The 57671-nt window shown below is 38.4% G+C and carries 57 protein-coding genes, 1 pseudogene and 1 riboswitch (2 of these 59 running past the window's edge); of the genes and pseudogenes, 4 read left to right on the top strand and 54 right to left on the bottom strand.

The features are described from left to right. The 31 genes and pseudogenes from SAZ04_RS07280 to SAZ04_RS07430 all read right to left on the bottom strand — a co-directional run. Positions 1–390, bottom strand: the 5' end (the start) of a protein-coding gene (locus SAZ04_RS07280; RefSeq protein ID WP_332693303.1) for a tetratricopeptide repeat protein. 864 nt of this gene lie to the left of the window's left edge; the window shows 390 of its 1254 coding nt (coding positions 1–390); the start codon lies at positions 388–390; its stop codon lies beyond the left edge, outside the window. A gap of 138 nt (positions 391–528) precedes the next feature. After that, on the bottom strand, positions 529–1485 hold the full coding sequence (locus tag SAZ04_RS07285) for a hypothetical protein (protein ID WP_332693306.1): 957 nt from the start codon (positions 1483–1485) through the stop codon (positions 529–531). A gap of 382 nt (positions 1486–1867) precedes the next feature. Then, on the bottom strand, positions 1868–3157 hold the full coding sequence (gene aroA / locus SAZ04_RS07290; RefSeq protein ID WP_332693309.1) for a 3-phosphoshikimate 1-carboxyvinyltransferase: 1290 nt from the start codon (positions 3155–3157) through the stop codon (positions 1868–1870). A 138-nt stretch (positions 3158–3295) separates the two neighbouring features. Continuing rightward, the gene (locus tag SAZ04_RS07295; protein ID WP_332693312.1) at positions 3296–4393 is read right to left on the bottom strand and encodes a prephenate dehydrogenase; all 1098 of its coding nucleotides are present in this window, start codon (positions 4391–4393) and stop codon (positions 3296–3298) included. 292 nt (positions 4394–4685) lie between these two features. Beyond that, a complete protein-coding gene (gene hisC / locus SAZ04_RS07300; protein WP_332693315.1) occupies positions 4686–5786 on the bottom strand; it encodes a histidinol-phosphate transaminase in 1101 nt (366 codons plus the stop codon). 43 nt (positions 5787–5829) lie between these two features. Beyond that, the gene (gene trpA / locus SAZ04_RS07305; RefSeq protein WP_332693318.1) at positions 5830–6633 is read right to left on the bottom strand and encodes a tryptophan synthase subunit alpha; all 804 of its coding nucleotides are present in this window, start codon (positions 6631–6633) and stop codon (positions 5830–5832) included. Next, positions 6623–7825 (bottom strand): tryptophan synthase subunit beta, encoded by a 1203-nt coding sequence (gene trpB / locus SAZ04_RS07310; RefSeq protein ID WP_332693321.1) that lies wholly within the window; start codon positions 7823–7825, stop codon positions 6623–6625. The genes trpA and trpB overlap by 11 nt, the downstream gene beginning before the upstream one ends. Further along, the gene (locus tag SAZ04_RS07315) at positions 7803–8462 is read right to left on the bottom strand and encodes a phosphoribosylanthranilate isomerase (protein ID WP_332693324.1); all 660 of its coding nucleotides are present in this window, start codon (positions 8460–8462) and stop codon (positions 7803–7805) included. The genes trpB and SAZ04_RS07315 overlap by 23 nt, the downstream gene beginning before the upstream one ends. Next, positions 8446–9219 (bottom strand): indole-3-glycerol phosphate synthase TrpC, encoded by a 774-nt coding sequence (gene trpC / locus SAZ04_RS07320; RefSeq protein ID WP_332693327.1) that lies wholly within the window; start codon positions 9217–9219, stop codon positions 8446–8448. The genes SAZ04_RS07315 and trpC overlap by 17 nt, the downstream gene beginning before the upstream one ends. Next, positions 9212–10231, bottom strand: coding sequence for an anthranilate phosphoribosyltransferase (gene trpD, locus SAZ04_RS07325; protein WP_332693330.1), 1020 nt, complete (start codon positions 10229–10231; stop codon positions 9212–9214). Before trpD ends, trpC begins: the two co-directional genes overlap by 8 nt. After that, positions 10224–11735: an anthranilate synthase component I gene (gene trpE, locus SAZ04_RS07330; protein WP_332693333.1), complete on the bottom strand. Its 1512-nt coding sequence runs from the start codon at positions 11733–11735 to the stop codon at positions 10224–10226. Before trpE ends, trpD begins: the two co-directional genes overlap by 8 nt. Positions 11736–12006: 271 nt before the next feature. Beyond that, positions 12007–12378 (bottom strand): chorismate mutase, encoded by a 372-nt coding sequence (aroH, locus tag SAZ04_RS07335; RefSeq protein WP_332693483.1) that lies wholly within the window; start codon positions 12376–12378, stop codon positions 12007–12009. Beyond that, positions 12371–13468: a 3-dehydroquinate synthase gene (gene aroB, locus SAZ04_RS07340; protein WP_332693336.1), complete on the bottom strand. Its 1098-nt coding sequence runs from the start codon at positions 13466–13468 to the stop codon at positions 12371–12373. The genes aroH and aroB overlap by 8 nt, the downstream gene beginning before the upstream one ends. Then, positions 13468–14640 carry a chorismate synthase gene (gene aroC, locus SAZ04_RS07345; RefSeq protein ID WP_332693339.1) on the bottom strand — a complete coding sequence of 391 codons (1173 nt, stop codon included), beginning with the start codon at positions 14638–14640 and terminating at the stop codon, positions 13468–13470. Before aroC ends, aroB begins: the two co-directional genes overlap by 1 nt. 261 nt (positions 14641–14901) lie before the next feature. Then, positions 14902–15528 (bottom strand): annotated as a pseudogene (locus tag SAZ04_RS07350) (CheR family methyltransferase). A 247-nt stretch (positions 15529–15775) separates the two neighbouring features. After that, positions 15776–16219, bottom strand: coding sequence for a nucleoside-diphosphate kinase (gene ndk, locus SAZ04_RS07355; RefSeq protein WP_332693342.1), 444 nt, complete (start codon positions 16217–16219; stop codon positions 15776–15778). Between the two features lie 321 nt (positions 16220–16540). Then, positions 16541–17512 (bottom strand): heptaprenyl diphosphate synthase component II, encoded by a 972-nt coding sequence (hepT, locus tag SAZ04_RS07360; RefSeq protein ID WP_332693345.1) that lies wholly within the window; start codon positions 17510–17512, stop codon positions 16541–16543. Between the two features lie 152 nt (positions 17513–17664). After that, on the bottom strand, positions 17665–18516 hold the full coding sequence (locus tag SAZ04_RS07365; protein ID WP_332693348.1) for a menaquinone biosynthesis protein: 852 nt from the start codon (positions 18514–18516) through the stop codon (positions 17665–17667). Then, entirely contained in the window at positions 18513–19127 is a 615-nt protein-coding gene (locus SAZ04_RS07370) for a UbiX family flavin prenyltransferase (protein ID WP_332693351.1), read from the bottom strand. Before SAZ04_RS07370 ends, SAZ04_RS07365 begins: the two co-directional genes overlap by 4 nt. After that, positions 19124–19957 (bottom strand): UbiA-like polyprenyltransferase, encoded by an 834-nt coding sequence (locus tag SAZ04_RS07375; protein WP_431308973.1) that lies wholly within the window; start codon positions 19955–19957, stop codon positions 19124–19126. The genes SAZ04_RS07370 and SAZ04_RS07375 overlap by 4 nt, the downstream gene beginning before the upstream one ends. A 54-nt stretch (positions 19958–20011) precedes the next feature. Next, positions 20012–20725, bottom strand: a complete 714-nt coding sequence (menG, locus tag SAZ04_RS07380; protein ID WP_332693357.1) for a demethylmenaquinone methyltransferase — start codon at positions 20723–20725, stop codon at positions 20012–20014. Positions 20726–20730: 5 nt separating this feature from the next. Continuing rightward, positions 20731–21546, bottom strand: coding sequence for a heptaprenyl diphosphate synthase component 1 (locus tag SAZ04_RS07385; RefSeq protein ID WP_332693360.1), 816 nt, complete (start codon positions 21544–21546; stop codon positions 20731–20733). A gap of 83 nt (positions 21547–21629) precedes the next feature. Then, positions 21630–21848 carry a trp RNA-binding attenuation protein MtrB gene (gene mtrB, locus SAZ04_RS07390; protein WP_332693363.1) on the bottom strand — a complete coding sequence of 73 codons (219 nt, stop codon included), beginning with the start codon at positions 21846–21848 and terminating at the stop codon, positions 21630–21632. A gap of 330 nt (positions 21849–22178) precedes the next feature. Continuing rightward, on the bottom strand, positions 22179–23657 hold the full coding sequence (spoIVA, locus tag SAZ04_RS07395; protein WP_332693366.1) for a stage IV sporulation protein A: 1479 nt from the start codon (positions 23655–23657) through the stop codon (positions 22179–22181). 207 nt (positions 23658–23864) lie between these two features. Continuing rightward, positions 23865–24605, bottom strand: a complete 741-nt coding sequence (locus SAZ04_RS07400; RefSeq protein ID WP_332693371.1) for a hypothetical protein — start codon at positions 24603–24605, stop codon at positions 23865–23867. 21 nt (positions 24606–24626) lie between these two features. After that, complete coding sequence (locus SAZ04_RS07405) at positions 24627–24830, bottom strand: DUF2768 domain-containing protein (RefSeq protein ID WP_332693374.1); 204 nt, start codon at positions 24828–24830, stop codon at positions 24627–24629. 283 nt (positions 24831–25113) lie between these two features. Further along, positions 25114–25380, bottom strand: a complete 267-nt coding sequence (locus SAZ04_RS07410; RefSeq protein WP_332693377.1) for a stage VI sporulation protein F — start codon at positions 25378–25380, stop codon at positions 25114–25116. A gap of 225 nt (positions 25381–25605) precedes the next feature. Further along, the gene (locus SAZ04_RS07415; RefSeq protein WP_332693380.1) at positions 25606–26643 is read right to left on the bottom strand and encodes an NAD(P)H-dependent glycerol-3-phosphate dehydrogenase; all 1038 of its coding nucleotides are present in this window, start codon (positions 26641–26643) and stop codon (positions 25606–25608) included. 21 nt (positions 26644–26664) lie between these two features. After that, positions 26665–27279, bottom strand: a complete 615-nt coding sequence (gene plsY, locus SAZ04_RS07420; protein ID WP_332693486.1) for a glycerol-3-phosphate 1-O-acyltransferase PlsY — start codon at positions 27277–27279, stop codon at positions 26665–26667. 123 nt (positions 27280–27402) lie between these two features. Further along, positions 27403–28716: a ribosome biogenesis GTPase Der gene (gene der / locus SAZ04_RS07425; protein WP_332693383.1), complete on the bottom strand. Its 1314-nt coding sequence runs from the start codon at positions 28714–28716 to the stop codon at positions 27403–27405. Positions 28717–28908: 192 nt separating this feature from the next. Next, positions 28909–29523 (bottom strand): YphA family membrane protein, encoded by a 615-nt coding sequence (locus SAZ04_RS07430; protein WP_332693386.1) that lies wholly within the window; start codon positions 29521–29523, stop codon positions 28909–28911. Positions 29524–29651: 128 nt separating this feature from the next. Here SAZ04_RS07430 and SAZ04_RS07435 point away from each other — a divergent pair, with 128 nt between their 5' ends. Beyond that, positions 29652–29786 carry a YpzI family protein gene (locus SAZ04_RS07435; protein ID WP_332693389.1) on the top strand — a complete coding sequence of 45 codons (135 nt, stop codon included), beginning with the start codon at positions 29652–29654 and terminating at the stop codon, positions 29784–29786. Between the two features lie 132 nt (positions 29787–29918). Here SAZ04_RS07435 and fni read toward each other — a convergent pair whose 3' ends face one another. From fni to SAZ04_RS23385, 5 genes are all read right to left on the bottom strand, one after another. Further along, positions 29919–30971, bottom strand: coding sequence for a type 2 isopentenyl-diphosphate Delta-isomerase (fni, locus tag SAZ04_RS07440; RefSeq protein ID WP_332693489.1), 1053 nt, complete (start codon positions 30969–30971; stop codon positions 29919–29921). Between the two features lie 18 nt (positions 30972–30989). Continuing rightward, a complete protein-coding gene (gene rpsA, locus SAZ04_RS07445) occupies positions 30990–32147 on the bottom strand; it encodes a 30S ribosomal protein S1 (protein ID WP_332693392.1) in 1158 nt (385 codons plus the stop codon). 98 nt (positions 32148–32245) lie between these two features. After that, a complete protein-coding gene (locus tag SAZ04_RS07450) occupies positions 32246–32830 on the bottom strand; it encodes a lysophospholipid acyltransferase family protein (protein WP_332693395.1) in 585 nt (194 codons plus the stop codon). A gap of 1 nt (position 32831) precedes the next feature. After that, positions 32832–33506, bottom strand: a complete 675-nt coding sequence (gene cmk / locus SAZ04_RS07455) for a (d)CMP kinase (RefSeq protein ID WP_332693397.1) — start codon at positions 33504–33506, stop codon at positions 32832–32834. A gap of 435 nt (positions 33507–33941) precedes the next feature. Then, positions 33942–34025: a flagellar brake domain-containing protein gene (locus SAZ04_RS23385; protein ID WP_431308974.1), complete on the bottom strand. Its 84-nt coding sequence runs from the start codon at positions 34023–34025 to the stop codon at positions 33942–33944. Between the two features lie 586 nt (positions 34026–34611). Between SAZ04_RS23385 and SAZ04_RS07460 the strand changes: the two genes are divergently transcribed. After that, positions 34612–35622 (top strand): DUF3231 family protein, encoded by a 1011-nt coding sequence (locus tag SAZ04_RS07460; protein ID WP_332693400.1) that lies wholly within the window; start codon positions 34612–34614, stop codon positions 35620–35622. A 212-nt stretch (positions 35623–35834) separates the two neighbouring features. Here SAZ04_RS07460 and ypeB read toward each other — a convergent pair whose 3' ends face one another. From ypeB to prsW, 7 genes are all read right to left on the bottom strand, one after another. Further along, positions 35835–37184, bottom strand: a complete 1350-nt coding sequence (gene ypeB, locus SAZ04_RS07465) for a germination protein YpeB (RefSeq protein ID WP_332693403.1) — start codon at positions 37182–37184, stop codon at positions 35835–35837. A gap of 18 nt (positions 37185–37202) precedes the next feature. After that, positions 37203–38222, bottom strand: a complete 1020-nt coding sequence (sleB, locus tag SAZ04_RS07470) for a spore cortex-lytic enzyme (protein ID WP_332693406.1) — start codon at positions 38220–38222, stop codon at positions 37203–37205. Positions 38223–38462: 240 nt separating this feature from the next. After that, positions 38463–41915 (bottom strand): methionine synthase, encoded by a 3453-nt coding sequence (gene metH, locus SAZ04_RS07475; protein ID WP_332693409.1) that lies wholly within the window; start codon positions 41913–41915, stop codon positions 38463–38465. 39 nt (positions 41916–41954) lie between these two features. Further along, a complete protein-coding gene (locus tag SAZ04_RS07480) occupies positions 41955–43787 on the bottom strand; it encodes a bifunctional homocysteine S-methyltransferase/methylenetetrahydrofolate reductase (RefSeq protein ID WP_332693412.1) in 1833 nt (610 codons plus the stop codon). Next, positions 43784–44902 carry a methionine biosynthesis PLP-dependent protein gene (locus SAZ04_RS07485; RefSeq protein WP_332693415.1) on the bottom strand — a complete coding sequence of 373 codons (1119 nt, stop codon included), beginning with the start codon at positions 44900–44902 and terminating at the stop codon, positions 43784–43786. The genes SAZ04_RS07480 and SAZ04_RS07485 overlap by 4 nt, the downstream gene beginning before the upstream one ends. A gap of 153 nt (positions 44903–45055) precedes the next feature. Further along, positions 45056–45160, bottom strand: a riboswitch (SAM riboswitch). 124 nt (positions 45161–45284) lie between these two features. After that, positions 45285–45446, bottom strand: a complete 162-nt coding sequence (locus SAZ04_RS07490; RefSeq protein WP_332693418.1) for a hypothetical protein — start codon at positions 45444–45446, stop codon at positions 45285–45287. Between the two features lie 63 nt (positions 45447–45509). Continuing rightward, positions 45510–46157 (bottom strand): glutamic-type intramembrane protease PrsW, encoded by a 648-nt coding sequence (gene prsW, locus SAZ04_RS07495; RefSeq protein ID WP_332693421.1) that lies wholly within the window; start codon positions 46155–46157, stop codon positions 45510–45512. A 93-nt stretch (positions 46158–46250) separates the two neighbouring features. On the opposite strand from prsW, the gene SAZ04_RS07500 reads away from it, so the two are divergent. Further along, positions 46251–47219, top strand: a complete 969-nt coding sequence (locus SAZ04_RS07500) for an asparaginase (RefSeq protein ID WP_332693424.1) — start codon at positions 46251–46253, stop codon at positions 47217–47219. A gap of 255 nt (positions 47220–47474) precedes the next feature. Here the strand turns inward: SAZ04_RS07500 and SAZ04_RS07505 are convergent, their stop codons facing one another. The 7 genes from SAZ04_RS07505 to SAZ04_RS07535 form a co-directional block, all read right to left on the bottom strand. Beyond that, positions 47475–48446 carry a YpdA family putative bacillithiol disulfide reductase gene (locus SAZ04_RS07505; protein ID WP_332693427.1) on the bottom strand — a complete coding sequence of 324 codons (972 nt, stop codon included), beginning with the start codon at positions 48444–48446 and terminating at the stop codon, positions 47475–47477. Positions 48447–48596: 150 nt separating this feature from the next. Beyond that, the gene (locus tag SAZ04_RS07510; RefSeq protein ID WP_332693430.1) at positions 48597–49859 is read right to left on the bottom strand and encodes a Glu/Leu/Phe/Val family dehydrogenase; all 1263 of its coding nucleotides are present in this window, start codon (positions 49857–49859) and stop codon (positions 48597–48599) included. Between the two features lie 202 nt (positions 49860–50061). Further along, positions 50062–50661 carry a genetic competence negative regulator gene (locus SAZ04_RS07515; RefSeq protein WP_332693433.1) on the bottom strand — a complete coding sequence of 200 codons (600 nt, stop codon included), beginning with the start codon at positions 50659–50661 and terminating at the stop codon, positions 50062–50064. 119 nt (positions 50662–50780) lie between these two features. Continuing rightward, entirely contained in the window at positions 50781–51680 is a 900-nt protein-coding gene (locus SAZ04_RS07520) for a MerR family transcriptional regulator (RefSeq protein WP_332693436.1), read from the bottom strand. Positions 51681–51893: 213 nt separating this feature from the next. After that, a complete protein-coding gene (locus tag SAZ04_RS07525; protein WP_332693439.1) occupies positions 51894–52634 on the bottom strand; it encodes a metallophosphoesterase in 741 nt (246 codons plus the stop codon). Between the two features lie 43 nt (positions 52635–52677). Beyond that, on the bottom strand, positions 52678–53067 hold the full coding sequence (locus tag SAZ04_RS07530) for a hypothetical protein (RefSeq protein ID WP_332693442.1): 390 nt from the start codon (positions 53065–53067) through the stop codon (positions 52678–52680). Between the two features lie 167 nt (positions 53068–53234). Beyond that, positions 53235–54446, bottom strand: a complete 1212-nt coding sequence (locus SAZ04_RS07535) for a M20 family metallopeptidase (protein ID WP_431308971.1) — start codon at positions 54444–54446, stop codon at positions 53235–53237. 695 nt (positions 54447–55141) lie between these two features. Here SAZ04_RS07535 and SAZ04_RS07540 point away from each other — a divergent pair. After that, complete coding sequence (locus SAZ04_RS07540; RefSeq protein ID WP_332693445.1) at positions 55142–55369, top strand: hypothetical protein; 228 nt, start codon at positions 55142–55144, stop codon at positions 55367–55369. Positions 55370–55464: 95 nt separating this feature from the next. On the opposite strand, the gene SAZ04_RS07545 is transcribed toward SAZ04_RS07540, so the two are convergent. The 4 genes from SAZ04_RS07545 to SAZ04_RS07560 form a co-directional block, all read right to left on the bottom strand. Next, complete coding sequence (locus SAZ04_RS07545; RefSeq protein ID WP_332693448.1) at positions 55465–55923, bottom strand: DUF2663 family protein; 459 nt, start codon at positions 55921–55923, stop codon at positions 55465–55467. 104 nt (positions 55924–56027) lie between these two features. Continuing rightward, positions 56028–56264 carry a hypothetical protein gene (locus SAZ04_RS07550; RefSeq protein WP_332693451.1) on the bottom strand — a complete coding sequence of 79 codons (237 nt, stop codon included), beginning with the start codon at positions 56262–56264 and terminating at the stop codon, positions 56028–56030. 37 nt (positions 56265–56301) lie between these two features. After that, entirely contained in the window at positions 56302–56871 is a 570-nt protein-coding gene (locus SAZ04_RS07555) for a CPBP family intramembrane glutamic endopeptidase (RefSeq protein ID WP_332693454.1), read from the bottom strand. Continuing rightward, positions 56868–57671: the 3' portion of a RecQ family ATP-dependent DNA helicase gene (locus SAZ04_RS07560; RefSeq protein ID WP_332693457.1), read on the bottom strand. The gene runs 714 nt beyond the window's last position; 804 of the gene's 1518 nt are visible here — the last part of the coding sequence; its start codon lies off the right edge, out of view; it ends in the stop codon at positions 56868–56870. The genes SAZ04_RS07555 and SAZ04_RS07560 overlap by 4 nt, the downstream gene beginning before the upstream one ends.

Consider the following 57671-nt stretch of genomic DNA (forward strand, 5'->3'; position numbering starts at 1 on the left):
AGCTTTCATCTGTGCAAGTAACAATTTTTGTTCTGCTACTTCGTCAAGCGATTGCATTTGATATAAATCGGCAAGAAGAACTTGGGCCTGTACAAATGTGGGATCGTCTTCCTTAATTTCTAGTAACAGTTCAATTGCCTCATCTTCTTTGTCCATATCGATTAATAATTCTGCAGCAAAAGCATACAAGCTTCCTTCATCTGGATATAGTATGAGCAACTCATCAACAATTTTTTTCGCTTTTTCTATATGTCCTAGTTCTTGATAGATTTCAGCAATGTCAAATTTCACTTGATGGTCTGCCCCTTTTTCATGTCGAGCTAATTCGTTTAACCCCTGTTCTACCTTACCCGTCTCAATGTTTTGTATTGCTTTTTGAATTACATTCATTTCCATACTCCTCCATTATCTAGAAAAAACCAACTCGTACATCTTCTTCTTCGACACTTTTTCTATGATACCCTTTCTAGAACACAAGAAGAAACCATCATTCCATTGAATGACGGCAATTTGTACGCGAGTTTTAAGTTACATATAACTCTGCTTCTGATTTTCGCCTTCTCCAACTTTTGATAAAGACAAAAACCTTCCTGGTCTTTTCACTTCAATTAAACGTCCAAATCCTGGCTTCAATGTAATTGTATCATATGTTTTTATGATTTCTCCTTTTACGACGACCAAAATCGGATCTTTCTCATCATAATAAACAATCCTATCTTTAGTTGCAACTTTTTCGTTCAAAGAATACAATTCATAATCTCGATCTTCATGGAATAAAAGGTAGTCAGCATCACTTCCAACAAGTAACGTGCCTTTTTCCGGATACAATCCAACCATTTGTAAAAAAGGTTTTATCCAACGATCAAGGGGTTCAATCGGTCCTGTCGTATGAATCTGAAAATTCTCGCAGTAAGCCATCCATTCTCTCAGTAAAGCAAGCTCAAACCTTATTGAAGCTGACGCAATTACAGGAATTAGTACGGTTGGATATGTTAGCAACGTTTGCGAAATATGTGTCCAAGCTAGTGTCTTCAGTTCTTGAAACGAGTGAATCTCGATTCGTACAAAGGGTACCTTTAGATTTTGGCACAAGCGTATAACACTGGGGCGTACCATTGCTAACGGCAGCGTAATTCCAATCAGGAAATCTAACGTACTACTTGCCATCGCATGCTTAGCACGCTTAAATACACCTTCAATTTCTCGTTCATATTGAACACGCGGCGCAACGGCCACCCCCGTACACCCTTTTGAAATTAAATAACTTTGTCTTTCTTGAAACATTTGAAAATTTGTGCATGTTATCAATTTGTCGTCAAACATAATTCTTCCATTTGTCATAATGGTTCCCGTCATCGCCACTCGTTGTTTATTCCATTTGTCAAAAGAAGTAGTGACATAGTTAATTTTACCATCCTCAATTAAATAGGAACGTAGCGTATTGATCTCTTCATCGATTTTTGTCGCTCTGTCTAATAAGTACATCACTTTTCCTCCTACTTCGCTTCATTGTCCCTTTCTTAATTCGTACTTATTAGACAAGCTATGAAAGAAAGTAAAAAAAGAGAACAATTCATCCTCACTTTCCCGTTTTATATTTCAGAATTTTCATTTTTTTCTATTGACATTAAACCTTAACTGTATATAATATTAAATAAGCGTATGGTTTCTCTCCACTCCTATCCATACAACTTTTTAGCTATTTGCTAAACCTCCATTTGTAAACGCTTACGTTTATGGATGGGGGATTTTTTATTTTACTTTAGCCCTCTCGTTGATAAGACTACTATTAGCTACTGTTTTCTCCTACATTCATATCATTTTAAAAAGAGGCTAAAATACAATTTTAGCCTCTTTTTAATTTTATTTACTTTTGTTGTAGCGAGCTTATATGCTCAAAAAAGCTCGGATATGAGACGGCTATAGCCTCACTACGGTCAATTATCACATCTCCATCAGTTATGAGTCCCGCAATCGCCATCGCCATTCCAATTCGATGATCACCGAAACTATTAACAGTCGAGCCTGTTAACGGTGTCCGCCCTTCAATAATCATGCCATCATCTGTTGCAGTGATTGTCGCACCGAGCTTACTTAATTCACTGACAACTGTATCAATTCGGTTCGTTTCTTTCACCTTTAATTCTTCAGCATCTCGAATAATCGTTTTTCCTTCCGCTTGTGTAGCTAACACAGCAATAACTGGAATTTCATCGATAAGCCTTGGTATTAGGTCGCCTCCAATTTCAATTCCTTTTAATGCGGATGTAGAAATCGTAATATCAGCAAGCGGCTCCCCTCCGGCTAATCTTTCATTGTGAATCGTCATCATTGCACCCATTTTTTCTAATACATCAATAATTCCGGAACGAGTTGGATTTATCCCTACTCCTTCTAAGGTTATTTCACTACCCGCTACGATTGCTGCAGCAACTAAGAAAAACGCTGCAGATGAAATATCACCAGGAACAACAATGTGTTGTGCTGTTAAGGATTGTCCTCCTTCAACAGAAACCGTTAATCCATCACGCTTGACCTTAACCCCATATGCCTCAAGCATTCTTTCGGTATGGTCACGAGATAGGGCTGGTTCTGATACAGACGTTATTCCAGAACTTTGCAATCCCGCTAACAATATAGCTGACTTCACTTGGGCGCTTGCGACTTTGGATTGGTAAGCAATGCCTTGTGTTTGTCCACCTCGAATAGAAAGTGGCGTGTAATTGCCATTTTCTCTCCCATCAATAGTTGATCCCATTTCACGTAATGGGTTTGTCACACGGGCCATTGGGCGTTTTGCAATTGAATCGTCACCAATAACGACTGAATGAAACGGGCGTGTTGCTAAGATCCCAAGCATAAGACGAGTTGTCGTTCCTGAATTTCCTACATCTAAAATCTCACTCGGCTCCGTTAGCCCTTTCCAGCCTCTTCCTTCAATTGTCACCGTTTCGCCTTCTTGTTCAATCGATACACCTAATTTCTGAAAACAAGCAATCGTACTTAAACAATCCTCGCCTGGTAAAAAGCCTTCCACGGTCGTCGTTCCTTCGGCAATGGCTCCGAACATAACTGCTCGATGTGAGATTGATTTATCTCCTGGTATTTTAATCGTGCCTTTTAATCCTAGTGAATGTTTAACAATAGCAGTATTCATATTACCCCTCCTAAATGATGAAATTAAAAGAGAAAACTGTCCCTCTTTGATTCACTTAAAAATATTTGATAGTGCAATGGCTACGCACGCTGCTTCGATGTGTTTAAAAAGGGGAAAACCACCCCTTTTTGAACACATCTATAAGATATATGTATCATACATTTGTTGTTGCAGATGCACCTGAGCTCGTTCTCGATCTTCTTCCGAACGAAAGCTTAATCGTAAAACCCCCATTATATCTTCCCGAGTTTCCAATATACGTATATTAGTTAAGCTGATTTGATATTGAGCTAAGATACCTGTTACATCTGAAATAACCCCTGGATGATCCGGCACATCAACAAATAAATCGTAAAATGAAGGAATGGCTCCTTTTTTTCGAACAGGCAGACCATCTCTAAAATCTTTTGCTTCTTGAAAATATGTATAAATAGCTTCAGCACTTTCTTCTTCAATTAACGTTTTTACAGATGCCATTTCCTTTGTCCATGAGTCAAGCAAGCGCAGAAGACTTTCCTTATTATGTAAAAGAATATCTCTCCACATTGTTGGACTTGCCGATGCTATTCGAGTTATATCTCTGAAACCACCAGCTGCTAACCTAGAAACGAGTGGATCTTCATCCTCTATTTTAGCAATTTGGTGCACAAGACTTGCTGCAATGACATGCGGAAAATGGCTTATTGCCCCTGCTAATCGATCATGCTGGTTAGGTGTTAATTCAATAAAAGTCGCTTTTGTCCCTTTTAGCCAGTTTTGTAGCTGAATAATAACCCGTACATCCGTATCTTCAATCGGTGTCAAGATGTAAAAAGCATTCTCAAACAAGTGTGATCTAGCCGCTTCTACCCCGCTTTTATGTGAACCAGCCATTGGATGTCCTCCAATAAAAGTAACACCTTTTTCACTTAAACAAGAAGCTTGCTCGACGATTCGTTTTTTCGTACTTCCAACATCTGTCACAATTGCTCCAGCTTTCAAATCAAAACGAGCAATCTCTTGCACAAGTTGTTCTGTTTTTAAAACAGGAGTTGCAAAAATTATTAAATCTGCCCCAACAACACCCTCTTTTATTGAAGATGTTGCCTCATCAATCACTTTTAAAGACAAAGCCATTTTCAACTGTTCTTCTGAAATATCGAAACCGCGAATATGGACATTATGTTCCTTTCTAATTGCAAGGGCTATTGAACCACCAATTAACCCAAGACCTACGATTAAAACCGTTCGCTTCATGCCGTTCTCCCTTCACTCTAATCTTAACAAAAAACGCCCTTCAAGCATGAAAGACGATTTTTATAAGAAAAACCGCAAGCCGCGGTCCTTTTCTTATAAGCAATGAGCGGAACCGCTGCTTTTTTAAGCCGAACGACAAATGGGTTTCTTGTCGTTCGACGCGCAGTGTATGGAGCCATTGCCACCCTTGAGTATACTACCCAATAGTTTCGCTCTCTTTAGTAACAATTGCTAGAGAAACTTACTTTATAGTTCCTCCTCAGCTATGAAAGGGACAATCCTTTTCTATTTCCTACTGTTTTACTGCTTTAGAAGCTAGCATCTCTTCTAAAACAGCGAACAACTCATTATTCTCTTCATCTGTTCCTACTGTAATTCGTACACAAGTCGGGAATCCAAGGGCCTCTCCAGATCTCACAATAAACCCTTTCTTTAACAAGTAATCAAACACTTCATCCCCTGAACGATTGAAATCAATCAAAATGAAATTCGTTTGCGACGGATAAAATTTTAGTTGGTACGTTTGACAGAACTGCTCAAATTGTTTTAATGAAGCTGTATTCTTTTCTACACAAGAAGAAATAAACTCATCATCTTCTAATGATGCTACTGCCGCAACATGAGCAAATGTCGTGTTATTAAACGGAGGACGAACTGGGTCAAGTAACGAAATTAGTCCTGGATTGGCAACCCCATAACCAATTCGTAACGCGGCTAGTCCATATGCTTTGGAAAATGTACGTAAAACCATTAAATTCTCATACTTCTTCAGTAATGGTAATGTCTTTGGATAATCACTAGCAGTTACATATTCGTAATACGCTTCATCAGAAACGACAAGAACATGCGATGGAACACGTTCTAAAAAGCTCGAAAACGCTTCTTGATTAATATATGTACCTGAAGGATTGTTCGGATTGCATACCCAAACAATACGTGTGTTCTCATCAATTGCTTCTAACATCGCATCTAAATCATGAACACCATCAACACTTGGCACTTCTCGAACCTCTGCTCCTTCAATCGTTGCATTCAACTTGTATTGGGAGAAAGTAGGATCAGCAGTTACCGTATTCGTCTCTGGTGAAAGAAAAGCACGACACAAAAATTGAATGACTTCATCAGAGCCATTTCCGAATATAAGCTGGTTTTGATCCACTCCGATTTTCGTCGCGACTTTCTCTCTAATAACAGCAGCATACCCATCAGGATAAATCGCTGTTTGAGAGGCCATCTCACTAATCACTTTCGCCGCTAGCGGCGAAGCTCCATATGGATTTTCATTCGAAGCTAGCTTCACAACTTTCGTTAAGCCAAGCTCTTTTTTCACTTCTTCAATTGGCTTACCTGGCTTATATGAAGGCAACCCATGTAATTGTGGTTTTGCTTGCATGCTTAGCACCTCATCTTAAATATTAGTATCTACCCCTATTATGTTACGACGAAATGAGCGAGGAGACAAACGTTTTTATTTTTTGAAGTGCAAGTGGCCTCGTTTCCTTCATTTTTAGCGCTTCTTCTTGCTCTCCAATCACTGTTACGAGTGCACTACCAACAACGACCCCATCAGCATGCTCCTGCATTACTCGTACTTGTTCCCCAGTTGATATACCAAATCCAACTGCTGTTGGAATGTTACTTGCTTCACGAACCGTCTTTAAGAAATCATATACTCTTGGATCAAGTTCATTTCGAACTCCCGTTACACCTAATGATGAGACGCAATACAAGAAACCTTTCGCACGTTGGGCAATCTTAATCATACGTTGTTTTGATGTTGGGGCAACAAGTGAGATTAATGCTAGATCATTTTGCTCACAAAGTTGATCTAAGTATACACTTTCTTCAAAAGGAAGGTCTGGAACGAGCAATCCATCAATTCCTAGCTCAGCCGCTTCATTAACAAATCGTTCTTCCCCATACTGAAGTAAAGGATTAAAATACGTAAAAATAATAACTGGAATCGTCAGCCCACGCTTTCTCATTTCTGGAACAAGTTGCAATGCTTTTTCTAACGACATCCCACCATTTAAGGCACGTTTAGATGCCGCTTGAATCGTTGGGCCATCAGCAAGTGGATCGGAGTAAGGAATACCTAATTCTAGAATGCTGGCACCTGCTTCCTCTAAAGTTAATGCAATTTCAATTGTTGCATCTGCTGATGGGTCACCTGCTGTAACAAAGGGAATAAACAAAGGTTTACCCGTCTTAGTTGCCACTTCCATTCGTTTATTCGCCATTTGACTCACCCCTAAAATGTTTCATTAAAGTATGAACATCCTTATCTCCTCTACCAGATAAACAAACAAGGATCGCATCATCTGGTGTTAATTCCTTTGCTCGCTCAAACGCTTTAGCTAATGCATGAGCTGATTCAATTGCTGGGATGATTCCTTCTTGTTCAGATAAAAGCTTTAATGCGTCTAACGCTTGTTGATCCGTAACGGCTTCATATTTAACTCGTCCATTACTCGCTAGGTATGCATGTTCAGGTCCAACACCAGGATAGTCAAGACCAGCAGAAATAGAATATGGCTCTGTTATCTGACCTGCTTCATCTTGTAATAAGTACGTTAATGAACCGTGAATGACTCCTTTTCGACCATGTGTAATCGTTGCAGCGTGCTGGTTTGAATCTACACCTAATCCAGCTGCCTCTACCCCAATTAATGTGACATCATCTTCTAAAAAAGGATAGAACATTCCTATCGCGTTACTGCCACCACCGACACAGGCAATAATTTCCTTTGGTAATTTTTGTTCGCGCTCTTGAAACTGTTTTTTGGATTCATCGCCAATAATTCTTTGGAAATCTCGAACCATCTTCGGATAAGGGTGAGGACCAACAACAGACCCAATTAAATAAAACGTATCTTCAGCGTTAGCAACCCAATAACGAATCGCTTCATTTGTTGCATCTTTTAATGTTTGGCTCCCAGATGTAGCCGGAATTACTTCCGCTCCAAGTAACTCCATTCGAAATACATTTAGAGCTTGACGTTCCATATCCTCTGCACCCATGAAAACCTTACATTCTAGTCCAAACCTCGCTGCAATCGTCGCTGAAGCAACTCCATGCTGCCCCGCGCCTGTTTCAGCAACAATTTTCGTTTTCCCCATTTTTTTTGCAAGTAACGCTTGCCCCATTGCATTATTTAGCTTATGGGCCCCTGTATGCAAGAGATCCTCTCGCTTCAAATAAATCTTCGCACCACCAAGCGAGTTTGTTAAATTTTCGGCATAGGATAGTGCTGTTGGTCTACCTGCATATTCTTGTAAGTGGGTAAGATATTCGCGAGCAAATGATTCATCAGCCATTGCTTCATCCAACGCCTCTTCTAACTCTTCAATTACACTCATTAACGTCTCTGGAACGTACTTCCCACCAAATTCACCGAAACGCCCCTGCTTATCTGGATGTGTTATTTTCATGTTGATTCATCCTTTCTTCTAGTTGCTTGATTAGCTGCCTAGATTTGTTGCCATTTTCTTCTATTCCACTAGAAACATCAATGCCATCGGGCCCGTATTCTAGTACTTTTTCAACATTCTCTGGTCGGATGCCTCCAGCAATAAAAACGGGAACACCTTGCTTTTTTCCCTCGGCTAAATAATGAGGAATATAGCTCCAATCAAATGAGGTACCTGTGCCCCCCCATTGATTCCCAACTTTACAATCAACGATATAACCAGCCACTAATCCTTCATACGTTTGCATAACTTGCAACGCTTCATCTGAATGATGGACCACTTTCCAAACAGGCAAAGACGTTATTTTTTTAATTTCTGCGATTTGCTCCGGCTTTTCATTTCCATGACATTGGATGATATCTATAGGAAGATCTTTAATTGTTGTCTGAATTGAATTTGCATCCTCATTAACAAAAAGCGCAACAAATTTCTTATCATTTGTTTCTTTTTGCTTCTTTACCCAATCTCTCACTAGCTCACCTGTGACTTGCCTTTTGCTTTTAGCAAAGACAAAGCCAATGTAATCTGCATTGCTTGAGATAGAGACATTCGTATCATGTAACGAATGATTGCCACACAATTTAAGAAGAGGCTGCAATGGATTCTCCTCCAAACAATGCAGTAATTCCTACTTCAGGAGAAGGCGCACGCATTAATGATTCACCAACAAGAACACCTGAGGCTCCCACTTTTTTGACCCGGTCAAGATCAGATGTATCATGAATTCCGCTCTCACTTACAAACAAAGTTCCTTCAGGTATTAACTCGGCCATCTCCTCTGTTTGAGTTAATGACGTCTCAAATGTTTTCAAGTTTCGATTATTAACACCAATTATTTTTGGTATAAACGTAGCAAGAAGCTCTACTAGCTCCTCCTTTGCATGAACTTCAACTAAACATTCAAGCCCTAAGTTATAGGCATATTCATATAGTTCTTTTAATTGCTCAATCGGTACCGTACCAACAATAAGCAACATCGCATCGGCTCCAATACGAACCGTCTCTTCGATTTGTTTCTTATCAATAATAAAGTCTTTTCTCATTACTGGTAGAGCAACTTCTTTTTTAATAGCAGACAAATAATCACGGTGTCCTTGAAAGTACAATTCATCTGTTAAAACTGAGATCGCATCAGCTCCACCTTCTTGATAACCTTTGGCAATGGTTACGGGTTCAAACTGCTCACAAATGACACCTTTTGAAGGAGAAGCTTTCTTCACTTCAGCAATAAGCCCAATCGACCTGTTTGGTTGTTTTAATGCCCCGTAGAGCGAGAATGTTGGAACGATCACTTGCTCAGGAAGCGTTACTTTGGCTATTTCCAGACGTTTTGTTTCCAATATTTTTTCAAGCATGATGTTGTTTCTCCTTTTGTAGAAATTGATAATGTCTGTAAACCGCTCCCGAATGAATTGCATTTTGCACACTTGTAACCCCTTCACGAATCGACTCTACTCGTTTTGCTGCGTACAGGGCAGCTGCTGTGTTGAATATAACAATTCCAAGTGCTGATTCATTCGCTTCACCTTTTAGTACTTGTTTAATAACCTTAGCACTCTCGCAAGGGCTTTTCACTTGTATGTCTTGTAACACACCTCGGTTTAGTCCTACATCCTCAGGAGCTATCGTATAAATCTGCTGACTTTGCCCATTCACTTCAATGACTTTTGAATCTGTTGTTATCGATAATTCATCAAGTCCTTCTCCACCCGTAACAAATAACGTTCTTGATGTAGTTAACCTTATTAAAGTTTCAGCCATTTTTTTAGCGAATTCATGATTATATACACCAATTAACTGATGCTTTGCTCCTGCAGGATTTGTTAGCGGGCCTAGCAAGTTAAAAATTGTACGAAACCCAATTTCTTTCCTTGGGACAACAGCATGTTTCATTGATTGATGGTAAAGTGGAGCAAACAAGAACGAAAGATTCGAATCTAATAACGCTTGTCTTGCTTCTTCCTTTGTATATTGTGTCGGAATATTCAGTTCCTCTAACACATCTGCACTCCCACTTTTAGATGAAACAGCACGATTTCCATGCTTCGCTACTGGAACACCCATTCCTGATAGGACAATAGCAGATGCTGTTGAAACATTAAACGTTTGAAGGTCATCTCCACCTGTACCACATGTATCAACAATAGGAATATCATCTGTTGGTATACGGATCGAATGAGCGCGCATTGAACGTGCAAAACCAGTCATTTCATCAACCGTCTCCCCTCTAAAACGCATGACCGTAAGGAGACTGGCGATTTGACTAGGAGTAGCTTCCCCGCTCATGATTTCATTCATCGTTTGTTCTGCTTGCTCTTCAGTCAAAAATTGACCTTCCATACACGTACGAAGAATAGATTTAAACATGAGTTTTCTCCTCCCTTTTTCCAAACATCTCTTCAGCTAATTGTGCAGCTCGTATTAACGCTTTTGCTTTATTTTGTGTTTCTTCATATTCCTTCTCTGGAATTGAATCAGCGACAATCCCGGCTCCGGCCTGAATGTATGCTTTCCCATTTTCAATAATCATCGTTCGAATCGCGATACAAGAGTCAATATTTCCGTCATAGCCAAGATATCCGATTGCACCTGCATATACACCTCTTTTTGTCGGCTCTAATTCTTGCAAAATTTCCATTGCACGAATTTTCGGAGCACCAGAAACTGTGCCTGCTGGAAAAGATGCCATAAGCGCTTCTAATGGTTTTGTTCCTGATCGTAATCTACCAGTAACTTTTGAGACAATATGCATAACATGAGAGAATTTCTCAATCGATAATAATGTCGGTGTTTCTACTGAGCCATATTCAGCTATTCGCCCAACATCATTTCGGGCTAAGTCAACAAGCATATAATGTTCTGCTCGTTCTTTTTCATCAGCAAGTAAATCTTCAGCTAATGTTAAGTCCTCTTTTTCATTTTTCCCGCGTTTTCTCGTCCCTGCAATCGGATGAATTTCGACATGACCATCTTGAACCTGAACAAGTCTTTCAGGTGAACTCCCAACCACTTCTATTTGGTCAAATTTCAAATAAAATAAATATGGTGATGGATTCACCATGCGAAGAACTCGATACACATCAAGTGCTGAAGCAGAGACCTCCATCTCAAACCGCTGCGAAAGAACTGTTTGAAACACATCACCCGCCCGAATGTACTCTTTGATTTTTTCAACATCGTTAAGGAATGCTTCTTTTTCGTAATTCGACGTTACATGCTCAAACGATACATCCACATCTGTTTTTGGAACATCCTTTAACATAAGCCCGTTTATAGGTTGCTCAAGTAACGAAGAAATTCGCTTTATTTCTGCTCTTGCTTCATGATACGTATTTACGAGAGAATCTTCCTCACTAGGTCTTGCATGGACTAAAACAGAAAGCTCTTTATTAACATGATCATACGCAATTAACGTTTGACAAAATAAAAATTGATAGTGCGGTAGCTTTTGCTGCGTTTCAGTAAGAAGAGTCGGCTCAATTGTTTCAATTGCATCATAACTCATATATCCAACTGCTCCACCTCGAAAAGGGATCGGGATATCTAACGGCTGAACATGTAAAAATGTCATTGTGGCGTCAAAAGCTTGTTGAAATGTCTTCTCTTCAATGACAACTTCACGACTTTTAGAATACGTTCGATACATTCCATTTTCTTCAACTAACTCAAACATTGGATTTAACCCAATAAATGAGTATCTCGACCATGAAGATTGCTCATCCTTACTTTCTAGTAAAAATGAAACTTGCTCCCCTAATTGATGCACGATCTGAACTGGGGTCAGTCCATCTGCAAAAAAACGTTGAAAAACCGGAATCGTTTTATACGTGTCAGCTGCTTTTTGAAACTCTAAAAAGGTTGGGGTTATCATTGCAATCACTCCTAAATTTGGAATGAATGAAATAAGTGGGAGGGGGAAATTGTATTTATGCTAACCTAACTTTAATATAAAAACCTCCTAAACGAAACACGTTTAGGAGGTATAATAGATAGACGTATCCCTCAACTAAACTCAGCTCTCCTCAACTCAATCTCATTCTCTACTAGTCTCAATATTCGTACTTTTTACATTAACATTAACTAAACTTGGCTCGAAGAAAAACTCTTTTTTCTTCCTCATCTGCCATCAGTTTACCTTGTTCTTACTCATTCGTCAAGGTTAAATCCGGTCTTAGTTTAGTAGCCTCCCGCAAGTAAACATGGGCAATTTGGTCTTGCTCTACATCTGTATTCACAGTCATTAATATACGAATACAAAGTGGCAAACTATTTGGTACTGAGATTTCCCCGGCACAAACAACAGGTACATATGACCATCCAGCAAATTGTCTTAGCACTTTAGCCGGAAATGCTGCTGTTATATCGTCCGTGACAGTAAAAAGCACTTGAGCAACTGTATTTGGATCAATATTATTTTTCACAATTAATTCTCGTACCAATTCCTCTGTTGCAATAGAAATATCAGTCTCTGTATTATTTTCAATGGTTATCGCACCACGTATACCTCTAACCAACATTATCCACCTCCATCTGTTTTGCTATTAACTGTTCAATCATTGTAGGTGGGATCTCCAACATTGTTGCTCGTTCAATTCCTTGCAAAAGCACCATACGAATTGACCCAGCCTCCGCTTTTTTATCTGCTTGCATTTTTTGTATTAATCTACTTATATTTAGCTTTCTAGGAATGCTCGTTTCATAGCCTAGTCGCTTAAACCATTCCTCATGTTGTGTTACTTGCAAATCTACTTGAAACATCGTCTCACTTAGTTTCAAAGCGAAAATCATCCCAATGGCAACTGCCTCTCCATGTGTGATTGCTCCATACCCTAATTCCGATTCAATGGCGTGACCTAGTGTATGACCAAAATTCAAATAGGCTCTGACTCCAGATTCCCTTTCATCTTCAGCAACGATATTTGCTTTTACAGCAAGAGATCGTTCTAATAGCTTATTCACTTGTTCAATCGGTAGTTGATCAAAAGACTTGATCTCCTGTTTGAGCCACTGTAAAAAATCTTGATTGCGAATGAAACCATGCTTTATTACTTCTGCAAAACCTGAACGCCACTCTTTTTCAGGTAAGGAATAGAGCATCTCCGGATCATAAAATACGGCATCTGGCTGATGAAAGCTCCCTACCATATTTTTCCCAAGAGGATGATTGATCGCTACTTTCCCACCGACACTGCTGTCATGCGCAAGAAGGGTTGTTGGCACTTGGACAAAGCGGATTCCTCTCATATAGGTAGCGGCAACAAAACCAGCTAAATCGCCAACTACTCCACCACCTAGTGCAACAATGACTGATTTACGATCAAGTCCACTCTCAAGTGCCTTAGTCATGACTTGTTCATAGGTAGCAAACGATTTTGAAGCTTCTCCACTTGGAATGACTTCTGTATAGACAGGGAGCTTATTTTGAAAGCTCCCTACTACATCGTCTAAGTAAAGCGTGGCAACAGCTGAATCTGTAATAACGAAAATGGACGATATGGCCTCAGTCACTACCGTCGCTAGTAGTTCTCCTACTTTAAAGCGTATACGAGCGTCTATGTAAACTTTATAAGACTTTGACTTCGCTTCAATCGGAACTAGCTTCATTAAAAATTCCTCGCTTCATCCTGATGGCGTTTCACATTTCCTTGAATGATTTCAATTTGGTCATGACCAAATGTTTCAAGTAGGGCATTCGCCACCTCCCATGCTACAACAGCTTCAGCGACGACAGATGCTGCTGGTACAGCACAACTATCAGAACGTTCAATACTTGCTTCAAAGGGCTCTTTTGTCTCAATGTCAACACTTTGCAGTGGTTTGTATAGGGTTGGGATTGGTTTCATCACTCCACGAACGACAATTGGCATACCTGTTGTCATCCCACCTTCAAATCCCCCTAAACGATTTGTTTTTCGACTATAACCTTTTTCTTCATCCCAAATAATTTCATCATGGACTTGGCTTCCTGGAAGGCTAGCTGCTTCAAAACCAATTCCGATTTCGACTCCTTTAAATGCATTGATGCTCATGACTGCTGCAGCTAATTTGGCATCGAGCTTTCGGTCATAATGAACATGGCTACCAAGCCCGATCGGGACATTTTCAATTACTACTTCAACGATCCCACCTATGGAGTCCCCGTCTTTTTTCGCAGCATCAATCGCTTCGATCATCTTTGCACTAGCCTCTTCATCTAAACAACGCACTTGTGATGCCTCTGAGCGTGTTTGCAAATCTTCAACTGAATCATACGAGACATTCTCTGCTTTCACTCCACCAATTTCAAGAACATGTCCTCCAACATTAATTCCAAATGTTGAGAGAATCTTCTTCGCAACAGCACCAGCAGCCACTCGGACCGTTGTTTCTCTTGCTGAAGAACGCTCTAGCACATTCCGCATATCCCGATGTCCATATTTAATGGCTCCATTTAAATCAGCATGTCCTGGACGTGGACGAGTTAATTTACGCTTCACTTCTTTTTCTTCATCTTCACCAATCGGTTCTGCTCCCATAATTTTCGTCCAATGCGTCCAGTCTTTATTCTCAACGACTAGAGCAATAGGAGCTCCTGTCGTACGACCATGACGTACCCCGCTTAGGATTTGAACTTGATCCTTTTCAATTTGCATTCTTCTCCCACGACCATATCCACCTTGGCGACGTGCTAAATCATGATTAATATCATCAGCTAACAACTCTAGTTGAGCTGGCACCCCTTCAATAATCGTCGTTAATTGCGGGCCATGTGACTCACCAGCTGTTAAATATCTCATCTCGACTCCTCCAATTCCAACAACTTTTTCTCTTTAATCTCTTTAACGCTTTTATGCGTTAAATTATAACATATATCTTATTACCTGTCTCAAACAATTTAGACAATTTCGTTATTATGTAGACATTTTACCAGTTTAACCGTTATCCGTCTAAGAAAAAAATTATAGAGTTGGTTAAAAAAAGGGTAGTTTTTCTCTTGTATGAACAAATGGCAATTAATGAACGGATGTATTTTAACACCCTTTAGAACTCGTTCTAATCTATCTATTTGTTCTATATTTTTTATAAGAAAATCTATCTTCTGATTCTAATTGATACATACTAGCAATGAATATTTGTTTCATACTCCCTACAAATAATTCCCCGCCCGAACGAAGTGCTTTACTAAACTTAAGATATAACTTATGCTTGCCTCTTCTGTAAAATATATCATGACATTGCGACAAATAATTAAATCAAAATTTTCACTAAACCGTTCAGCGCGCACATTTTGTTGTTTGAAACGAACGTTTTGTTTGATTTCTTCACATATTTTATATCACATAAGACTTTTATCAAAATATTTTATAAACTGCACAATTGATATTTCTTTTAAAGAACGCTCTGTATATAATCCTAGTTTGGCACGGTCAAGAACCATCCGGTCTAAATCTGTAGCCAAAATAATACGTCCGATAAAATTCAAATACATTTATCGTCATTCGTTCAAGAAATTCACTAAACAACATTGGATTCATTGTTTCGTAAAAATTTCGAAAATCAGAATACCCTTTTTTATTTCTCAAAGACTCTAAACGTCGCATTATTTAGGCTTCTTTTTACAATGATAAATCAATCGCCGATCTCTTTTTAACCTTATCGATACATTGCAAATAATCTTGACTCATTCACATATCCTCTCACTATGTAATGGACTAATCATACGACGAATACCTTAAAAATGCTATTACTAATCCAAAATCATAAGCCTTAGATACTTATTCTCCACTTTGAGTGCGAACTATATTCACCTTATGTTCCCATTATTCCCATTGTCTTCTCAGTTGGGACTTTCACCCTATAGACTGCACCAATGCTGGGCACACCAAAAAAAAAAAAGCTCGTCCTTCACGGACGAGCTTTTAAACGCTTACATTAAATCCACTTGCTAACTGTTTTTTCATATTCATTTAGCTCATTCTCATTAAAGAAAATCGAAATTTCTCTTTCTGCACTTGCAGGAGAATCGGAACCATGAATGACATTCATTGAAACTTGTACACCATAATCTCCACGGATTGTTCCAGGAGCGGCTTCCGCAGGATTGGTTTTCCCCATCATCGTACGAGCAGTTGAGATCACATTTTCACCTTCCCAAACCATTGCAAATACAGGTCCTGACGTAATAAAACTGACTAACTCTCCAAAGAAAGGGCGTTCTTTATGTTCTGCATAGTGAGTTTCTGCTATCTCTTTTGAGAGAGTCATTAATTTTGCACCAACTAATGTAAAACCCTTCTTTTCAAAACGTGATACAACTTCTCCAATCAAATTACGTTGTACGCCATCGGGCTTAATCATTAAATATGTACGTTCCATTTGTTGATCGCTCCTATCAAGTTATGTAGTAGAACCTCCATTAGTATAGCAAATATTCAAAAAAGTAACAATATGAGTTGTGATTTATTTACTAGTACTACCATGACCATTTTTAAAAACGTGACCTCCGCCAGAATCCTTCTAAATAACAAAAAAATAGCTCTCCACCTACTTTTTCTTCGACCGAAGAATGAACACTAGTATCAAGTGGGAGACTCTTGATTTCTTACCTAACCAGCTATCTTTCTCACGCAAAATAGCTGATGTCGAAACGATTTTTCCGTCTCGATATCAGCTACTAAGTGGCCACGACCTTAATTATTAAAATTTACGTTTTCCTATGTAGGTAGCAATCTCACGTAAATAAGTCTTTTCTTTCGTATCCGGTAGTCTTTGAAGCGCTTGATAAGCTTTTTTTAAGTATTGGTCACTTATCGATATCGAGTACTCAATTCCACCAGATTGTTTGATCGCATTTAATAAAGGCGATATATCTATGTTCTCTGGATAGTTAGTTGCTAGCCTATCCTCTATAAGTTGCTTAATTTTCATGTCATGATGCATTGCATAAAGTGCTGGTAATGTAACGTTTCCTTGGCGTAAGTCACCACCAGCAGGCTTTCCTAACTGTTTTTCAGTTCCGACAAAATCGAGCACATCATCTGTAATTTGAAAAGACATTCCTACATTATAGCCAAATTGGTACAGATCTCTTTGAATTTGATTATCACCTTTTGCTGCCAACACACCTAACTGACAACTAACTGCAATTAACAATGCCGTTTTTCGTTTAATTCGTCGCAAGTAAACTCGGAAATTTTGACCCCAGTTGTATTGATCACGGATTTGCTCAATTTCTCCAAGGCACATTTCCAACATTGCATTTGATAAAATTTGATGAATTTTCGGATCAGAGAAAAACGTTGATGTTTCTACCGCTTTACCAAAAATGAAATCGCCTGTATACATTGCGACTCGATTATCCCATTTTGATTTAATTGTTTTCTCTCCACGACGTAAATCAGCATCATCGATTACATCATCATGAACCAATGAAGCCATATGAATCAATTCGAGTGGGACAGCAATATGTTTTAATTCTTCAATATTATACTGTCCAAATTTAGCAGCCAATAGCACAAATACAGGACGAATCCTCTTTCCACCCGCTTTGAGTAATTGGGTTGCTGCTTCCTGAAGAATTTCATTTTTCGCTTGAACAGTTGTTTCAAGCTCTTTTTCAATAATGGTAATATCAGATTGAAATTGCATATAAATTTCTGCTAGTTTCATGTCGTCCACCTTAATTCATTACGACGATTTTACATCGTCAGCCTAGTATCTTGTTCTGTTCTGTTATGTTTATTTATCTATAGAATGTGTTTAAACATTGCTTCGAGATTTTTCAAAAAGGGGAAAATCGTTCCCTTTTTGAAAAACCTCTTCTACTTAATCACGACATCTGCATTCCAAATGTTTAACGTTTTAATCGGTTGAGCTATATAGTTCATTTTATAGAGTATCTCAAAGAAATAGGATAATCCTTGTTGTTCTTGTCGTCCAAAATCATTACAAAGCTTTTGAAAGTAATGATTCCAAAATGATTTATCTCCCCCATGCATTTTTATTATATCTGCAATCATTGGTTGATAATTTTCTGATTCACTTTGTAGCTTACTTTCTAAAAAAGCTCGGTAAATAGATCCGACAAGACTTGGGTGCTCACGTAACGTTTCATTTCGCACAGCAAATACCGCAAACGTCATCGGTAACCCTGTTTGATCATACCACAATTCACCTAAATCATAATGAAAAAGCGAATCCCCATTTTCGTGTTTGGCTATAATTGCGTCATCCCCAATTAAAAGGCAAGCATCATGCTCTTGTAACATGTTCTTCAAATCAGGTTTCATCATTGTATAGAAAGCGGACAATGAATAAAAGTGTTCCAATATAATTTTCAAAAGGTGAACAGAAGATGCTGAGCTGAGTGTTAAGGCAATTTTTTTCCCTCCTAAATCATGAAGAGGAACTTTGGAAAAAAGAAAAATCGAACCAACAGCCCCATAAGAAGTAACCGATAAATTAGGCAATAATGTAAAGGCATTGGCATTTTCAGCATAAGCAAACGAAGAAATGCCACCAACGTCAATCCTTCCTGCTGCCATCTCTTGATTTAATTGAGCTGGTACTTGTGGGACAAATCGACAATTGCGCCTTTTTAGCATATCGCGGTCCAGGTGATAAAAAAAAGGTAATATATTGGTATATGAAATTTCGCCAATTACCACACTCATTGCTCTTTCCCCCACCGTGTAAACAAATCATGTTTAACCCCTAAGCTATCTAATGCCTTTCCAACTAGAAAATGAATTAGTTCATCTATTGACTTAGGGAGATGATAGAAGCCTGGCATCGCCGGAAGAACAGTTGCTCCAACTTTTGATACCTTGAGCATATTTTCTAAATGAAGTTGATTAAGTGGGGTTTCCCTAGGAACTAATATGAGCTTACGTCCTTCTTTCAACATGACATCAGCTGTACGTTCAAGTAGGTTTCCAGAAGCCCCATGTGCAATACCAGAAAGAGTTCCCATTGAACACGGGATAATAATCATTCCGTCATTTTGGTAAGAACCACTTGCAATGGGAGCTCCGTAATCATGAAGATCATGTGTATGGAGTTGCCCGTCGTATCCACCAAATAATTCATCAATAACGGATTCCCGGTTTACTGTGTCGAGTAATAACTCTTCTTTAAACACACGCCAAGCTGCCTCCGTTACTACTAAATGGACTTGATAGGATTGCTTCAAAAGTTCTTGAACAAGACGAACACCGTAAACAGCTCCACTCGCTCCAGTTATTCCAACTGTGTATATTCCTTTTGATCCTACATTCTCATTCATAATAGTATATCTCCAATCGCGAAAATGAACAAAACAAGACTAAGAATGCCGTTCATTGTAAAAAAAGCAACATCCAACTTCGAAAGATCATTCTCTGAAACAAGAGAGTGTTCATAAACCATAATCCCACCGGCTATCAAGACGCCAATGAAATAAATCCATCCCAGTTGCGTAAGTAATAATAAGCCAACAAAAGATGAGAAACTGATTACATGCAGAAAACGAGCAATCTTCAAAGCTCGTCCAATACCAAATCGACTCGGAATTGAGTATAAGCCATTTTCTCTATCATAATCAGCGTCTTGAGTTGCATAGATTACATCAAAACCAGCTGTCCATAAAGCAACAGCTAAAAATAATAGCAACGCTTCCCACGTTAGTGTCCCAGTAGCGCCTACCCAACCACCAAGCGGGGCAATACCAATTGTCACACCTAATATAAGATGACATGCCCATGTAAATCTCTTTGTGTATGAATAGATAACTAAAAAGAAAACCGCGATAGGTAATAGATAGACTGCTAACATGTTTAGTTGAAAGGCTGCATAAAAAAGAAGAGCAAATGAAAAAATGATAAATAAGAGCACTTCTATTTTTGAAACTAATCCAGCCGGAATTGCTCGATTGGACGTTCTTGGATTCTGTTTATCAATTTGTTCATCAATTACTCTATTTAGTGACATCGCTGCACTTCTAGCACCTACCATTGCTACGGTAATCCAAAGCCATTCGGACCAAGTAGGCAAAGAGTTATTCACAATAAAGGCACCAAGCATTGCGCCAAAAAAGGCAAACGGTAGTGCAAAAACCGTATGTTCAAATTTGATCATTTCTAAGATGATTTTTATCTTTCTAATCACATGTATCTGCTCCAATTCTACTTGCTATTTGGTACTTGATTTTTTACCAAGGTGCATAGCTGCGACTCCACCAGAATACGGCTTTACTTCTATATCGACAAATCCAGCTTCACGAAACATGTCAGCTAGTTTTTCACGAGTAGGAAACGACATCGTTGACTCTTGTAACCAAGAATACTCGTCATAGCTTTTTGCAAACAGTTTTCCAAATACCGGCATTACTTGGCGAAAATAAAAAAAGTATAACTGTTTAAAAACTGGAATGGTCGGTTGAGATGTTTCAAGACAAACTGTCATTCCCCCGGGCTTCGTCACACGATGCATTTCTTTTAATACTTGCATATAGTCAGGTACATTTCGCAAGCCAAAACCAATAGTTACAAAATCAAAGTGATTATCTTCATAAGGGAGTTCCATTGCGTTCCCATGTACAAGATTTACTTGCTGAAGGTTTCGTTTCTCCACTTTGTCTTTTCCAATTTTAAGCATATTTTGGCTAAAGTCTAACCCTTCAACATGACCAGTAGACCCCACTTCTTCACCTAAAGCTATCGCCCAATCTGCAGTCCCACAGCAAACATCAAGTGCATGATCTCCTTTTTGAACGTTCATTCTTTTCATTGTATCTTTACGCCATGCTTTATGACGTTGAAAACTAATTACAGAATTCATTACATCATACTTTTTATAAATTGATTCAAATACTTGATGAACGCGCTCTTCTTTTGTATGTGTCATCTAGTTCACCCTTCTTCTAAAACGATCTTCTGAAATTCTGTCTGCCCTAGAAGTTCGTCAATATGCTCGACAATAAAACTCTCAAACGTAGGCAATGACCTGCAACTCATCAAAAGACGGTCTTTTACATCTTCCACTTTTCTTTCTACACGTTGAAGAGTATCTTCTCCACGCTTGGAGTCTCGAAGAATAGAGTCGATAATTGGACTTGCTTCACCTTTTAACCAGCTTGTCTTCTCTGATAGTATTCTCTTGAGATAAAAGAAATCCTTTATTACATCTTTCCAGTTACCTTGTTCAAAGTAATCAGCCATATTTTGCATTAATACAGACTCTATTTGAGAAATATTCAATTGAATTTCTTCATAGGTGAAACCGTCTGAATCATAAAGATTCATTTTAGATTCATTGATCTCTTGTATCGATTTGCTAAATACCCTGATCATAGGTACATGTTTTTTTTCTGCCAGCAAATAGTAGTAAAGACCAACGTAATAATCACCTGCCAGAACGGTCAATTGTCTATTCTTACGTAAACTATCAGAAGTAATTGGTTGAAGGGAGACTTCATCATGAACATCAAGTGCAGCTTGAAGTAATAATGCTGAAATCGTAAACATTTTCGCCTCTGAATTTGATAGCCGTTTATGTAACATCGCATACAAAAAACGAATCTTATCATCATCTATAACTGGTTCTGATATGTATGATTGCAAATATAGATGCTTTGTTAGACTATAAAAATTCATTTTGATTTCTTTTACTTTATCATTAAACTGACTCATACTCACCATAAAAATCCCCCAAATTCCGTCCTTCATTGTTGTCATCTTCTATTTTCATTCATGTACTTTACCCTAGACTACTACTAGCACTAAAACAACAAGTTATCATGTCAAAATGGTTATTCTTCCGTATCCATGATGCCATGACTTGTTTGAATAATTGCTTTTCCCCTAATTTTCACAGCCGAAGTGTGTTCCGTAAATTGAGCAATCATTACCTCACCTTTATCAAGTTTTTCAGAGTGGTGAAAGCGAGTATCCGATCCACGTGTAAGACCAATCACATTCACACCGTTTTCCTTTGCCTTTATAACAAAAAACTCATTTTGATTACTCATCTCATCTCAACTCTCCTGTTCCATAAGTTAAACCTATATGAATTCTACTTTTACTATCTTAACACGAATTGAAAAATTTCGCTTCAGTAGGTTCTTTTAAAAAGTCGATTTCTGACTTACTCATTTCAACTTTCAATCATATATTTCGGCTCTCAATTCTTTTAAGTATCCTTTTTGTTGACCTTTAACTCACTGCCCTTCGTGCTGCGCCTCTGTCACCTTCTATTAGAAAACCCGAAAACAAAAATTCTATACAAATCTTAGCATAAAAAATTAACACAAAGCAAAAAGAACCCCTTTTAGGGCTCTTTCTACATGTAACAGTCATCATTATAGGATAATGGCAATAAGCCCACCAGAACCTTCGTTAATGATTCTCTCTAATGTTTCTTTCAACTTATAACGAGCATTTTCTGGCATAAGCGATAGTTTAGCAGAAATACCTTCTCGTACAATTGAATTAAGCGATCTGCCAAAAATGTCAGAATTCCAAATAGAAAGAGGATTTTCCTCAAAATCTTGCATTAAATAGCGAACAAGTTCTTCACTCTGCTTTTCTGTACCGATAATTGGTGCAAATTCAGATTCTACATCAACTTTGATCATATGAATGGATGGAGCTACAGCTTTCAATCGTACACCAAAGCGAGACCCTTGACGAATAATCTCTGGCTCATCTAGGCTCATATCAGACAGAGCTGGTGCTGCGATACCATAACCTGTTTGTTTGACCATACGAAGAGCATCTGATACTTGGTCATACTCTGCTTTTGCGTGTGCAAAATCTTGCATTAGTTGAAGCAGGTGATCCTTGCCTCGTATTTCTACCCCTACCACTTCTTTTAAGACTTGATCATATAAATTATCTGGAGCATATAAATCAATTTCAGCTATCCCATGCCCCATTTCAATCCCTGCTAGACGAGCATCGTCAATAAATTCATATTCAGTAAATTGCCCAACAACACGATCGACATCACGGAGACGTTTAATATCCTTAACTGTTTCACGGACAGATTCTTCATAACTCTGACGTAACCAATGATCTTCACGCAGTACCATAACCCAACTCGGAAGATTAACATTTACTTCATGAACCGGAAATTCAAATAATACTTCACGAAGAACATTGTTAATATCTTGGTCTGTCATACTTTCAATACTCATTGCTAAAACCGGAATATCATGTTCATCAGCCAATTGTCGGCGTAATTGATCAGTGTCCGGATGATGAGGACGCACACTATTAACAATCATGATAAACGGTTTCCCAACCTCTTTTAATTCCTCAACAACACGCGCTTCTGATTCTATATAATCTTGGCGTGGAATTTCACCGATTGAACCATCAGTTGTCACAACAACACCCAATGTCGAATGTTCTTGAATGACTTTACGCGTTCCGATTTCTGCGGCTTCTTGGAATGGGATTGGCTCTTCATACCAAGGTGTATTAATCATTCGAGGTCCATGCTCATCCTCATAACCTTTCGCTCCAGGAACAGCATACCCCACACAATCGACTAGCCGAATATTCACATCAAGACCATCATCAACGTGAATAGATATGGCTTGGTTTGGAACAAACTTCGGTTCCGTTGTCATAATCGTCTTACCAGCGGCACTTTGAGGCAACTCATCCTGTGCACGTGCTTTTTCTGACTCATTAGTAATATTCGGGAGAACGACTAGTTCCATAAATTTCTTAATGAATGTCGACTTCCCTGTGCGTACTGCACCTACCACTCCGAGATATATATCGCCGCCTGTTCGTTCAGCGATATCTTTGAAAATATCAACCTTTTCCACGTGATCCCCTCCCGATCGAGTAAAAATTTGAGAAACCCTTCTTTCCGTAAACCTTGGACACTATCATATCTATGATGTTGTCCAAAGTTTATGACAACTGTTATAGAAAGTCAGAAGATTCTCGTTTTTGGGCTACCGAGAAGGGGAAAACAAAAATGCCCCTTCCTCTGATATGTATATCAAAAGGTAAGGAGCATTAGACCACTTTTATTCAACTGCTCTATTATTTTTTCTTAGCTCCATAGCATAGATCGGTTCTTCATTTTCATCTAGAACATAAGGTACACTACGCAGCGGCACAAATGGTGAATGTTCATACAAAAGAGAACGGATGTCTTCTCCTACCTCAAATTGATGACCAAATTCATTTAACATTATGTTCAAGTCCATTCGATAGTCAATAATAATTTCTCCATCATTCGTTAATAGTAAAGGTAAAAGCGTATCGTGATATGGACTCCTTACATGGGGAGCTTCCTTATAACTTAAAGCTTCATGATCAAGTAAGAAAAGTCCAACATCAACCATTTCCTTAATCGGAGCATATTGATGTTTTTTCATATACTCATTTAACCGTTGTTGCAATTGACCAATTTCTCGCTGAGAGGTTAGGTCAATCACTTTTACTTCTGGAGCCTCTTCAACATTCACGAGTACATATTGAAACACTCCACCGTTTTCGAAAGCCGTACCCGGTGGTTGTTGTAAATACCTTGGACTCAATTGATTAAAATCAATAACATAACGTTGGTAAAGAGAAGTCGTTTCATCAAAATTTCGAATTGGTAAAACGCCTGTATCGTTTTGGAATTGATCAACAGCAAGTTGAACCGATTGAAGTTGATCTGGATAAGCTATTCGATTTTCAGCCCGTTGATCATCTGGAAACAAACATCCACTTAATAGAAATAGACTCATTGAAAACCCTAGAACTAACACTTGTCTCATTGTCAGCCGACTCCTTTCTTATTACATAGTAGCGGTTGGTCCACCTAGTACGATAAGAAAGACAATACAACCGGATACAATAAGACAAACAAATGAAAAGGCTAAAACCAATTTTTGCACCCAACCCTTTAACTTTTCTCGACTAAAAATGGCTGTTCCTGCAGAAACAAACATTAATGCAAGAGCAAAAAACGAAATCCACATATTCATCATCGCTGGTGACACGATCTATCATCCTCCAAAAATACAATTTCCAAACAATATTATAGCATAGCCTGTCCAAAAAAGTCGGTGCCACAACCAAATCATATATAACAGTGTCATGAACCTTGGACACAGGCTGATTAAACGAGGTTTTTATCTCCAAAAAAAGTTGGAGCAGTGGGGGCACACTACTCCAACTTGACGAAACCCTTCGTCTTATACACAGCCCTATAGTAATGTTCGTTCTTTACAAGTATATGCACAAACCATATATTTGCTTGTGGCTTTTGCCTACCACACACGTTTATTTTTTATTGAACATTTTTGCAAGCGAAGCAAAATCAGATGGCATTTTATTATTTGTAATCGCTTCGACAATTTGGTCTTCTTTTTCTTTCGATACTGGTTTATTAGCAAGCTTTGCTACTTGTGAAATAAGCTGTCTAACTGCTGCTTCATCTTTAAGATTTGTATTGCTAACTGAGTTTGCTAATTTAAACAATTCATCAGGTTTCACATTTGCCTTTTTTTGAATTTGATCCATGAAAGATGAGTCATTTTTTTGAGACATGATGCGCCCTCCCCATTCGTAATATCACGATATCATATGCGTGAAGGCGAAGAAGGTGCAAATTTCTAGAAAAACTTCGTTCCCACCAGAGCTCTTTCAAAAAGAAACTCAACTTCTTGCTAACTCATTCCCTAATCGGAGCACTCAGGTGGGATCCTTAGTTTTTCTTGCCATTCAAGGTTCCCATGCTCTTTATCAATTATGTATGTAGGAAAATTCTAACACTTACTTACCTTCTAAAAAACTGATATCCAATTGTTCAACTTCATGTTTTTTCACACGCCCCATTAAGCGTTCTGTAGCTTCCTTTGGATGAAGACCTTCAAACAAAACTGCGTGCAAAGCTGACGTAATTGGCATATCCACGTCTACCTTAGTTGCTAATTCATGAGCTGCCTTCGTTGTGCGTATTCCTTCCACTACCATTCCCATCGATTGTAACACTTCATCTAGTGACTTCCCTTTGCCAATCATATATCCAGCACGAAAGTTTCTAGAATGCACACTTGTACATGTTACAATTAAATCTCCTAATCCTGAAAGCCCAGCAAACGTAAGTGGATTGGCCCCTAATTTCACACCAATGCGAGCAATCTCTGCAAGCCCACGAGTCATAATAGCTGCTTTCGTATTATCGCCCATGCCAAGTCCATTTGTTAAACCACAAACAAGAGCAATACTATTTTTTAAAGCACCACCAATTTCAACCCCAACTAAGTCTGGATTCGTATAAACCCGAAAATGTTGGTTGATGAATAAGTCCTGTGCTAATTCAGAAGCATCATGACTATTAGAGGAAACAGTCACAGTTGTAGGTTGTCTTAGGCTGACTTCTTCAGCATGGCTCGGTCCTGATAATGCAACAACATTTCGTAGTATTTCTGAGCCACAGAACTCTTCCTCGATCATTTCAGAAATACGGTTATGAGTACCCGGCTCAATCCCTTTACTCGCATGTATAATCGTTACTGGAACTTTCAATTCTTTTTTCATTTCTTTCACAGTTTCACGAATTGCCTTTGTTGGAACGACAAGAAGAACAATCTCAACGTCAGCAAGCGCAGTCGCTAATTGATTATGTCCGATTATTCGTTCAGATAAATTAATATTCGGTAAATATTTTGAATTTGTATGGTGCTTGTTTATTTCTTCAATTTGTTCGGATCTTCTAGCCCAAAGTCTAACCTCATGTTCATTATCAGCTAAAACCATAGCTAAAGCGGTTCCCCAACTTCCTGCACCAATAACAGCAACCTTTGTCAAACCACTCACTCCTTTGTTCATTTATGATTTCTGTCCTATTTTACTCTCGCTTCCAGATAGCAAGCGTTGAATATTAGTTCGATGTCTCCAAATCGAAAGAAGTGCAACCACAAACGCTAAATAAGCATAAATCACTGGATAACCATAATAATTCAAGAGAATAAGAGCAATAATCGGTGTTAAAATAGCAAATAAAATTGACCCTAGAGAAACATACCTTGTGAGAACAATACTGATAATAGCGATAATTCCGGCATATAACGCAGGAAAAAAGACTAGTGTAGCTAATACACCAATTGTAGTCGCAACCCCTTTTCCTCCACGAAATCCATAATAAACTGGCCAATTATGACCAATAATTGCCGCAAATCCAGCTAAAGCAGGAAAAATCCCCGTCTCATCAGGTGCCAACATATCCCCAAGCCATACAGCAACGATCCCTTTTATAACATCAAGTGCTAAAACAGATAAAGCAGGGCCAAGCCCCAACACTCGTAAAGTGTTGGTTGCCCCTGCATTCCCACTTCCATGTTGACGTATATCAACTTTCTTTATTTTTTTAGCTATAATATAACTAAAACTTATTGATCCTAAAAGGTACCCAATTAATACAGTAAAAATGAGTGCAATGATCATCATACTTCCCCCACCTCGTACTCTCTCCTTCTATACATGAGATCGATCAAAAACAAACAAACGTACGATATGAAAATCAAGCTTTTCATATCGCAACTAGTATGCCTATGACTTTAATCAACGTTAAACATTTTTCTTTCTAGCAAAAATTTTAATCGGCGTCCCCTCAAAATCAAATGTTGCACGAAGACGATTTTCTAAAAATCTTTCATAAGAGAAATGCATCAATTCTGGTTCATTTACGAAAAAGACGAATGTCGGAGGTTCTACGGCAACTTGTGTCACGTAGTTGATCTTTAATCTCTTGCCTTTATCTGTAGGTGTCGGGTTCATCGCAACCGCATCCATAATCATATCATTAAGAACATTCGTTGCAACGCGCAAATGATGATTTTCAGATACTTTCTTAACCATTGGAAGAACTTGTTGTAAACGTTGCTTTGTTTTTGCTGAAACAAATAAGATAGGTGCATATGTTAAAAATAAAAGTTCTTCACGTAACTTTCGTTCAAAGTTCTTCATTGTCTTATCATCTTTCTCGACAGCATCCCACTTATTCACAACAAGAATAACTGCACGCCCAGCTTCATGCGCATACCCAGCAATTTTCTTATCTTGCTCAATAAGACCTTCTTCTGCATCGATGACAACAAGAACAACATTTGATCGTTCTATTGCTTTAAGGGAACGTAACACACTGTATTTCTCCGTTGCCTCATAAACCTTTCCACGTTTCCGCATACCAGCTGTATCAATGAGGACATAGTCTTGTTCATCACGAGTAAACGGCGTATCAATTGCATCACGTGTCGTTCCAGCAATATTGCTCACAATCACACGTTCTTCTCCGAGCATCGCGTTAACGATAGAGGATTTCCCAACATTAGGTCGTCCAATTAACGATATACGAATCGTATCCTCATCATACGGGTCTTCTACTTCATCAGGGAAATATTTAATCACTTCATCAAGTAAATCCCCAAGCCCTAACCCATGTGATCCAGAAATTGGATAAGGCGTATCCATTCCTAATGAGTAGAATTCATAAAGCTCTTCTTGCATGTCAGGATTGTCAATTTTGTTGACACCAAGAACAATAGGCTTGTCTGATTTAAATAAGATTTTAGAAACTTCTTGATCAGCGCTTGTAATTCCTTCACGGCCGTTGACGATAAATATAATAACGTCTGCTTCCTTAATAGCAAGTTCAGCTTGAGCACGCATTTGGATCAGTAATGGTTCATCACCTAATTGAATTCCACCTGTATCAATTAAATTAAATTCGCGGTTTAACCATTCACCTTTACTATAAATACGATCACGAGTTACTCCAGGCTTATCTTCGACAATCGCAACCCGCTCTCCTACTATTCGATTAAAAATTGTAGACTTCCCAACATTAGGACGTCCGACTATCGCTACAACAGGCTTTGTCATAACGTCACAACCTTTCTGTTTACTTTTATATATTCAAAAAGGATGATGCAATGACTACACTCATTGCTTAGAGGTTGTTAAAAAAGGAAAAAACAACGACCTTTTTTAACAACCCCTACTATGTAAAATCATCCATTTTTATTGCAACTTGTTTATTCTACTTGATTTCACCTTACTTGTCGACTTCTACTTTCACGAACTTTGTTTTAATAAGTCAGATTTCTGTTCTTTGACTACCAGATTTCCTAGTAATGTTGATAGTTGTTGAAACGACCAAACAACACTAAATAACATCCCTACTATTGCGATAATATCAAAGAAATACAAGTTCCCAATTGTTCGGCCTAAATGAAGGTGATGTTGACTAACAAGTCCTGCTAACAATTCACCTTGAATAAGACCTAGAAAAGCAAGTAATAACCGGTGATTAAACGTTGTTGAAAGTAAAAATGCAATAATGGCTGTCATACATCCAATCATCCATCGACTATCAATAAATTCAACAACAGGGTCGAAAATTAGCATCATCTGAAATCCAGCATAGGCAGCGCCTATCGTTATGGATGCGATAAATGAATGAAAGAGATTTACGTTGTTCCCCTTACTCATCTGCCAAAATAAATAGATTGAAAACAGAAGATACCCAATATGGAATAACGTATTTGCAATAACAAGTGTAGTTGGCAACAAAATTAATAATGTTAAAATGGCGAAAGCACTCCAAAATCTCTTCCTACTTCTAGGCCAAAAAAAACTGATTACGACCCAAAATCCCCAACCAAACCAATAAATAAAAACACCTTCCATTCTCCCACCTCCTTCTTCTTAAGTATCGACGAAGTAAGAGCGTTCTAACCATACAAATACATAGAAATACGACTAAGTGGAACAATAAAAAAGTTGATAATGATCTTCTATGAGGGGGGGGGAGAAAGATGGGGAAAGATCGTCAAGAACAAAAGTTAAAAAAATCAGGCCGAGTTGAATCTGATCGTGATCAAAGTTTACATTATCCAGGGGCAGCAAAAATGCAGAGCTCTGAAAAAGCAAGAAAACAACAGCGTCCATAAACCCGACGACAAAGTGCTTTATTAAATTGGATCACTCACCTCAGAGTATGGCGTCCTACCATAAACATATGAACGAGTATCGATTACTGTAATGTTTAAAGCGAAAGAGGTAGACTCTCGAATCTGCCTCTTTTATGATCTTCTACTTAATGTTGAAACCCGAAACCCACGTTGAGTCGCCCAATGGTATGTATCACCTGATATAATTATTGATTTTTTTCGTAACTCTAGAGGATTTATTGCCTGTAAAGCTGTTAGTATGTACCGGAGATCTTCTTCTAACTGCTTCACCTCATTTAAAAGCGCTTCCTGACCTTTCTCAAGTAAAATTCGTAAAAAATATCCAGCAAACCCTCCTGCTGATGCCCCTAAAGCGATTGCTTTCGCTAAATCTAACGCGCTTTGTAACCCACCTGAAGCAAATACATGAATATTTGTATTAGCATGATAAGCTTCTAAAAGCGAAGACGTAGTCGTTATTCCCCATTCATTAAAAAAGTCAAGACGACGTTGCCTACGTTTGTTTTCTACTTTAGAAAAATTGGTTCCACCAAAGCCACCAACATCAACCGCAAAAACACCAACAGAGGCCAACGTTTCTACAGTTTCTTTGCTCATTCCAAACCCTACTTCTTTTACAATGACAGGTACTTCAATTCCATGTACAATGTTCTCAATTCGACTCATCGTATTCGTAAAGTCACGATCTCCTTCTGACATTACTAGTTCTTGAATCACATTCACATGTATTTGTAGGGCATTGGCTTCAATCATATCGACTGCTCGCTTCGCTTGTTCCACCGTTGCCTCACTTCCGAGATTGGCAAAAATAATTCCCTTTGAGTGAATCTTTCTAACGACTTGGAAGCTCTGACGATGCTTCTCTTCTCTTAATGCAGCCATTTGTGAACCAACAGCAATACCAACCCCTGTTTGGGCAGCAACTTCAGCAAGCTGTTCATTAATTTTCTTTGTTTTCTCTCCACCACCACCTGTCATCGCATTGATAAAAATCGGCGAACTTAAAGTAAGTTCGCCGATTTGCGATGAGAGATTAATGTGTTCTAGATTCATTTCTGGAAGGCTGTTGTGCACGAATGCAATATCTTCAAACCCATGCGTTAAATCTTGTCCCGTGGATAACGCATGGTGAATATGATCTAGCTTCCTAGTAGCTCTACTCACCATAATCACCCTAAATTTTTAGTTTTTATATTTATTTAATTGGTCACCAATCATATCTCCAAGAGAGAAGCCACCAGATTCTGCTTCTTTTGATGCTTCATAAGCTTGATAATCTGCATTACTCGATTCCTCATCTTCTAGCAAGTCACGGATGCTTAAGGAAATACGCTTCTCTTCAATATTCACATCAAGTACTTTAACCTCAACCTTTTCCCTTTCTGATAACACTTCAGACGGAGTCCCAATATGACGGTTTGCAATTTGAGAAATATGAACTAAACCTTCAACACCAGGTGCAAGCTCAATAAAAGCACCAAATGTCACAAGGCGTCTTACTGTACCTTCTAATACATCCCCAGGCTTAACTTTCCCAGAAAAATTCTCCCAAGGTCCTGGTAATGTTTCTTTAATGGACAAGGATACTCGCTCACTATCTTGATCTACTGATAAAATCTTCACCTGAACAGAATCGCCTTCATTTACAACGTCTGATGGTTTTTCTACGCGATGATGAGCCAGCTGTGAAATATGTACTAAACCATCTACTCCACCAACATCAACAAATGCACCAAAGTCTGTTAATCGTTGAACTCTCCCTTCGACAACATCCCCAGCTTTTAATGTTTGTAACACATTCCGCTTCTTCTCTTCTAATTCTTCATCTAACACTGCTCTTTGCGATAAAATAAGTTTATTGTTTTCTTTGTCAATTTCAGCTACCTTTAATCGTAACGTACGACCTTTGTAATCTGAAAAGTCCTCGACAAAATGACGTTCAACTAAAGAAGCCGGGATAAACCCTCGTACTCCTAAATCAACAACGAGTCCACCCTTTACAACATCAGCAACTTCCACTTCAAGAACTCGACTAGACTCAAAAGCTTGCTGAAGCTCGCCCCATGCTTTCTCCGCTTGCACCGCACGCTTTGAAAGGATGAGCTCATCGTCCTCTAACTTAAGAACCTTTAATTCAAGCTCATCGTCAACTGAAAGAACATCGCTTACTTTTTCCACATGCAAACTTGACAATTCACTTATTGGAACGATGCCATCAACCTTAAAGCCCACATCGACAAACGCTTGTTTATCTTCGACTTTCGTCACTTTACCCGATACAACATCTCCTACAGTAAAGGACTTCATTTCTGTCACTTCGTTGTTCATTTCTTCGACCATTGACTTTTGCCTCCTTCAATCCCCGCAGTCTAGTAGCGGTACCTCACTATTATTTTAACTATCTTTCACGACTAGCGAAAGAAAATTTATTCCTGGTATTATGATGTGTGTGTTTCAACCAATTGCTTGATTTCACTCATAATTAATTCTGTTGCTTCTTCTGCAGAAGCTTTTCGCTCTTTTAGTTCACTGAAATCTATAGCCTCACCGTAAACTAATCTTAATCGTTTGAAACTCTTATAAGGGCCAATAATAGCACAAGGAACTACTATAGCATTTGTTCGAAGGGCAAAAAAACCTGCTCCTGATAAGCCTTTTCCTACTTTCCCATCTTTGCTTCTTGTTCCTTCTGGAAACAAACCTATCATATGTCCTTCTTTTAATAATTTCATAGCCGTACGGATAGCTTGTTTATCACTCATCCCTCTACGCACAGGAAAAGCACCTAATTTCGGTAACAACCCTTTTAGAATAGGTTTTTCAAATAATTCTTTTTTTGCCATATAATGTAATTGACGTTTGATGTAAGCACCTAATAATGGAGGGTCAAAATAGTGAATATGATTGCAACAAAGAATTGTCGCTCCCTCATTCGGAATATTCTCTTTCCCTATTATTTCAACTTTATAAGAAGTTGATAGAACCATTCTGCTTACACTTTGTCCAAATTGATAAATCCCCATGCTACCTTTCCCTCTCTTTTGCTAGCTCGATGATTAATTCTGCTACTTCTGGAATAGTTAGAGTAGTTGAGTCTATTTCTGCCGCATCGTCAGCTTTTTTCAACGGGGCAAATGCTCGTGTTGAATCTAACTTGTCTCTATGAGCGATTTCTTTTTTTATTTGGTCAAAGTCTGATGAAATTCCCTTTTTTTGATGCTCTTCATACCGACGTCTAGCTCTTTCCTCAACAGATGCCGTTAAGAAAATTTTTACCTTTGCGTCTGGTAATACATAGGTTCCAATATCTCTTCCATCAAGCACTGCATGACCAGTCTCCGCTAATTTACGTTGGCGATCAACCATTTCGATTCGAACTCCTTCATGGCTTGAAACCAACGATACGTTAGATGTAACGTCTTTTGTACGAATTTCATCCGTAACATCTTCATTATTAAGTAGAACTCGTACACCGCTTTCTTCATGCTGCAATTGAATCGTCAAACCATCCAATAATTCCTTAAGTTGTGAGCCCTCTTCAAGATCTAAATTGGCTCGCAATGCTGCAAAAGTAAGAGCACGATACATAGCTCCAGTATCAATATAAAGATAGGACAGTTTTTCTGCCACTAATTTTGCAACTGTACTTTTCCCTGCACCAGCAGGACCATCAATAGCAATATTCATCTTTTTATTCATCTGCTAATACACCTCATATACAATCCAAACAATTGAAAGTGTTTTCACTACCAATTACCCCAATTGTTCTCTTAATCATCTTATCATACTCTTACATTTTTAGTCTAACGAAAGGTTGCGAATTATCTGTTTTAATTAATCATAGAAAAAATTCTCTTTACAGTCAGATCGATTCTTACTGTAAATGTTTATGCAAAAAAGGGAAAAAACTTTATAACCAATGCCTATAGTATGATTAATTTTCCTTACTTACAATCTTATCACACTTAAAATTCGTACCCTCATGAACGAAGATGGCGCAACCCCCTCCACTTACATCTGAAGTGATTGTTGAAAAAGGAGAAAATTCGTTATTCAATTGGATGTATAGCTGCATCGACTGATGTGTCTATACGGACGACGTTGTATCCGCACGTACTTTTCTTTTCCTGGATCTTATAAAAACAAGACAGGTATATGTCCTTTTTTTCTCCCAATGATTTCAGTATCGAATGCGTAAACTGCTTTATCCTCAGCTATGAACCAAGCTCAAAATTCAGTACCATCAAAGAAAAAACTAGGTTTTCCCATTTCCTCATTAATCGGGTAATCAATTACATACATCGTTTGGGCTTAATCGACTAATCGACACTTAAAGTGCAGCATTTTCTTCTCAAGATCGTTTCTTTCTTGTAGTTCTAAAAAAATAGTAGAACCTACTTTAATCAATCTCTTTGCTCCTTCTCAAATTTTCAGGTGCTATATGTATGCTATTTCCTTATTATTACATGAAAAATCAAAAAGAAAAAGCATCTGTTTAACGGGTTCCGTTCCCTATCGCAAACATTAGAAATGCAAGTTAAAATGACCATCAAATTGTATGTTAAATTGATGGTCGTTTTTTATTGGTGAAAGGATTTATTGCTAAATATGCTTTGGATATGTATAGCAATTTGTAGCATAATTTGTTAGGTTACAATAACTGGTGTAAGCTTACATTTTACCTGCAAGAACGAAGCAGCTTAGCTGAAGAAGAGTAGATGGAATATTACACCTTAAAAATACTGAATTACTATGCCCTTTTATGTTCAACCTAAAATAAGAAAGTTTCAGGGAGGAATGCTATATGCCAGAGAAACCTGCAATTACGTCATCCGAACTGGGTACGTTATGGCTTACATATCAACAGAAAACAATGATTTTGCGAATGTTAGAATATTTTATTGAGCAAGCCGATGACGAAAAAGCCAAGGGAATTATGACTAATTTACATGGAGAAATTGACCTTTATGTTAGTAAAATAACAGAAACCTTACAAAATGAAGGTGTTGTAATACCAATCGGGTATACTGCACAAGATGTCAACATTGGGGTGCCGAAGTTATATGATAACGGTTTCGACATAATGTTTGTTCGTCTACTAAAAGAACTTAGTATGGCCTTGCATTCACTAAATATAACGATGGCATATCGAGAAGATATTGTAATAATTTTTAATGAACTTACTGCCATTACTCAAAAGTATTACAATCTTTGCACACAATATTTGCTTGAAAAAGGGATGCTTGCTCGACCACCTTATGTTTCAATGCCAAAATCGGTTGAGTTTGTTAAAGATACAACCTATTTAGGCGGACTCGCCATTAATCCATTTAGTGAAAAACGGACATTAAATACGGTAGAAGTTGCTCATCTTCATCATACAATTGAAACAAATATCACTGGGGTGCAGATGATTACAGGATTTGCTCAATGTGCAAATGAAAGAGAAGTAAAAAACTTCTTTAATGAAGGCACAGAACTTGCTAAAAGTATTATAAAAGAATTAAACGAAACCTTACTACAAAGTGGTGTACAAACCCCAGAATCATCGGGTGGTAATCCAACTCGTTCAACGGTGGCTCCATTTTCTGATAAATTGATGATGTATTGCACAAGTCTTTTTTGTAGTTTCGCTATGGGTGGTAGCTCATTAGGAACCGCTTTTAGTTTACGAAATGATTTACCAGCAAAAATGACTATTTTTATGAAAGATACTTTTGAATATGCCCATAAAGGTGCAAAAATAATGATTAACAATGGTTGGATGGAAGAGCCACCTCAGATGGAAGAACGAAAGCAACTAATTAATAAATAAAAGTCCTAACACTCACAAGTGTGTTTTTAAAATTATTGTTAAAGAAGCGATTGAAAATAAACACAGGAAATAGCTCAGTTTAATGATTGGGCTATTTCATATGCAACAAGCACCGCATTTTGCGGTGCTTGTTGAGATATATTTTCTTGTGTATATTTGGATTTTGCGATAGGTAACGGAACCCGTTAGCATCTGCTTCTTCTTTTTAGCAATTACGTGAAATCATATATAGGTTCAGATTGTTTTAGTCGCTCAACCTTCTCTTCTTCCCCATCCTCAGCATTGATAAAAATCCGATACGTTTCATCATCAATCACACCATAATATTCATAACACAACACTTCTTCACCTAAGTCATTTTCAATAACGGCAAGGTGATCTTCCATAACATCAACACGCCGGTTTAATCGCTCTCTTGCTTCATCTTTCGTTAATTTCGGATCAGGGATAGTACGGTCTTTATGATGGATCAAATAACTCTTCGCTTCATACCCTAAAATGTCTCCGTCATCAAGAGCTACTTCAATTGATATTAAATCGGTATAAACTCGTACATTCTTTTCAACATGAACAAAATCTAACATAGCAGTTGAATCATATTGTCTGCTATCAATTACTTGCAAGTTATCTTTTCCCATTTCCTTCAGGTATTCTTCTGCTTTTTCAACAGCTTCGTTTAAACTAATATTTTGCTCTTCAATTTGACGGTCTTGCAAGAACCAAATCGGTTCTCCGCCGTTAATACTCATATCCATATAATAATTGGTCTCATGATCTGGATCATCGACTACAATCGTATAGGCAGGGTAAACTAGGCCAGCACCAGTTTCAGCAACATGCACTGGCGTTTGTTTATCTACTTGTATATACTTACGAGCTATTTTTTCAGCTTCTTCCTTCGAAACAGGTTCTCCGTCAAGCGCTTCTTTCAATTCGCCATTTAAATCATCAATTGCCGCTAAACCGGCTCCCCATTCTGTTTCACTGTAACTCTGAATCGATTTATTCATGACTTCTAAATTGTTGACTACCATATTATCTAGAGGTTCTTGCGTTGCTCTCATCTCTTCCTCAATATTAAGCCATTGATCACCGTTATCTAGCATCATCGCTTGTGATTTTCGCACTTCTTCACGAATATCTTTTGAATAACCGTACAACTTTTGTAATGTCTCATATTCCTTATCTGTTAAAGGGTCCTTTTCTAAGTCACGAATAGATGTTTTGTAACTGAATCTACCTAACTTAAATAAAAACTCTTCAGTCTTTCCTAAATCAACGGAGCTTAATGGCAATTGCCCTATACTTTCTTGCGCTAAACTTGTTATACGCCAAACATCTGCCAATGCCGGGGTTAGTTGACGCCTTGTATTCATCGCAAGCGTCGAACCTAACTGATCTTCAATCTGGTCAAGATGAAACGCTAGTTCATGAAACGCACGTTGGTAATTGTTCTCTGCAGTAATCTTAAGAACTTGCTTCCCTTCACGTTCTTGAAACCCCCAAATACCAGTTGCTACTACGGCTACAGCTAACAATCCTATTACAATATTTCGTACCACACTATTCACCTCCAAAAATTAATGACAGAAAATATGTTTTCCAATTCGTTTAATTTGCGGTCTAGACCAAATCCAACCCGAAGTTGCGGTATCTGGATTGAAGTAATAAAGTGCATTCCCTGTAGGATCTTGACCATTTATAGCATCAAGCACCGCACGACGAGCTGTTTCATTCGGTTCCATATAAATTTGTCCATCAGCAACTGCTGTAAACGCACGAGGCTCAAATATCACGCCTGATGCCGTGTTAGGGAATGTCGGACTATTAATTCGATTGATAACGACTGCCGCAACAGCAACCTGACCAACATACGGCTCACCACGCGCCTCACCGTACACAGCTTGAGCCATTATTCGAATATCATTATCTGAATAACCGGCTGGAACATTTGTTGCTTTTTGAATATTTGCTTCATTATCCTGTTCTTCCGGCTCTTCCGGATAAGGTACAGGCTCATCTGGTGTCGGTTCTGGTTGTGCTTCTCCCGCTCCTGGTTGTGGTTGACCCGGTTGTGCTTCTCCCGCCCCTGGTTGCGGTTGCTCTGGTTGTGCTTCTCCCGCTCCTGGTTGTGGTTGACCCGGTTGTGCTTCTCCTGTTCCTGGTTGTGGCTGCTCTGGTTGTGCTTTATCTCGGCTGCCCTTTTCCCCTTTTTGAATTTCTTTTGGCGTACCACCGTAATGAGTAAATTTCCGTCCTTCATTTAATGCTTTTTGCACATATTCTTCGTTATAATTGGTTGAACGGTTTAACATATCTTTCATTTGCTGACCTACAAGACCATCGACATCTAAGCCAAATTCATCTTGATAATTGCGTACAGCCCAGTAAGTTCCCCAACCGTATACTCCATCAATTGTCCCGTTATAAAAGCCAATATACTGGAGACGAGCTTGTAATTCTACAACATCATCACCCGTTGCACCTTTTTGAATTACTTGATCGGTAAATGCGTGAGTTGGTGATGTATTCATCAACAACCCGATACAAACTAATGTCATGATAAGTGGAACTTTTAACTTAAACAGATTACGTTTCATGTTGCGAGTGACCTCCTTGTGTTCATGTTATCTGTTTCATGACACATCATTTTTTGGTCATGATTGATATGGATAGTGTTTGTTACCGACCTATTTTTATACAATTTCCAACCAAAAACTTACCATAATTTTTCCTTATCATCCCTGCAAAGCCTTGATAAAACAGAAACTCAACCAAAAAAGGTTGTTGAGAAATAATACTCTCAACAACCTCAACAACTATAGTAACATTGGTAATTATTACCCTAACACATTAAAGTAACGTCCTTCAGGATGTGCAAACATCATAGCCGTAACAGACGCTTCTGGTTCCATCATATATCCTTCTGTCAGTTGAATCCCTATCTTTTCAGGCTTCAACAACTTAAATAGTTTTTCTTGGTCTTCTAAATTCGGGCATGCTGGGTATCCAAACGACACACGAACTCCTTGATACTTAGCAGAAAATCTTTCATCCATTGTCATATCAGCTGAATCCGGGAACCCCATGCGATCACGCATTTGCTGGTGGACACGTTCAGCAAATCCTTCTGCTATCTCTAGTGCTGCAGCTTGGATTAAATGACTGTAAAGATAATCACCATCCCGCTTTGCTTGTTCTGCAAGTTCACGTACACCATGACCAGCCGTAACAGCAAGAAATCCAACATAATCCATTTCTCCACTCGTTATCGGACGTAAGTAGTCGGCTAAGCATAGGAACGGCTTATGATTCTGCCTTGGAAAAGAAAAACGTTCAAGCTCTGTTTTTTGATCACTTGGATCATATATTACGATATCGTTACCATCAGCTTGAGCAGGGAAAAATTGATACATCCCGTGCGCTTGAATTATTTGATTTTGTTTAGCTTTCACTAAAAACTCGTCTACTTTTTCCTTTAATTCAACGGTTCTCGTATCTTTCTCCTCAAGGAGTCTGCTTACTTTTCCTTGTAAGCCAAGGTGCCGTCCGAGCAACATTTGCATATTGATATATGGCTCCAAGTGCGAAAGTTTATAATCACGTAAAATATGTCCATCTAAGTCCGTCGGCGTAAAAATTGGACCATCACGCTTAACTTCTGATTGAACATTTTCATCTACTGTTCGTTCATTAATTGGTTTACGCTCAACTGGACGTACAGCCTCTTTTTTCGCACGCGCCTCAGCAAGCTCTTTAGCAAGACGTTCACGTTCATCTGGTTTTGCTAGTCGATTAGCAATATCCAACCCATTCATAGCATCTTTCGCATATAAGACCAAACCGTCGTACTCAGCCGCAATTTTTGTATCCGTAAATTTCCTCGTAAGCGCAGCTCCGCCTACAAGAATGGGTATTGATATTTCTTGCTGACGTAAATCTTGTGCTGTTAACACCATTTGCTGAGCAGATTTCACAAGAAGACCAGACAATCCAATTGCATCGGGATTTTCTTTCTTAATTGCTTCAATTAATGTGTTGGAAGTAACTTTAATACCAAGATTGACAATTTTAAACCCATTATTGCCTAAAATGATCTCAACTAAGTTCTTACCAATATCATGAACATCACCTTTAACCGTTGCAAGTAGAATCTTCCCTTTTCCATTATCATTTTCTTTTTGCTCCATATGTGGTTCAAGATGGGCAACAGATGCTTTCATTACTTCTGCACTTTGCAGAACTTCAGCAACAATTAATTCATTATTATTAAACAGTTTACCTACTTCGTCCATCCCAACCATAAGAGGTCCATTGATAATATCAAGAGGGTCAGAATAAGTTGCTAACGCTTTGTCTAAGTCTTTCACTAAACCTTCTTTTGTACCTTCAACTATATAGGAAGCTAAGCGCTCTTCAAGAGTTAAATTAGAATGATCAACCTTTTTCTCAGCCTTTTTCCCACGATAGAACGCAGTAAACTCAGCTAGGGTTTTATCGGTTGTTTCAAATAACAGTTTGTTAGCCATTTCTTTTTCTTCGTCAGAGATCGAGGCATATCTTTCTAATTTTTCCGTATTCACAATCGCATAATCAAGCCCCGCTTGCGTACAGTGATATAAGTATACGGCATTTAACACTTCACGACCTACCGGTGGCAAACCGAATGAAACATTACTAACCCCTAAAATTGTTAAACATTTCGGAAGAGCTTCTTTAATAAGCCTAATTCCCTCAACAGTCGCATTTGCCGACCCGATATACTGTTCATCACCCGTTCCAACTGGAAAGACAAGGGGATCAAAAATAATATCTTCAGACTTGAGTCCATATTTATTAACGAGTAAATCATGAGAACGCTTCGCAACTTCTACTTTTTTCTCGGCAGTTACAGCCATTCCCTCTTCATCAATCGTTCCAACAACAACAGCCGCACCGTATTTTTTCACAATTGGAATAACCGCTTCAAACCGCTCTTCCCCATCTTCTAAATTAATCGAATTAATAATCGCTTTTCCTTGTGAATAGGTCAAAGCTTTTTCAATAACCACTTCATCGGTTGAATCGATCATCAATGGAACTTTCACTTTATTAACGACAAACTGAAGAAAGTTTTCCATATCTTCCATTTCTTCACGGTCAGGGTCTGCTAGACATGCATCAATAACATGTGCTCCCTTTTTCACTTGAGCTCTAGCAATCTCTGATGCTTCTTCGAACTTTCCTTCAGCAATTAATCGCTTGAATTTCCTAGAACCAATGACATTTGTCCGTTCTCCTACAAATAACGGACGCATACTGTCATCATAAATAAGCGGTTCAATACCAGACACAGCATGAGGGTGCGACTCATTAAACGTTCTCGGTTGAAACTCTTTTGTTGCCTCTACCATTGCGCGGGTATGATCAGGCGTTGTCCCACAACACCCTCCAACTACATTTAACCAACCTTTTTCTGCAAAGCCACGTAGTTTAGTCGCCAGTGATTCCGGAGACTCATGATAATGCCCCTCTTCATCAGGCAAACCTGCATTCGGATAACAACTTACATACGTCGTTGCTAGTTCTGATAATGAGCGAATATGGTCACGCATAAATTCTGGTCCTGTCGCACAATTTAATCCGACTACTGCTGGGTTCATATGCTCTAGCGATAAATAGAACGCCTCAATGTTTTGACCAGCTAACGTTGTACCCATCGGTTCAATTGTACCTGAGATAAAAATAGGCAACTTTACATTAAGCTCATTAAATGCACGCTCAATCCCAATATAACCTGCCTTAACGTTACGCATGTCTTGACTCGTTTCAAGTAACATCACGTCAGCACCACCACGGATGATTCCACGCGCTTGCTCATGATAAGATTCAACTAGTTTCTCAAACGTTGTTCCACCAGTTACAGACAATGATTTCGTTGTTGGCCCCATTGCTCCAGCAACAAACCTCGGCCACTCCGGGGTAGAGAATTCATCTGCTACCTTTTTAGCAATTGCCGTAGCAATACGGCTCAATTCTTCCGCCTTATATCCTAGGTCATAATCGTCTAAGACGATATCAGTTGAACCAAATGTATTCGTCTCAATAATGTCAGCGCCTGCTTCTAGATAAGCTCGGTGAATCTTTTCAATTACATAAGGTGCTGTTTCATTTAAATACTCGTTACAGCCCTCATATTCTTCCCCACCAAAATCTTCAGCTGTTAAATTAGCTTGCTGTAACATTGTTCCCATCGCACCGTCTAAAATGAGTATTTTCTTTTCAAGTTGTTGTTCAAACAAAGACTTAACCATATGTCCTTCCTTTCTACTTTCCACTTACTTTATCAATCGTTATCTTCCCTGCATGATAAATTTCTGAGCTTCAATATATTGAGTTAACTCCACTGTCATTTCATAACGCAAGAATGGTGTAATTAAATAAATTCCATTGAAATAAGTAAGTGCTGTATCAATTAATGATTTTGCTATTTTGATTCCTTCTGCTGTTGATGCGTCTCTATCTTCTCCACAAGCTACCATCGCAGCACGAATATCATCTGTTAATTTAATCCCTGGTACTTCGTTATGAAGAAATTCGGCATTTCGAGTACCTGTTAATGGCATAATCCCAATATAAATAGGCTCTTTTACATGCTTCGTTTCATCAGCTAGCGCTTCGATTTGCTCCACACTATAAATTGGTTGTGTCATGAAGTAATCCGCACCGCTCTCAACCTTTTTCTCCATTCGCTTAACCGCTTTGTCGAGGTGCCTGACATTCGGGTTAAGTGCTGCTCCGATAGAAAAGTTTGCTTTTTGTCCAAGTTCTTTCCCTGAAAACGAAATGCCTTCATTCAATTGTTTAATAAATGAAATGAGTTGAAACGAACTTACATCATAGACAGATGTTGCTCCAGGAAAATCGCCAATTTTTGTTGGGTCCCCTGTAATGGCTAACACATCATCAATTCCTAACGCATTAAGACCCATTAAGTGTGATTGTAAACCAATCAAATTTCGATCACGACACGTAACATGAACAAGCGGTCTGACTCCAAGCTGCTCTTTCACCATCGCTCCGAGTGCTAGATTATCGACTCTTGGAGAAGCAAGTGAATTATCAGCCATTGTCACAGCATCTACACCAGCTTCCTTCAATGCCTTTGCGCCCTCCATAAATCGTTTTGTATTTAATTTTTTCGGGGGATCTAACTCAACAATAACAGATTTACGTTCTTTCACAATTTCTGGTAACGGCGTTTGTTTCCGCGGAATGTGAATCGCTTCTCTCACCGCTACAAGTGGACGGACCGTTTTACTAGTGACCGGTTTCGTAACAGATTTTACTTTTGCAAACGCCTCAATATGTTCCGGTGTTGTCCCGCAGCACCCACCTAATAAGCGTACACCTTGTTTAATAAATTGTTCCCCCATCGCTTGAAAGTAATCAGCATTCGATTGATAGAACACTCGCCCATCTCTGTAATCAGGCAAACTTGCATTCGGGTAGGCTGATAGAAAGGCCTCCTTCGGTAAAGGCATCGTTTCAAATGAGCGAAGCATATGAAATGGACCTGTCCGGCAATTCAACCCGACAACATTCGCTCCTACTGCTATAAGCTGATCAAACGCATTAGAAACAGCTATACCACCGTTCATGACACCAACTTCACCTATTGAAAGATTGACAATTATCGGTAAATTAGTTAGCTTTCTAGCTAGACTCGTTGCCATTTTTGCTTCCTCTAAATCATAAAATGTTTCAAGTAAAAGTCCATCGACACCCTCATACAATAGTTCATTCATTTGCTCAGAAAAAGCAACTTCAATTTCGCGCAAACTCCATTCTTCAAGTTGAAACCTTCTTATTCCACCAACAGTTCCGACTACAAATGCTGACTTTTTTGCTGCTTGTCTAGCTAAGTTTACAGCCGTCTGATTGATTGTCTGAACTTGTTTATTAAGACCGTATTTCTCAAGTTTTAATTGATTGGCTGCATATGTATTGGTTTGTACTACATCCGCGCCAGCTTCTACATATTTTCTATGAGCATTCACAATTTTTTCAGGGTCAGTTATATTCACCTCTTCAAAGCACTGATCAACGCCTTGCTCATAAAGCAAAGTTCCCATAGCACCGTCCCCAATTAAAACCCGCGTGGCTAATTGTTCTAGTAATTTCATTCGTCGCCCTCCTCTTTTACATACCGGAATGCCTGGTCAAGATCTGCAATTAAATCTTCAGCCCGTTCTATCCCAACAGAAAACCGCAAAAGACGATTACAAACTCCATTTGCTATTCGAATATCTTCAGGAATATCCATATGCGTTTGCGTAGCAGGATAAGTCATCAAGCTTTCGACCCCCCCTAAACTTTCTGCAAAAGAGACAAGTTTCAACTGCTGCAAAAATGGATTCACCCATTGCTCATGTAAGATACGAAATGAGACCATGCCTCCCTTACCTGGGTAAAGGACATCGGTCACGCTTTCTTGCTCATTTAAGTATGTAACAATCGCTTTTGCATTTTCTTCATGTTTATCCATACGAATCGCAAGTGTTTTCATGCCTCGAGTTAAAAGATATGAATCAAACGCAGATAAAATCGCTCCAATTCCATTATGATAATACCCAATTCTTTCACATAACTCTTCTCCCTTAGCGACAATTAACCCAGCAATCACATCATTATGCCCTCCTAAATATTTCGAGGCACTATGAATAACGATATCTGCCCCATCAACAAGTGGTTGTTGTAACAAAGGAGTGTAGAATGTATTGTCAACGATTAATAACAATCCATATTTTTGGGCTATTTGAACCAAGTCTGGAATTGATGCTTCTTGCATCAGTGGATTCGTCGGTGTTTCAATAAATAAAGCTTTTGTTTTATCGGTGATACAACGTTCAAACTGCTCAAGTTTCCTCGGATCAGCAAAGGAAAATGTTAAGCCCCAGCGATTCCATCCTTGTTCGAATAGACGGTATGTCCCTCCGTATAAATCTTGAGAAGCTAAAATTTCATCACCTTGTTCAAAGAGAGATAGCACCGTTTGGATGGCAGCCATACCCGAACTACATGCAAATCCTCTATCCCCCTCTTCTAGTTTAGCTATCGCATTTTCAACCACTTCCCTCGTCGGATTTCCAGTTCGAGCATAGTCGTAACCAGTCGACTCCCCAATCCCAGTGTGTCTATATGCTGTTGAAAAATAAACAGGTGTATTGATCGTCCCAGTCGGGTCCGAAGAACGGTTTCCTATTTGCACTAAAATCGTTTCTAGTTTTTCTCGGTTCATCTTTCATACCTCCAATAATTCAATCATTTCATGATCCTCTCTCACCTATTTGTCGCTGATTGAGGTATAAATAATATCTTTTCTTTCATCTTCTACAAAAAGAACCACCCTCATTATATAAGAAGAAGGTGGTTTTTATAAATCATTCACTTCTTCTTATCTCTCAAGCCAAAAGACTTGATGGAATTAGCACCTGACCTATAAAGGCTGGTTGCTGAGACATCATAGGGCCAGTCCCTCCGTCTCTCTTGATAAGAAATTCAAATATTGTTTTTTGCGTTTAATCAAAATTACAACAATTCATACAATTTTGCAAGTGAAAATTTCTAAAAAAGCTTTTTCATACAAGATTTAGTTATCATCCCTTTATAAACACTACCAATTATTCTAGTGTTGCATCAATATTTAAATTCTCCTCATTCCCACAAACACAACGCTTAAAACCAGTCTCATACTCTCCATTCTCGTTTCGTCTCCCACGTAAAATGTATTTCTCGCCACAAACAGGACAACGAATAACAATACGATAACGTCCTTCTGCCATAATCATCACCCTTTACTATAAATATGCACTTATCCCCATTACTATTTATCACTCACTCTTTCATTATTCGTCTAAATGGTGAGCTCGTTTTACCTTATTTAAAGCTACCCACCATAGTACTAACATAAACGGAATCAACCCAATTAAAAAATACATATCAAATACAATAAAAATAGAATCGTATACGCCATGTAATATGATAGGAAAACAAAGGGACAACGTCAAATGTTTCACTCGTTGTTGTCCTTCTATTTTCGCCCTTCCTAAATAGTATCCCATTATAACACCAAATAGAGCATGGCTTGAAACCGGAAGCAGTGCTCGACCAAATGCTGTCTCAAGTCCATTAGCTATTAAATAAAATACATTTTCTAATGTGGCAAATCCTAACGAGAGCGACACACCAAATACAATTCCGTCATAGCGTCTCGCAAAAGTTGCATGTTGATACGCAAAAACCCAAAGAAGAAACCACTTGAAAAACTCTTCCACGAACCCATATAAAATAAATGCCCTAGAGAACGGATTACTAAAATATCCTTCAGTTGTAAACGCATATTGCAAGACCATTACTGGGAAAACGAGTAGCACACCTATCAAAAATGTTCTAAATACTAGTGCTATTGTACTCGTGGTATAATGGTTACGTAGATAGAAATAAGATAATAATGCCATTCCTGGAGCGATTGCTGCTGTTACAATTGCAAACAACTTGCTCTTCCTTTCCCATTGCTTTACTCTTTAAAATTAATTTCTAAGCTGGTATGATATTATTCTATAAAACTTAAATTTGAGGTGTGCTTTTTGAAAAAAATTCTCGTTTTACATACAGGTGGCACAATTGCGATGCAAGAAAATGAGCAAGGAGCCGTGCAACCAAACTTGATAAATCCATTATATTCCACTATCGAATCGCTATCAAGCATCGCCTCTGTTATCGTTGACGATTATTTGAATATTCCATCACCACATATGACCCCTAGTTTAATGATTGATCTTGCAGAACGCTTAAAAGAAAGAGTAAAAGAAGATCATTTAGACGGTATTGTTGTCACACATGGAACGGATACACTTGAGGAAACAGCTTATTTACTTGACCTTTTACTTGATTGGAATATTCCCGTTATCATTACTGGAGCTATGCGTTCAAGTAACGAACTTGGCGCTGACGGCCCTCATAATTTAATAGCTTCTGTAAGAGTTGCAGCAAATGAAGATGCACAAGGTAAAGGTGTACTCGTCGTATTGAATGATGAGATCCACACAGCAAAAAACGTAACAAAAACACATTCAAGTAACATTGCTACTTTTCAAAGTCCACAATATGGACCGATTGGAATTGTCACAAAACGTGGTGTCTTCTTTCATCACACCCTTTCGAAGCGAGAATGTTACCCGGTTAAGAAGATAACAAAAAAGGTGGCATTATTAAAAACTTATACTGGTATGGATCATTCGATCGTTGACGCTATTGCATCAACACACATAGATGGGCTTGTTATCGAAGCCTTCGGTCAAGGAAACGTCCCCCCAACTATTGTGCCTGCATTGAACCGTTTGATTAATCGAGACATTCCTGTCGTCTTAGTCTCTCGCTGCTTCAATGGAGTCGTTCAAGATATTTATGCATATGAGGGCGGAGGTCGTACGTTAAAGGATATGGGTGTCATTTTTACAAATGGATTAAATGGTCAAAAAGCAAGATTAAAACTAATGGTCGTATTAGAACAAACAACAAATCGAACGACAATCCAAGAATTATTCTACAAATAAGAAAAACTGCAAAGCTGTCTTTTCTTAGAAGCACTGAGCTGAACCGTTGCCTCTTTTTAAGATGAACGACAAGTGGGTAACAGTAGTCGTTCGACACGCAGCGTGCGAAGCCATTTCACGCCCTTGAATAGGATTTCACGCTTCATTAAATTCTGTTATATTTCATTTTTCTTATCTTTTAAAAAGGGGATCAAAAGGTAGTTTTTTACCCTTTTGATCCCCCTTACAGATATTGACTATATGTCATAAACAGTTTTAAACCTTTTTATTCGCTTTAATTGCTTTTGCAATGTGCTCACCGTGGAATCGTCCATTTTCGATAAAGATTTCATTTGCATTATTTCCGGCTGCAATAACACCCGCAATATAAAGTCCTTCTACATTTGTTTCCATCGTTTCAGGATGAAAAGTTGGACGACCTGTATGCTCATCTACCAATACGCCCATTTTTCGTAGAAACGTATGATTTGGATGATACCCTGTCATCGCAAAAACAAATTGTGCTTTAGCTTGGTACACATCTTCTCCTTTTTTATAAATCACTACATTTTCTCTTATTTCGAGTACTTCTGCGGTAAATTCCATCTTTATTTTTTCGTGACGAACAAGTGCTTCAAACTCAGGTAGAATCCAAGGTTTTACACTGCTAGAATACTCACTACCTCGATATAGATTCGTGACATGTGCTCCCGCTTTTTCTAATTCAAGGGCCGCATCAACTGCTGAATTTTTGCCACCAATTACGACAACGTCCATATCAAAATAGGGGTGAGCCTCTTTAAAATAATGGAGGACGTGGCTTTGCTTTTCTCCTGGCACTTCCAGCATATTCGGTGAATCATAATAACCCGTTGCTATAATAACATTTGTTGCTTCATATTCCGCTAATGTGGTAGCTATGTAAAAATCACCATTTTCTTGCTTTTTAACGACTTTGACTTGTTCATATGCTTGAACTCGGATTTCTTTCCTCTTCACTACCTCACGATAATAGACAAGAGCCTGATTCCGTTTCGGCTTTCGTTCCTCAACAACAAATGGAACTCCACCTATCTCAAGCTTTTCACTCGTACTAAAAAACGTTTGGTGTGTCGGATAACGATGAATAGCACTGACAACATTATCCTTCTCAATAACAAGTGGCTGTAGTCCCTGTTCCATACAAGCGATGGCTGCCGCAAGCCCACAAGGACCTCCACCGACAATAATAACCTCTTCTTTAATCATACATCCACCTCTTTACACAAAAGAGGGCGACTCAAAAATAGATATCCTCACAGGTCATCAGTAATGAACAATACCTTAACTTCACTGATGAATTTCTTTTCCTGGGAAGAGTCTTCATTTAAGTCTCCCTCTTGCCATATTTAAATAAATTTACACCCAGCCACGGAATCTAGATGCTTCAGCCATCTTACGCACACCAATCATATACGCAGCTAAACGCATGTCGACCTTACGTGTTTTTGCTAAGTTATAAATATTATCAAAAGAACCAACCATAACTGATTCCAATTTCCCTTCTACTTCTTCTTCTGTCCAGTAATAACCTTGGTTATTTTGAACCCACTCAAAATAAGACACGGTGACTCCCCCAGCACTAGCTAGTACATCTGGAACAAGAAGAATTTCACGATCGGTTAAAATCTTTGTTGCTTCCATAGTTGTTGGACCATTTGCCGCTTCTACAACTATAGAAGCTTTAATACTATAAGCATTTTTTTCTGTAATTTGATTTTCAATTGCTGCGGGCACTAAAATATCACAGTCTAATTCAAGAAGTTCCTCATTAGAAATCGTCTCTCTAAATAGTTTTGTAACCGTTCCAAAACTATCACGCCGATCAAGTAAATAATCAATATCCAACCCTTCTGGATCATGTAGACCACCATATGCATCGGAAATCCCAATTACTATTGCACCAGCATCATGCATAAACTTCGCCAAAAAGCTCCCTGCATTCCCAAAACCTTGAATGACCACTCGCGCTCCTTCAATGTCAATGCCTTTCTTTTTTGCTGCTTCACGAATGCAGATGGTGACCCCTTTAGCTGTTGCCGATTCACGACCATGCGAACCACCTAATACAAGAGGCTTTCCCGTAATAAATCCAGGCGAATCAAATTCACGAATGCGACTATACTCATCAAGCATCCAAGCCATAATTTGAGAATTCGTAAATACATCAGGTGCAGGAATATCTTTTGTTGGACCAACGATTTGGCTAATCGCCCTAACATACCCTCGACTAACACGTTCAAGCTCACGGAACGACATTTCACGCGGATCACAAATGATCCCCCCTTTTCCACCACCATAAGGTAGATCAACAATTCCAGCTTTCAGACTCATCCAAATCGAGAGGGCTTTGACCTCTTTCTCAGTTACATTAGGATGAAATCTCACCCCACCTTTTGTTGGTCCAACCGAATCATTGTGTTGAGCGCGAAAACCCGTAAAAATCCTTGTAGACCCATTATCCATACGAATCGGAATTCTGACAGTTAACATACGAATCGGTTCCTTCATTAATTCATACATTTCTTCTGGGTAACCAAGCTTGTCCAGCGCTATCTTAATGACACTTTGTGTCGAGGCAAGCACATCTAATTGTTCTGCTTGCTGTTTCTTTTCTGCCATTCCCTTTTCACCTCAATAATGGTATTAAAGCTTTAATCACTTCTTACTATAATGAAACGACTTCAATTTTTCCAGCATTAATGTAAAGTTTTTAACAAAGAATTCATTAAAACGGTATGAACAGCAAAACATGGATAAGGAACGTTCTAGTGACCATGTTTAGGTGTTGATAAAAAAAAGAACTGACAACAAATCATCAGTCCTATTTTTTTATGAACGTACTGTATAGTTCAAGGATTGCGTCATATTTCATTAAACGCTTCCCATATTCTTCTACTAAGTAAGAAGAAACAGTAGAGGGACTTCCGAATTCTGACAAAAGAGCAACAAAAGAATCTTCATCAACTACATCAACATCAAATTCTTCAAATTTAATATAATACTGATTCTTATAAGAATATAGTGTTCCACCTTGAATACCAAAAGGATATAATCTTGATGAGGCTGCAATGACATCTTCTATATCAGCGAACTCATAGAAAATATCTTCCGTTTCATCAAGCGTTACTTGCATTTCGATATATCCTTCTTCAAAGCCTTCTTCATCAAACTCCTCATCGCCTATACTCTTGGATACAATAATCACCATACCTTGAGCAGGCATTGCATATACTTCTACAGCAATTGGACCATCGACTTTAAATCCTAATTCATCATCAGCTTCAAGGATCATGTCACGGAACAAATCATGTACTTTTGGTAAGTCCTGCCAAAGATCTTCTTTCGTCAATCCTCTTTCACGCATATCATCAAAAGTTAAGAATGCTTTAAATTTATTAGTATTCAATCGTTCAAGACGCATATAAAACCCTCCTTATTAGAACGTCCTATTAAGTTGCTCAGTCCGTCAAAAATCGTCTTACTACACAATATGAGAGGACAGAAAAGAAGGTTCGATACACAAGACTAGAAATTACGAATTTAATTTAAATTTATCCAATTCTCCCAGTCGTGTTTTGTTTTTCCAACTAGATATTTTCCATATGTAGATCTTTGATCCTCTCCAAGATGATCAAATGCACACCCTCCAGCACCAATAACAAGATGCACGAAGGTGTCCTGTAACTGGTTTAGAAGATTTAAGGTTGACTCTAGGTTTTTATCCATCGTACAAGAAGTAAAAAACAACTGAGCATCGACTTCTCTAATTACCAGTTGAATATCAGTTGCAGGAATTCCTGAGCCAAGATAGACAACTTCAAATCCTTCTCGCCTTAAAAAAAGCGTAAAAATTAAAAGACCTAACTCATGCGTTTCGTTTGGACCACATACAGCAACTACTTTAGGCTTAAATCCGTTAATTGGGATTCCATGAAAAATCATTCCTATTTTTGTGCGAAGAAAAGAAGTTACAAAATGCTCATGAGCGACAGTGATTTGTTTTCCTTCCCACAAATGACCAATTTTCACAAGCAATGCACCGAGTATATCGATGGTAACTTTATCAATACTGAAAATACTAAATGCTTGATTAAGAAGCTGATTGGCCTTATTCTCTTGAAAAGAAAGTAACGCTTCTAAAATTTCGTTAGATAATTGCACAGAATAATCTTCATGATACGTTGGTTCATTCCGCTGAAGTACAACATGGTCTTTTTCAAACAAATCAACTGCTTGTCCAATTGTAAACCCTTTATTAACCTTATCAATTAACCATTTTAAAATAGCAACATGTTCATCAGAATAAAGTCTATGCCCTGCAGCATTTCGAACTGGCTCAATAATATGATAACGACGTTCCCAAGCTCGTAGTGTACCTGCTTGGATTTTAAGCATCGTTGAGATCGCCTTTATGTTATATTTCCCCTCTTTTGAAGTCATATTCTTTCCTCCTAAAGACAAAGCAATCAAGTCCTTACTTAATAGAGATTGTTCAAAGGACAGTTTTCCCCTTGTTGAATAACCTTAAAGCAGTGTCCGGAGCCATTGCATCCACTTATGAATACACCTTATTTAACATCTTTATTCCCCGTTCATTATTACTAGTTTTAAGTATAGCGAATCGACAGTTCAGTTGTAAACTTTTGATAACTACTACTCTCGTTCTAGATGAATTAAATGTGTTTCAGCTGGAGCGCCTAGTCTCATTGGAATTCCTGTTGTTCCATATCCGTTACTAATCAACTGCACATATTGTGGTGTATGAATGTACTGACCTTTTTTCGCGATGCCTAATCCTAAAAACCTAATTTGGCCGCCATGAGTGTGTCCACTTAATACTAATGAGAAAGGATGATTACTTTGTAACTGCTCTGATATTTCTGGAAAGTGGCATACTAAAATAGCAAACACCCTTGGTGGCAGATCAAAGGCTATTCTGTCGCTTTCAATATCATCCACTCCAACTATCGCTACTTGTTCTTGTCCTGCTCGAATAAATGTTGTTGAGTTCGAAAGTTCCAAGACTCCATACTTTTCAAATATTCTCTGTAAGTTTTCGACTCCGACTTCTTCGTCATTATTTCCCCAAACAAATATACATGGTGCTATCTCGGTTAAATGTTTAATATTCTCTTCAATACGAGCAAGTGAAACACCTTTTTCGCATAAGTCACCACCAATGATCATTAAGTCAACTTTTTTCCTTAGTTTTTTTAGTAATACAATTGGAATTAGTCGTCTGTGCACATCACTAATAAAAAAAAGACGATAACCATCAAATGATTTAGGCAACGTCTTAAATCTAAGTTTCGCAACATTAATTCGATTCCGTCTTGCTTCAATTATCATGTATAACATAAGTAAAAATAGCACACCAATTATATAGAACATCATGCGCCCCTCTTATTCTTTTTCATTTTAACTGAATGAAGATAACTTATCGATAGCTCTCAAATTTCACATCCATAATACCATACCAAGAAGCCAACACTAAAGCGAACAAAGCTACTCGCCAGTTTGTTATCAATAAATGAAACCACGAAAGGCTTGCCATTATAACAAATAACAAACGTGGTGTTCGTAAAGAAACCTTGTAATCAGGATTCCATATCCTTATTATATCTCTTACAAACAGTGAGTAAGCAAGAAACCCGACTACAAACAAAAAAACAGCTAGTAATAGTTTAAAAGGTGAGAAAATAACTTCACCAATAAACGAAGATAAGGACCATATAGGAGAGTTTGGAAACATAGTAAGTGAACCTAAAATACCACCATAAGCGGCCAAAAGTAGCCATACTCTTTTATAAACCCACAATGCAAGCACTTCCCCACCTCCCCTCTCATAAATATATGCAACGTATGTAGATTGAGAAGGGTTGTATACCCATATTAATAAAAGAAGCTCACCAGACTGACATAGTCTGATAAGTCTGATAAATTTCATATATATCGTGAACAGAAACCCTTTTCCTCGTTCATTTTCGTTTACCATTAAGATCGCTGTTCTTCTTTCTGAATCGGATATTCATTTCGATTGAAGAAATCAAGAACTGCTTTCCCTAAACACTTTGCTGCAATTAACATTGCTCCTTCATCAAAATCAAATTTCGGATGATGGTGAGGATAGACAATTCCTTTTTCCACATTCCCAGCGCCTGTAAAAAAGAAGGTTCCAGGAACATGTTGCAAATAATAACTAAAATCCTCTCCGCCCATCACCGGCTCCATTTCATGTACTAAGCTTTCTTCTTGAATACTTTTGGCAACTTGTGCAAAATGCTCTGTCTCAATAGGATCATTTACAACTGCAGGATATCCCTTTTTATATTTAAAAGAATACTCTGCTCCCATTGCCTCACAAATCCCCTTCGTAATTTGTTCAATTCGCTCAGCAATGAAGTCTTGGACAGCTGAATCAAATGTTCGGACCGTTCCAACAATTGTCGCTGAATCAGCAATGACATTAAAAGCTCCACCAGCATGGAATGACCCGATGCTAACAACAGCAGATTTTAACGGATCAATGTTTCTACTTACAATATGTTGCAACTGGCTAACAACGCTAGCGGCAACAGCAATTGAATCTACCGTTTCGTGTGGACTAGCTCCGTGACCACCACGACCTCGAATCACCAATTCAAAGCGATCAGCAGCCGCCATAATCGGGCCTTGCCGATATCCAATTTGTCCAAGCGGCATCGTTGACCAAAGATGTGTTCCGTAAATGGCATCAACCCCCTTTAAACAACCATTTCTAATCATCTCAATGGCTCCGCCCGGTGCAAGCTCCTCTGCAAATTGATGAATTAAGACGACCGTCCCTGCTAATTGATCACGACGCTCCATTAACACTTTTGCTAAAACTAGCAACGTTGCTGTATGTCCATCATGTCCGCATGCATGCATGACACCAGCTGTTTTTGAGGCAAAAGGTAAGCCCGTTTCCTCCTGAATAGGTAATGCATCAAAATCGGCTCTTAATGCAACTGTTTTGCCAGGCTTCCCTCCTTTTATGTAACCAACAACTCCTCGTCCACCAACACCGCGCACCACATCAACCCCTAAACGTTCAAGGTAATCAGCAATCATTGTAGGGGTTTGCTCCTCTTGAAAAGATAGTTCTGGTCTAGCGTGCAGCATTCGTCTTAATTCAACCATTTCAGGGTATAACTCTTCTAATCTATGCAAAAACGATTCTAACACAAAATACCCCTCCCTTTTTCTTACTATTGTACTCTTCGTGTGCCGAAAAGAAAACCACCATACAGAATGTTCGGAAAATATTTTTATAATAGCTATCAGCGTAGCCCTTGCATTGTTTTAAGAGCTGCTATGAATAGATTTCTCAATCCTCAGGCGTGCAACGTGCGGAGTTATTGCTACTTCATCGAAGTACTGAAAAAGTTAAAAAGCAACCTTTTTCAGTGGCTTCCAAACCGGTCTATTTTAGTTTTTAAAAAAGAGGCTGTCTCAAAAGGGTTTGACCCTTTTGAGACAGCCTCTTCCTACTTCAACTTTACTGAGAATGCTCGGAAACTTTAAGCATATAGATAGCCATACAAACAGCTATTGCTATTGCTGTAAACCCAATACTTAGAATTGCGACTAATTGAACTGCTGTCATACTCCATCCACTCCCTTTTACAAAGTAACTTACAGGATCATATCATGAAATAAGTCACATTTACACTATATAAATAGTAGCATAATTATTATCAGCCATTAAAATACATTGTGACAAAATCACGAATTTTCATTTGCTCATTTCCACAAAAAAATGTTAGAAAAACGAACAAATAAATTGAAAATTTAGTAAATTGGAGCTATACTAAAGATAATAGCAAAAAGGAAACGCTTTCAATGGTGTGTACAATTAAACCCAACTAGGAGTGATGTGCTTGATTTTAGCTAAATTAACTGACAAATCGCTCGTGACAAACCAAGACCTTGATTTAAACCACCGTTTAGGTCTTCCTGTTGAAGTTTTCTGCTTTAAACAAGGCAAAACAATTGCTTTTGGACGAATTAAAGCATTTGATGAAGAGAAAATTCATATACATGGCGACGACTTTTGTCGATCAACTTATCTTTTTTTCGGGCAACCATCGTTACCACAAACAAGCTAGCATGTATTATTTAGAACAAACGAATAGTAAACGTCCTTTTTTCAACCATACAATAAAGGTCACTCAATAAAAATGAGTGACCTTTATTGTATGATTTATTTATGATAAAGGTTAATATCATGTTCTTTTTTCACAAATGAATAAAGAGCTTCCCGCGATTCCCAGTCCGTGTCATTTGGCCAAAGTTCTGAGCTTCTATCTATAAATTCTTCTCGTAACTCATCAAATTCTTTTTCGGCCTTTTTAACTTTTTTTACAAAAAAGTGTAATTGAAAAAAGCCGATTGATAATAGCAACATAAGTGCTAGGATAAGGGGATGGCCTATGATAGCAGCTAAAATATTTGTATTAAATGAAAGTTGTTGACTCGTTAACACTCTTGATCCAAATAACAGAAAGATGGCAACGCATAACATTACAAACAATGCCCAGCGCAGTTTAGCCTTTTCCATTTTCTCAAGTTTATTTTTTCTTGTAACTAGTTCTTCAAGCATAACCTTAACGATTTCTGGACCATAATGAGCCTCTACATTCCACTCTTTGAATAGCTTCATTCATTCACCTCCCCCCCTTCACTATATGTAAGGTGAACATCATTTAGAAGGGAAATCAATGAATTAAACTTACTTCAATTGTCGTTCATACTAATAAAAAGCATTTACGGTAACCAATAAGGGGATGTGAGGGCGGCGATGATCAATAGAAAAAATAAGAACAAAAGCAAACGAATGATCGGAAACGAGAAATTGAATTTCTTTTTCTTCTTCTCAGATCTTCTATGAACTCGACTTCTTGGTGGTAAAGATGGCTTTTTTTCTAAATCAAGTTCATATAAATCGCTTTGATCGGAAAACTGATCTGTATTATCATATTCCTTCCAATTTTCAGTCATCATTATCACTCTCCCAAATTAATTAATCGTTATTGCTCTTTCAATACTTTAGTCGGATCAGTATCCCTAACGATACATCAATTAAAAAATGAGCAAATATTGTCACCCATATATTCCCTGTCAAATAAAACAATGCCCCTAATAAGAAACTAACGAGCGTAACGTTTATAAAAAGGACAGGCTTCTGTAAATAACGAAAATGTATGACAGCAAAAAGTAAACTAGCAATCACGAGTCCAACGGCTGATTGTATGACAGCTCTAAATAATAGTTCCTCTGCCACAGCTACAACGAAACAGAGAAGCGTTATGTTGGGAATGGATATGTTTTTAAATACCCGCTCATTGATTCCCCCATCATCGATCCAAGATTTAGGTAAGTACCGCTCTAATATGACGTCGACTAAAACAATGATAAACGCGACACTTCCACCTACTACCATAATAAGGGGAATATCAAGCTTGAACAAGCCTTGAAATTCGCTCCAATGATCGAAAACAATGAAACCTGAGATAAGAGCCAACCCAATCATTATCCCTTGTGTTAAGTAGACGTTCATAATAAGTTCTCTGTCTGAGAGTTCTGCTACAATATCACTTTGTTTTTTCATTTTCTCGCTATATCAGACTGTCCAAAAAGGTCTACTAATGTCTCTTTCCACGTTCTTAAAGATACTGACTCTTGGGCACTTTTTGTTTTTTGGAACTGCTTTAACGTTGCACCGCAATTATCACAACAATCCATTGGCTGATAGTTCAACTCCTCTGAAAAATATAATAATAACCTTTTTCTTCGGCACGTATTCGTTCGAATCCACCGTAAAAAAAGCTCAAGATTTTTTTGCTTCTGTTGATATCGTTCTTGCTCATCCTCTCGAACTCTACAAAAAACAGCATCTACTGAAAAAGATTTCACCCGTTCTTTTTGCAAAACTCCTTTTGCTTCCAACTGGTAACGAATCGTACGCCATGTGATCTCATCACAACCAATTTGATCCAATAATACACGTTCATCTCCTGCTTTAAGAAAGTTGAACATCTTTACTGTATGTAATAACTGTTTCAACTGTTCATCAGATAGTCGCTCTCTCTCAAGCAACATATTAACTAAGCCACGATCCTCCATGCAGTAAAGTAAAATAGCCACACTCGGCTGTCCGTCTCTAGCTGCTCGTCCAACCTCCTGAACGTAAGATTCAAGTTCTATAGGGTAGTGAAAATGTAGAACATAGCGAATATCTTTTTTATTAATACCCATTCCAAAAGCACTCGTACAACAAATTACATCAATCTGACCATTCATAAATTGTTGTTGAATCAACAGCCTATCTTCTGTTGCTAAACCGCCATGATAATATGCAACACGCAAAACACCCTTTCGCTTAAGGAGAGAGGCTACATTCTCAGCCCA

Origin of the sequence: Halalkalibacter lacteus (assembly GCF_036663595.1) — a bacterium.
GTDB lineage: Bacteria > Bacillota > Bacilli > Bacillales > Bacillaceae_D > Halalkalibacter > Halalkalibacter lacteus.

Bases quoted from the DNA above. Each gene is read 5' to 3' on its own strand.
- SAZ04_RS07285 (WP_332693306.1), bottom strand. From the start codon at position 1,485: ATGTACTTATTAGACAGAGCGACAAAAATCGATGAAGAGATCAATACG.
- aroA (WP_332693309.1), bottom strand. From the start codon at position 3,157: ATGAATACTGCTATTGTTAAACATTCACTAGGATTAAAAGGCACGATT.
- SAZ04_RS07295 (WP_332693312.1), bottom strand. From the start codon at position 4,393: ATGAAGCGAACGGTTTTAATCGTAGGTCTTGGGTTAATTGGTGGTTCA.
- hisC (WP_332693315.1), bottom strand. From the start codon at position 5,786: ATGCAAGCAAAACCACAATTACATGGGTTGCCTTCATATAAGCCAGGT.
- trpA (WP_332693318.1), bottom strand. From the start codon at position 6,633: ATGGCGAATAAACGAATGGAAGTGGCAACTAAGACGGGTAAACCTTTG.
- trpB (WP_332693321.1), bottom strand. From the start codon at position 7,825: ATGAAAATAACACATCCAGATAAGCAGGGGCGTTTCGGTGAATTTGGT.
- trpC (WP_332693327.1), bottom strand. From the start codon at position 9,219: ATGCTTGAAAAAATATTGGAAACAAAACGTCTGGAAATAGCCAAAGTA.
- trpD (WP_332693330.1), bottom strand. From the start codon at position 10,231: ATGTTTAAATCTATTCTTCGTACGTGTATGGAAGGTCAATTTTTGACT.
- trpE (WP_332693333.1), bottom strand. From the start codon at position 11,735: ATGATAACCCCAACCTTTTTAGAGTTTCAAAAAGCAGCTGACACGTAT.
- aroB (WP_332693336.1), bottom strand. From the start codon at position 13,468: ATGAAGCTAGTTCCGATTGAAGCGAAGTCAAAGTCTTATAAAGTTTAC.
- aroC (WP_332693339.1), bottom strand. From the start codon at position 14,640: ATGAGATATTTAACAGCTGGTGAGTCACATGGCCCGCAATTAACGACG.
- ndk (WP_332693342.1), bottom strand. From the start codon at position 16,219: ATGGAACGTACATATTTAATGATTAAGCCCGATGGCGTACAACGTAAT.
- hepT (WP_332693345.1), bottom strand. From the start codon at position 17,512: ATGAAACTAGCAGAAATTTATATGCAATTTCAATCTGATATTACCATT.
- SAZ04_RS07365 (WP_332693348.1), bottom strand. From the start codon at position 18,516: ATGAGTGTGGTAATTGGCGAAATTTCATATACCAATATATTACCTTTT.
- SAZ04_RS07370 (WP_332693351.1), bottom strand. From the start codon at position 19,127: ATGAATGAGAATGTAGGATCAAAAGGAATATACACAGTTGGAATAACT.
- SAZ04_RS07375 (WP_431308973.1), bottom strand. From the start codon at position 19,957: ATGATCAAATTTGAACATACGGTTTTTGCACTACCGTTTGCCTTTTTT.
- menG (WP_332693357.1), bottom strand. From the start codon at position 20,725: ATGACACATACAAAAGAAGAGCGCGTTCATCAAGTATTTGAATCAATT.
- SAZ04_RS07385 (WP_332693360.1), bottom strand. From the start codon at position 21,546: ATGAAGGACGGAATTTGGGGGATTTTTATGGTGAGTATGAGTCAGTTT.
- mtrB (WP_332693363.1), bottom strand. From the start codon at position 21,848: ATGAGTAATCAAAATGAGTTTTTTGTTATAAAGGCAAAGGAAAACGGT.
- SAZ04_RS07400 (WP_332693371.1), bottom strand. From the start codon at position 24,605: ATGAGACAAGTGTTAGTTCTAGGGTTTTCAATGAGTCTATTTCTATTA.
- SAZ04_RS07410 (WP_332693377.1), bottom strand. From the start codon at position 25,380: ATGTCTCAAAAAAATGACTCATCTTTCATGGATCAAATTCAAAAAAAG.
- plsY (WP_332693486.1), bottom strand. From the start codon at position 27,279: ATGATCATTGCACTCATTTTTACTGTATTAATTGGGTACCTTTTAGGA.
- der (WP_332693383.1), bottom strand. From the start codon at position 28,716: ATGACAAAGCCTGTTGTAGCGATAGTCGGACGTCCTAATGTTGGGAAG.
- SAZ04_RS07430 (WP_332693386.1), bottom strand. From the start codon at position 29,523: ATGGAAGGTGTTTTTATTTATTGGTTTGGTTGGGGATTTTGGGTCGTA.
- SAZ04_RS07435 (WP_332693389.1), top strand. From the start codon at position 29,652: ATGGGGAAAGATCGTCAAGAACAAAAGTTAAAAAAATCAGGCCGAGTT.
- rpsA (WP_332693392.1), bottom strand. From the start codon at position 32,147: ATGGTCGAAGAAATGAACAACGAAGTGACAGAAATGAAGTCCTTTACT.
- SAZ04_RS07450 (WP_332693395.1), bottom strand. From the start codon at position 32,830: ATGGGGATTTATCAATTTGGACAAAGTGTAAGCAGAATGGTTCTATCA.
- cmk (WP_332693397.1), bottom strand. From the start codon at position 33,506: ATGAATAAAAAGATGAATATTGCTATTGATGGTCCTGCTGGTGCAGGG.
- SAZ04_RS07460 (WP_332693400.1), top strand. From the start codon at position 34,612: ATGCCAGAGAAACCTGCAATTACGTCATCCGAACTGGGTACGTTATGG.
- sleB (WP_332693406.1), bottom strand. From the start codon at position 38,222: ATGAAACGTAATCTGTTTAAGTTAAAAGTTCCACTTATCATGACATTA.
- metH (WP_332693409.1), bottom strand. From the start codon at position 41,915: ATGGTTAAGTCTTTGTTTGAACAACAACTTGAAAAGAAAATACTCATT.
- SAZ04_RS07480 (WP_332693412.1), bottom strand. From the start codon at position 43,787: ATGAAATTACTAGAACAATTAGCCACGCGGGTTTTAATTGGGGACGGT.
- SAZ04_RS07485 (WP_332693415.1), bottom strand. From the start codon at position 44,902: ATGAACCGAGAAAAACTAGAAACGATTTTAGTGCAAATAGGAAACCGT.
- SAZ04_RS07490 (WP_332693418.1), bottom strand. From the start codon at position 45,446: ATGGCAGAAGGACGTTATCGTATTGTTATTCGTTGTCCTGTTTGTGGC.
- SAZ04_RS07505 (WP_332693427.1), bottom strand. From the start codon at position 48,446: ATGATTAAAGAAGAGGTTATTATTGTCGGTGGAGGTCCTTGTGGGCTT.
- SAZ04_RS07510 (WP_332693430.1), bottom strand. From the start codon at position 49,859: ATGGCAGAAAAGAAACAGCAAGCAGAACAATTAGATGTGCTTGCCTCG.
- SAZ04_RS07515 (WP_332693433.1), bottom strand. From the start codon at position 50,661: ATGCGTCTTGAACGATTGAATACTAATAAATTTAAAGCATTCTTAACT.
- SAZ04_RS07520 (WP_332693436.1), bottom strand. From the start codon at position 51,680: ATGACTTCAAAAGAGGGGAAATATAACATAAAGGCGATCTCAACGATG.
- SAZ04_RS07525 (WP_332693439.1), bottom strand. From the start codon at position 52,634: ATGATGTTCTATATAATTGGTGTGCTATTTTTACTTATGTTATACATG.
- SAZ04_RS07545 (WP_332693448.1), bottom strand. From the start codon at position 55,923: ATGAAGCTATTCAAAGAGTGGAATGTAGAGGCTCATTATGGTCCAGAA.
- SAZ04_RS07550 (WP_332693451.1), bottom strand. From the start codon at position 56,264: ATGATGACTGAAAATTGGAAGGAATATGATAATACAGATCAGTTTTCC.
- SAZ04_RS07555 (WP_332693454.1), bottom strand. From the start codon at position 56,871: ATGAAAAAACAAAGTGATATTGTAGCAGAACTCTCAGACAGAGAACTT.